Origin of the sequence: Massilia sp. CCM 8734 (assembly GCF_011682155.1) — a bacterium.
Taxonomy (GTDB): Bacteria; Pseudomonadota; Gammaproteobacteria; order Burkholderiales; family Burkholderiaceae_D; genus Telluria_A; species Telluria_A rubra.
The window spans coordinates 56,342-113,473 of the sequence record NZ_WHJI01000019.1; the positions used below are offsets into that span (position 1 = coordinate 56,342).

The following is a 57,132-nucleotide window of genomic DNA, read 5'->3' on the forward strand; positions in this document are numbered from 1 at the left end:
GCGCGCGGCGCCGCTCCGACCCTTCCCAGCCGCTGTCGATCTGGCCCAGCACATACGCCGCCGCCAGCTGCACGCGCGGCAGCCATTCGAGCGCGCGCACGTCCTGCGGCAGCGGCGGCGGGTACACCATCGCCGCCAATATGTCGCGCACATGGCGTGTGCCGAAGCGCGCCGCCACGTGGCTGGCCGCGGCCCAGTTCTCGTTCGGGTTGTAGGGCGCCAGCGCCAACGCCGCGATGGCGTCCCGCACCGCCGCGTCGGGCGCAGGCAGGGCAGGATGCGGCACGGTGCCTTCGTACGCCCACAGCGGATAATCGACCGGCGCCAGCGCCAGGCGCGGGTCGACGGCCGGAAGCGGGCCGAAAGTGATCTCCAGCTTCACGGGGGGATTGCGTCCCGCCAGTTCGAGCGCGAATGCAAGCCGGTTGCTCGGCGCTTCCATGACAGTGGCGGAGATCGCCATCGAGCCCCCGCTGTCGTCGGTGTTGCCGTTTTCCCGCCAGCGTTCGAGCAGGGTGCGCAGCAGGTTGGCGCCGGCGTCGTGCGATTGCGCCAGCCGTCCACGCTCGCGGAACACCAGCAGGTGCGCGCGGTTGTCGCCCTTGCGCATCGCTTCCCACAAGCGCTCCATCCAGGCTTCGTCGCCACCGAGCTTGTAACGGCAGTACCAGGACGAGGGCAGCGCCCACGCCTGCTCGCTTTCGGACGCCAGCACGGCCTCGTACCAGAACAGCGCCTTGTGCCAGTTGCCCGCTTCGAAGCAGGTGTCGCCCGCTTCCAGCTTGGGCGTAATGTCGGCCGGATCGAAGCTGCCGGCGTGGATGAAGGCTTGTTCCGCTTCGTCGAAGCGCCGCATGCAGCGCAGCAGCAAGCCGATGGCGTTGGCCTGTTCGGCGGAGGCGGCCTGCCCGATCGGGCCGGTGATCGCCAGCGCCGCATCGACATTGCCGGCTTTGCGTTGCAGGCCGGCGCGCACCAGCAGCAGGGTGGGCGATGGCGCATAGCCGGCGCTGGCGCGTTCGGCCAGGCTTGCCCAGCGCCCCATATCGCGCACGGTGCCGGCCGACGATTGGTGGGCTTCTTCGACGCTATTGAGCGCCGTCGCCAGCAACTGCATCATGCTCGCTTCGTCGATACGGGCGAGCGCGCCGTCCTGCTCGAGCCAGTCGAGCGCCCACGCATGCAGATAGGTCGCATGCCCGGCGGCGCGCGAGATCTGCAGCAGCAGGTCGAGCGCCTCTGGCGTCTTGCCCTGGCGCTGCCAGAACCAGGCGCGCAAGGCTTCGCTGTTGACAAAGCGCTCGTCGCCGACCGGCAGCAGGGCATCCACATCGCCGCCGGCCGCGTCCAGGTAGCGCGCGGCCAGCGCCTGCCAGTCGGCGCGGCCTGGATCGACTTCCAGCAGGATGGCCAGGTGCGAGGCGCCGTGGGCCAGGTTGGCGCCGGTTTCGAGTTCGGTGCTGGCGACGATCAGGTTGAATTCGGGCGTGCCTTCGCGCAGGGTAAGATCCGGGCCGGCGTCGGCCGGCGGGTGCGCATCGATGGGCGCGCTCACATCGCCTGGCGTCACGGACGCTACCCCGGCGTTGTTGATTTTTTCTTTTTTGCCTGTTATCTGGCCGGTGAGTCTCTTAAGCCAATTCATGTAGCTATCCCGATAGTGATTGAATATGTAAATCGCGGATGATATTGTCGCACGCGGGCAATACCGCCACTGATGCGTGCATAATCGGTCATCGACCGCATGACCAATGCGAAAAACGAATTGGAAAACGATGAAAGCGCAGCGCACTTTTTTGTATGGCATCACCCTCGCGGCAGGGCTGTGCACGTCCTTGCCAGCAATGGCCGTCATCATGGATGGGAAAGCGGTCGAGGACGCGGCCAGGTTGATTGGGGTGGGCATTCCTTTCCTTGCATGCCTGTTCGGCCTCGGTTTCTACCTGTATTTTTCGCGCCGCCCCATGCACGAAAAGATGTCCATGCTGGCGATATATAATCTGCTGGCACTGACACTCGCACTGATCATTTTGCCAGGCGAGCTCGGCTGCTCCTGGCTCGCGGTCTGGATCGCGCCGGTGGTGGCGGTGATCGCGTATACATTTGCTTTTCCGATTGTTCCGGCAAGCGATACCGCGCCGGAACCAGCGCCGCTCGATACTATGCCGCGCAGACTCTTTTCTGACTGAGAATGACTATGCACCATGCAGCTTTTCTGGGACTGTTCGCTGTCGCGCTTTGCAGCGGCGTGGCCGCTGCCGGCAATCCGGATCTGGAAGACGGTTTGATGAAAGCCATGAAATTTGACAAGGCATCGGAAAAGCGCATCGGCAGCTCCGGAAAAGCCATCCAGGCCTATATGAAAGCCGGCTATGTCAATCAACGTCCGAACGGGCGCGCCGATTACACCGATTATTACCTTCTCAATAAGCCGGCGACCTTGTTGGGACACCCGCTGGTGCTGATTGAAGAGGAATACATGACGCGTTACGCCGGCTGCTGCGTCAGCAAGGGACTTGGCGTGACAGTCAGCGTGGCGGGGAGCCTCGGGGCGCTGAAAAAATTCGCGGCGCAGAATCGCTGCACGCTGGAAGAAAATGTCGATCCCGGCAAAGAATTGCGCTCGTTCGGCATCAAGAATGCTCTTCCGAAGGGCAAATATGCGTCCTTGAGTTGCCGCGTGCGCGATGCTGAACAACATGCTCGATAGCCGTGCCGACGCGTATGCCTTGCTGCACGCGCTTGGCGCCAGCGCGCGCCTGCTGCGTCACCTGCAACTGGTGGGCGAAGCCGCCGATGCGCTGATCGATACCTACAACAGCCTGGCATTGCGCTTCGATGCGCGCCTGATCGAGCTTGGCGCGGCGATGCACGACGCCGGCAAGATCACCTTTCCCGAAGAACTCGACGGCCCCGGTTCGCGCCACGAACCGTCCGGCCAGGCCCTGATGCTGGCCAACGGCGTGCCGCCGGCGGTGGCGCGCTGCTGCGTGTCGCACGCGGCGTGGCAGGAACCGGGCAACTCGTTCGAGGAATTGTCGGTCGCGCTGGCCGACAAACTCTGGAAGGGCAAGCGCGACGAAGAACTCGAGCTGCGCGTCATCGACCTGATCGCCGCACAACGCGGCCAATCGCGCTGGGATGTGTTCACCACGCTCGATGGGGCGTTCGAAGACATCGCCGCCGGCGGCAGCGAACGTCTGCGGCGCAGCGTCGTTTGAATTAACAGCAGCTTCACGTCCTGGCATTGTCAAGCCAGGCATAAAATTCCACGACTATGAAAAAATCAAACCACATTCCTACCTACGAGCGAAGCATCGATTTGGTGCGAAAAATGGATGCGTTCATGCATGCTGGCGACATCGAGGCCGTAACAGCTTTCCTCGACGAGCATCCGGCGTTTTTGAATCTAAAATATTTTTACTGTGGAAGTTACGGACTGCTTGGTTTTGCGGCCGACACTGGCAGGACAGATTTATGCGAGCTGTTAGTGGCACGTGGTGCTGATGTTAATGAGCACTCTGCCGATGTGGATATCCCGTTGGACAATGCTGCCTGTGAAGGCCATCTTGAAACAGTCAAATGGCTGCTGGCCCACGGCGCATGGATAGAAGGACATCCTGGAAGTATCTCAAGTCCGCTGATGGGAGCCATCATCTTTGGCCGGACAGAAGTGGCGAAGTATCTGATTGCCGAAGGGGCAGACCTGAACCGGGTGCATTCAAGACTGCACCGAACATGTCTCGATTTGGCAGTCGTGTGGGGGCAAGCCGACATCGAGAAGATACTGCGTTCAAAAAATGCTCCCTCTCTGCTGGAGAAAAACGACTGGTCCGGAGAATACGGCTTTCCGATACTGAGATTCATCGATAGCCATGTCGGCCGCGTACTCCCAATCGGCTTGGCCAGCATCATTCCGGCCTTGAACGTCGGGCAACGGATCGCCCTGGTGAACAAAGACAAGAATAAAATGGTATTCACAGTCGGCTTGTTCGCGCTGCACGAGCCGATGCTGGAACTGTTTATCGTGCTTCCGGGATATTGGAACATGCATGATAAGTCTGCTGAGAACCAGTTTCCATCTGCGCTCCTTCTGATCTTGTCGGAGCAGGTCGCATCCGGCCTGCACATCGAAGAAGGCTTTTTAGTGCTGGCCGACGATGCTGCCTATAAAAATCTCGCATGGCCGGAAAATATCGCGGGCTTCTACGTCAGCGATAATGACTTGAGTTTGCCAAGAACCGCCGACGATGACATTCCTGAAGAGGACCGCGTCAGTCTGTGGACGCTGGTCCCCATGAAACGAACGAAAAGTGGTTTCTCCAAGCAATCGCTCGAGAAAAATCGATTGGCGGGCTGGACCAAACTTACCGTGCGTCCAAGCGATCCAGCGTAAGGACTGACAGCAGCCGGTCACCCTCAAGTCAGCCGCCGCACCGATTCGCGCACCACCAGGCTCAGTGCCGGCAGCGCCACCTTCACCTCGTCGTGCGCGATCATCCCCAGCATCATGGTGCCGATGCACGAACCGACGTCGTACAAGGGCTGGCGCACCGTGGTCAGGGGTGGGGTGGTGTACATCGAACTATGCAGGTCATCAAAACCGATGATCGACACGTCTTCCGGCACGCGGATGCTGCGCCGGTACAACGCCAGGCGCGCGCCGTAGGCGGAGAGATCGTTGGCCGCGAAGATGGCCGAAAAGCGCGCCCCCGAAGTAAGCAGCTGGTTGACCGCCTGCAGCCCGCCCGACTCCTGGAAGTCGCCCGCCACGATCAGGTCCGGATCGGGTTCGATGCGGTGTTTCGCCAGCGTGTCGCGGTAGCCGGCCAGGCGCGCATGCGCATCTTCCTGGTTGTCCGAACCGCGAATGAAGGCGATGCGCCGGTGTCCCTGTTCGATCAACAGTTCCATCGCCTCGCAGGCGGCGCCGTAATTGTCGAGGAAAAAACCGAAAACCCGCTCGCCTTCGAGCTTGCGCCCGAACGCCACGATCGGCACGCGCTGCGAAAAGTCGAGGATCTGGGTGTCGCTCATGTTCCCGGTCAGGATCACCACGCCGTCCACGCGCCGCCCGATCAGCAGTTCGACCCGCTCGGCTTCCTCGGCCGCGTGCCAGTGCCCGCTCATGATCAGCAGCGCGTAGCCGGCCGCCTTGACCGCATCTTCGATGCCGACCATGGCGTCGTTGAAGTAGCCCGACACCAGCGACTGCGTCAACACGCCGATGGTGCGCGTGCTGCCCATCTTCAGGCCCTGCGCCACCAGGTTCGGCTTGTAGTTCAGGCGTTCGATGGCGTCCTCGATGCTGCGCCGCTTGGCGTCCGACACGCGCGCGGTGCCGTTCATGAAGCGCGACGCGGTGGCCGGGGACACACCGGCGGCATGCGCCACCTGGTGCAATGTAACGGGGCCGCTCTGAATATTCCTCATTGTCTGGCTCTCATCCTTGTTGGCACAAGTGTTCCACCAGCGCGCGGTGCGGCGGCAGGTCGGCCAGCGCATGGCCGGCCAGTTTGGCGATCATCGCAAATTCGCCAGCCGCTTCGTCGCGCCGCGCCGGATGGCAGGCGCTCGCATGCAGCTTGGTGGCGAACTCCATCCCGTACAGCACGTACTGCCAGCTGGACGTCGGATACATCTCCACATCGGCCACGAAGTCGAGCCGGTGCGGCGGACGGCAGCGCCACATGGCCAGCTTGTCGCGCAGCGATGCGGGAATCGAGCGCGGGTCGGTGTTGTCGGTCCAGAAGGCCGAATCGGTGCGCTGCGACAGGCAGTAGTGCAGCTTGATGAAGTCGACCACGCGCTCGTAGCGCTCGCGCATCAGGCGGTTGTACTGGGCCGCCACCGGCGCGGTGTCGCCGTTGAAGGGGAACAGGTGGCCGATCAGGTAAGCCGCCGTTTCGATCAGGCCGATGCCGGACGATTCGAGCGGCTCCAGGAAGCCGCCCGAGAGGCCGACCGCCACGCAGTTTTTGATCCACTGCACGTCGCGGTAGCCGATGTTGAGTTTCAGCTGGCGCGGCGTGAGCCCATCGGCCGCCGCGCCGATGTACTGGCGCAGCACCTGTTCGGCGCGTTCGTCGGTGGTGTGGCGGCTCGAATACACGTAGCCGATGCCGCGCCGCTGCTGCAGGCCGATGTCCCAGGTCCATCCGGCTTCGTGCGCGGTGGAGATGGTGTACGACGGGATCGGGGTGTCCGGCGCGGGGTAGGGCACCTGCATCGCCAGCGCGCGGTCGACGAACAGCACGTCGTCCATCTTGCGAAACGGTGAACCCAGTGCTTCGCCGATCAGCGCGGCCCGAAAACCGGTGCAGTCCACGTACAGGTCCGCGCCCAGCGCGCCATGTTCGCGCGTGTGCACGCAGGCGATCGCGCCGTCGGCGTCCAGTTCGACCCGTTCCACCTTGGCCTGCACATGGCGCACGCCAAGCGAGCGGCCATGCTCGGCCAGCAGGGCGGCGAAGCGCCCGGCGTCGAAGTGGTAGGCGTAGTTCATCGGCCCGGTGTAGTCGGCGTCGGCCAGGCGTTTCGGTCCGTGCGCGGCGTCGGCCACGCGCTTTTGCATGGTCGCCGCCTGCGCGAACGGCACGCCGGCGCCGGCCGTGCCCTGCAGCCAGTGCGGCAGCAGTTCCGGCCCGCCCTGGCGCTGGCTGGGCTGGCTGAACGGATGGAAGTAGTGGTCGGCGCCGGGCGCGCCGGCCGGGCGCACCCAGTTGTTGAAGCGTACGCCCTGCTTGAAGGTGGCCTGGCATTCGCGCACGAAGCGCGCTTCGTCGATGCCGATCGCCGTCAGGGTCGCGCGGATCGAAGGAAAGGTGCCTTCGCCCACGCCGATGATGCCGATCTCGGGCGACTCCACCAGGGTGATGGCTACGCCGGCCGCGCCGGCGTGCGCCGCGCCCAGGGTACGCGCCAGGTAGCAGGCGGTCAGCCAGCCGGCGGTGCCGCCGCCGACGATCAATACCTTATGAAACGCTTTCATGAATTGCCCCTTTTTGTGGCGATGTGTGGCGAATATGACAAATCGGCTCGCACCATAATATTTCGTTTGACTTTGGAATGCACAGAAATGTACCATGAAATCGTTTTCAAGCAATATGAAAACGTTTTCTCGCCCAGCCAAGTTTTGAACAACAAAAATCGGACAATTCCGAATGGAGACTGCATGAAATCTACCGCCACCCAGGCGTTTCGCCGCGCTCGCGCCCCAATTCAACTCGCCATCCTGACATTGCTCGCAGGCATTAGCGCGGCCCATGCCCAGGATGTGGCGCAAGCCCAAGCAGCGCCCGCGGTCAGCAAGAGCATCGGCAGCGCCGACTCGAACGTGATTGCCGAAGTCGTCGTCACCGCGACCAAGCGTTCGACCCCGCTGCAAAAAACCCCGATCGCCATCACCGCGATCAACGCCGCCGCGCTGCAGGACAACCACGTACAAACCATCCAGGACGTCGTCAACCTGGTGCCGGGCTTCCAGGCCACCGGCCAGGGCGACCATGGCGTGATCACCATGACCCTGCGCGGCATCGGCAACGACAGCGCCAAGACCGAATACGCCGATCCCGAAGTGGCCAGCTTCATCGACGGCATCTACTCGCCGCGTCCGGAAGGCGCCACCTCGCTGCTGTTCGACCTGGAAGCGATCGAAGTGCTGCGCGGCCCGCAAGGCACGCTGTGGGGCCGCAACTCCACCGTCGGCGCGGTCAACATGCAGACCGCCAAGCCTGTGATCGGCGAGCGTTCGGGCAGCGTCGAAGCGGGCATGGGCGACTACAAGCGCCTCGGCACGCGTGGCGCCGTGAATATTCCGCTCGGCGAAACCGCCGCCCTGCGCATCGCCGCCGTGCACGAACAGCACGACGGCTACATCGATTACCAGAAGCTGCCGTCGATTTCGCTGGCCGACCAGCGCGCCGCCTTCAAGGCCGGCGGCGGCAAGGATGCCGACTTCCGTCCGATCAATCCGAACCTGTTCGTCGCCGGCGGCCCCAAATACGGCGCCCAGGACCAGACCGCGGTGCGCTTGTCGCTGCTGTGGAACATCGCGCGCGACGTGAAGTGGAACGTGTCGTACGAAAAATTCGCCGACCGCGGCACCCCGAGCATGAACCTGATGCAAACCCCGCGCGCCGGCACCGACCTGTGGTCGACCCTGGCCGACGTGGCGCCGACCCTCAAGCGCGATACCGACGCGATCCGCTCGCGCCTCGAATACACCATCAACGATTCGCTGGCGCTGCACTACATCGCCGGGGTGTCGCGCTTCTCCGGTTCGTCGACCTTCGACCAGGATGGCGGCGCCGCCGTGCCGACCAGCTTCGCCACGGGCGCGACCTACCAGGCCAACAACACGGTCTCGTCGAACTACAAGAACCACAGCCACGAACTGGAACTCCAATCGCTCGGCAAGCAGAATATCGACTGGCAGCTCGGCCTGTACTACGCGGCTGAAAAGAACGACATCCGCTTCGACATCCCAATCTTCAGCGGCACCCAGGAAGGCACCGTCAACTGGCAGGGTTCCTTCATCCAGCCGAAAGAAACGGTGGCCTCGAGCGCCGCCTTCGGCCAGGCGACCTGGAATGCGACCGAGAAGCTGCACCTGACCGGCGGCCTGCGCTACACCAAGGACAAACGCACCAACGAAGGCGGCAACGGCTACACCTGGAACGGCGACAAGAACGTGGCCCAGGTGCCGCTGTCGCCATCGATCGATCCGCGCATTCCCGGCCAGGGCTACAGCCCCGGCTCGCCATCGAACGATGGCGTCTACCACGGCAGCAAGGTCACCGGCCTGGTACGCGTGAACTATGAGCTCGACCGCAGCAACATGGTCTACGCCAGCGTCGCCACCGGCTACAAGTCGGGCGGCCTGCAGGATGGCGGCCGTCCGTACGGCGCCGAAACGCTGACCAACTATGAAATCGGCAGCAAGAGCACCCTGATGGGCGGCATGGTCAAGGTGAACAATGCGGCCTACTACTCGGACTTCAAGGACTTCCAGTTCAGCGCCCCGGTCACCAATCCGGACGGCACCCGCGGCCTGGCCACCAACAACGCCGAAGGCGCCACGGTGTGGGGCCTGGAGTCGGAAATCGCAGCCAAGCTCACCCGCGACGACAAGCTGCAACTGACCTTGGCCTATACCCGCGCCAAGCTGGGCAAACTGATTGGCGGCACCAACGACTACACCCTGCCGGTGTGCACCGTGCCGGGCATCAGCACCTGCCTGGACGTGAGCGGCAACGTCATGCCGCACGCACCGAAGTTCTCGATGCAGCTGCAGTACCAGCACACCTTCGAACTGGCCGGTGGCGCCACGGTGGTGCCGCGTATTTCGACCCACTACGAAACCGCGTCCTGGCTGAGCGTGTTCAACCTGGGCGAGGGCGACCGCCAGAAAGCCTACACCCGCACCGACCTGGGCCTGCGCTACACCAACAACAAGTGGTGGGTCGATGCCTTCGTGCGTAACGTGGCCGACAAAAACATCAAGACCAGCGCCGGCAATTCCTTCGGCCCGTACATGGCGCAGTACCTGCCGCCGCGTACCATCGGCTTTAACACCGGCGTCGACTTCTAAGTCGCGTCAATCTGTCCGCTTCCCACGGGGAGCGGACCACGGCGCGGCGTGCCCGGATGGGCGCCGCGCGTCCCGCCATCGCCCCACCGATATCGAGCTCTACCATGAACCAATCCAATCAATTTCCCGCCGACTTTACGTGGGGAGTCGCGACCAGCGCTTTCCAGATCGAGGGAGGCTCCGCAGCAGACGGCAAGGGGCCATCGATCTGGGATACTTTTTGCCTGAACCCGAACAATATCAAGGACCAGAGCGACGGCACCGTCGCCTGCGACCATTACCACCGCTATCGCGAAGACGTGAGCCTGATCTCGTCGCTGAACGTGGACGCCTACCGCTTCTCGATGGCCTGGGCGCGCGTCCAGCCGAGCGGCAAGGGCGCCTGGAACGAAGCCGGCTTCGGTTTCTACGACCGCCTGCTCGACGAACTGGCCGCGAAAGACATCAAGGCCCACCTGACCCTGTACCACTGGGACCTGCCGCAAGGCTTGCAGGACGACGGCGGCTGGATGAATCGCGATACCGCCTACCGCTTCGCCGACTACGCCCAGGAAGTGGCGCGTCGTTTCGGCAACCGGATCGAGGCCATTGCCACCCATAACGAGCCGTGGTGCAGCGCCAATCTGGGCTACGGCAATGCGCAGTTCGCGCCCGGCGTGACCGACGCCAGGCAGGCGATTCAAGTGTCGCACCACCTGCTGCTCTCGCACGGCCTGGCGATTCGCGCCATGCGCACCGCCGCCACCTCGGCGCGCCTCGGCATTGTGCTGAACCAGTGGACGGCCGATCCGGCCACCGATTCCGAGGCTGACCGTGCCATGGCCGAACTGGAATACGCGCGTTCGGTGCAGTGGTTCATGGACCCGATCTTCAAGGGGCATTACCCGGAACTGGCGCTGCGCGCGCACGGCGAGAACGCCCCCGTGGTGCACGAGGGCGACATGGCCGCCATCGCCCAGCCGATCGACTTCCTCGGCGTGAACTACTACTTCCGCTCCTTCTGCAGTGCGGAGACGCCGCCGCGCACGCCGCCCGGCAAGCTCGGTTTCACCGACATGGGCTGGGAAATCTATCCGCAGGGCCTGACCGAACTGCTGGTCAAGCTCAATGCCGAATACATGCTGCCGCCGATTTACATCACCGAAAACGGCATGGCCAATCCGGATGCGGTCAGCGACGGCAAGGTGGCCGACCCGGAGCGCATCGCCTACGTGCAGATGCACCTGGATGCGCTCAAGGCGGCCATGGAGCAGGGCGTCGACGTGCGCGGCTACTTCCTCTGGAGTTTACTCGACAACTTCGAATGGAACTCCGGTTACGCCAAGCGCTTCGGCATCGTGCATGTCGATTACGCGACCCAGGAGCGCACGCTCAAGGACAGCGCCATCTGGTACCGCGATTTCCTGACCGCTCAGCGCCAGCGCTGATCGACCGTTCTTCCATTGGAGGCAACATGGTTCCTGATTCCTATGCCGACGGTCCGCGCCTGCTGGCCGACATCGGCGGCACCAACGCGCGCTTTGCGCTCGAACAGGGCGCCGGGCGGGTGGGCGACGCGCACACCCTGGCCTGCGCCGATTACGCGCACTTCGACGACGCCGTCCGCGCCTATTTAAACCGCTTGCCGGCGCGGCGCGTGCGCCACGCGGTCATCGCGATCGCCAATCCGGTCGACGGCGACGCCGTCCGGATGACCAATCACCACTGGGCGTTTTCGATCAGCGCCTCGCGCGCCGCGCTGGGCCTGGACACCCTGCTGGTGGTGAACGACTTTGCCGCGCTGGCGATGGCGCTGCCGGCCCTGGGCCCGGCCGACTTGCAACAGATCGGCGGCGGGCAAGCCCTTGCCGCCGGCGTGATCGGCCTGGTGGGCGCCGGCACCGGCCTGGGCGTGGCCGGCCTGGTGCCGGTCGACGGACGCTGGGTGGCGGTCCAGAGCGAAGGCGGCCACGTCGCCTTTTCGCCGTTCGACGAGCGCGAAGTGGCGGTGCTCCAGCATTGCTGGCAGCGTTACGAGCACGTATCAGCCGAGCGCATTGTCTCCGGTCCGGGGATCGTATTGATCCGCGAAGCGCTGGCCGCGCACCGTGGCCTGCGGGTCGACGCCAGCCTGTCCACCGCCGACATCGTCGAGCGCGCGCTGGCCGGCAGCGACCCGCTGTGCCGCGAAACGCTGGACTGCTTTTGCGGTATGCTCGGCACTGTCGCGGCGAACCTGGCGGTTACCCTGTGCGCGCGCGGCGGCCTGTATATCGGCGGCGGCGTGGTGCCGCGCCTGGGCGCGTATTTTGCCGGCTCGCCGTTTCGGGCGCGCTTCGAGAACAAGGGCCGCTTTTCCGCCTTTACCTCGCAGATCCCGACCTTGGTCATCACCGCTCCCTATCCAGCCATGCTGGGCGCGGCGGCGATTTTATCGGAGCACCTGGCCGACCTGGCGCCGCCGCGCGCCGTAGCGCCATTGCCGCTGCCTATTCTTGAAACGGAAAACGACCATGCACGCTTCTAAACCGACCGTCTGGCCCTTGTTGTGGGTGCCGACCGGTTACTTCACGATGGCGCTCGGGTATGTCATGCTGACCTCCGTTACCGCCATCATGTTCAAGAATCTCGGCATGGACAACGGCAAGGCGGCCGAGTATTCGAGCCTGCTGATCCTGGCCTACACGATCAAGCCGCTGTTCGCGCCGTTCGTCGAAATGTACCGCACCAAGAAATTCTTCGTGCTGTGCGCGCAGACCATGCTCGGACTCGGTTTCATCGGCATCGCGCTGGTGATGGCGCTGCCGAACTACATGACGATCCTGATGGCGCTGTTCTGGGCCATGTCCTTCATCGGGGCGACCCAGGACATCGCCAGCGACGGCGTCTACGTCACCTCGCTCGACTCGCGCGCGCAGTCGCTGTACTGCGGCATCCAGAGCCTGAGCTGGAACGTCGGCCCGATCGTGGCCGCCGGCGGCATGGTGTACCTGAGCGGCTGGCTGCACGTGAACATGTTCCACCACGACGCCGCCGTGTTCGGCCCGGACTGGATCGAATCCTGGCGCATCATCTTCTTTCTGGTGGGCGGCCTGACCGTGCTGATGGCGCTCTGGCATGCGCGCTTCATGCCCGACGGCGCGCGCGCCGAAAACACGCCGGCCAGCGCCCGCGCGGTCGGCCATTTTCTGGCCGACTCCTTCGTCACCCTGTTCCAGAAGCGCGGCGTATGGCGCATGATCGCGTTTGCATTCCTGTTCCGCCTCAGTATCGGCTTCCTCGAAAAAATCGGACCATTTTTCATGGTCGATCCGGCCGCCAAGGGCGGCCTGGGGCTGAGCAACGAAAAGCTGGGCGTCATCTACGGCACCTACGGCCTGGCCGCGGTGCTGCTCGGGTCTCTGCTGGGCGGCTGGTACGTGGCCAAAAAAGGCTTGAAGCCGACCTTGTTCGTGCTGTGCTGCGCGGTGAACATCCCGAACGTGACATTCCTGATCATGGCCATCTACCTGCCAACGAACCTGTACCTGATCACGGCCGGTGTCATGATCGAGAAGTTCTTCTACGGCTTCGGTGCGGTCGGCTTCATGATCTACCTGATGCAGCAGCTCGCGCCGGGCAAGTACACCACCACGCACTACGCTTTCGGCACCGGCATCATGGGCCTGTGCGGGCTGGTGACGGGCGCGGTCAGCGGCCACCTTCAGGTTTCGATGGGCTACGTCAGCTACTTCATCTTCGTGATGGTCGCCACCATCCCCTCGTTCATCGCCACCTGGTGCGCGCCGTTCTATATCGATGAAGCGGCAAGCGACGACCCAAAGGGCGCGCAGGCGGTGCCGGCATGAGGCGCGCGCCGGCCGGCCTGCTCTGTGTCCTGCTGGCGGCCGGCGTGTGCGCCAGCGCGGCGCCCGACGCGATCCGCGTCAATCAGGTCGGCTTCGCTCCACTGGCGCACAAGGTGGCCGTGCTGCCGGCCGGCGCCAGCGGCGAGGTGGAAGTGATCGACGCCGCCAGCGGCGCGGTTGCCTGGCGCGGCCGGGCCGGCCCCGTCGGCGCCTGGCGCGAGTCCGGCGAGTCGGTCAGGCTGGCCGATTTTTCGGCCCTGGCGCGGCCCGGAGAATACCGCATCCGCGCCGCCGGCGTGGCGCCCTCGGAACGCTTTGCGGTGCGCGCCGGCGTGTATGCGCAGCTGAACCGCGCCGCGCTCAAGGCGTATTACTTCAACCGCTCCGGCACGGCGCTCGACCCGTCCCACGCCGGCGTGTATGCGCGCGCCGCCGGGCATCCCGACACGCGGGTGCTGGTGCACGCCTCGGCGGCGTCGACCGCGCGGCCGGAAGGCACTGTCATCGCCAGCGCCAAGGGCTGGTACGACGCCGGCGACTATAACAAGTACATCGTCAATTCGGGCATCTCGACCTACACCCTGCTGGCCGCGTTCGAGCACTATCCCGGCTATTTCGCGCGCCAGCGCAGCGCCATTCCCGAGAGCGGCAACGCGCTGCCCGACATCCTCGACGAGGCGCTGTGGAACCTGGAGTGGATGCTGACCATGCAGGACCCGCATGACGGCGGCGTCTACAACAAGTTGACCAACCTGCGCTTCGACGGCATCGTCATGCCGGCCCAGGCCAGCGCGGAGCCGCGCTACGTGGTGCAAAAGGGAACGGCGGCCACGCTCGATTTCGCCGCCACCATGGCCACCGCCAGCCGCGTGCTCAAACCCTACGAGAAGCAGTTGCCCGGCCTGTCGACGAAGATGCTGCGCGCGGCCGAAGCGGCTTGGGCATGGGCGCGCGCCAATCCGGCCGTGGTGTTCCGCAATCCGGCCGGCGTGCTCACCGGCGAATACGGCGACGCCAGCTTCGACGACGAATTCGCCTGGGCCGCGGCCGAACTGTATATCAGCAGCGGCAAGGACAGCTACTACGCGGCCATGCAGCCGGCCGCGTTGACGGCCAGCGTGCCGCAATGGGCCGATGTGCGCGCCCTGGCCTGGATCTCGCTCGCGCATCACCGCAACAGCTTGAGCGCGGTGGCCGACCGCACGCTGATCGCCGCGCGCATCGACACCCTGGCGGCGTCGCTGGCGGCCAGATGGCGCGCGTCCGCCTACGGGGTGTCGATGCAGGGCGACGATTTCGTCTGGGGCAGCAATGCGGTGGCCTTGAACCAGTCGATGATGCTGCTGCAAGCGTACCGCCTGAACGGCAAGCGCGATTACCTCGACGCCGCGCAGGCCGGCCTCGATTATGTTTTGGGGCGCAACGCCACCGGGTATTCGTTCGTGACCGGTTTCGGCGCGCGCCAGGTCATGCATCCGCATCATCGCCCGTCGATGGCCGACCAGGTGGCCGCGCCGGTGCCGGGTTTCCTGGCGGGCGGGCCGCATGCGGGGCAGCAGGACAAGGGCGACTGCAAGGGGCAATATCCGTCGGCGTTGCCGGCGCTGTCGTACATCGACGACGATTGCAGCTACGCCAGCAATGAAGTGGCGATCAACTGGAATGCGCCGCTGGTGTACGTGTCGGCGGCGCTCGATGTGCTGGGCGGGACGGCGCCGTGAAGCGGGACGACCCGTATGTGATGCTGGCGATGCTGGTGCGGCAGGAGCAGTTGTTGCAGTTCGATGTATTCAACAGCGATATCGCGCTGGAAATCGGCCTGCGGCTGGTGCGGGCGGCGCGCGCGCGGAACCAGGCGATCACGGTGGACATTACGCGGCACGGGCAGCGCCTGTTTTACCACGCCATGAACGGCACGCCGGCCGATCACGCGCACTGGATCTGGCGCAAGAGTAAGCTGGTCAAGCGCACCGGCCACAGTTCGTATCATGTGCACACCCAGGTCACCATGAGCGGCGGTTCGATCCACGCCATTCCCACGCTCGATCCGCGCCAGTTCGCGGCGCTGGGCGGGGCGTTTCCGCTGACGATACGGGGCAGCGGCGTGGCCGGGACGATCACCGTGGCCGGCTTGCCGGGAGCGGAGGACCATGCGCTGGTGGTACGCGTGCTGCGCGAGTACCTGAAGGTCCATGAAATGCTGTAGCGTTGATAAGACTACCCCAAACCGTTTAGCCGTCGTCCCCGCGCCAAGGCGGCCCTCGGCCGCCTTGGCGCGGGGACGACGGTTTTGAGTGTGTCGGCCAAAACGTCAGGCTAAGCCCACGCCGTTCCTATTCGAACGTCACGGTGCGCTGCTGAGCGTGACTTTGCAGCGCCAGGTGGATGATCTTGATCACCGCCAGCGCTTCGCGTGCCGTCACCGGCGGGTTTTTGCCGTTGACGATGGCGTCGAACAGGCCCTGGTAGTAGTCCTGGTAGCGGCCGGGCAGGGAGGCTGCCTTGCCGCTCACCGTCAAACCACCTTTCACAAAACCGATGCGCGCATGCTGCGCTTCGGCTTCCACGCCCCAGCCGGGCGCGCCGGGACGCTCGCCGCGGATCAGCGCCGCCTCCTGCGGGTCCATCCCGTGCTTGATAAAGCTGCCGGTTTCGCCATGCACCGTGAAGCGCGGGCCGGCCTGCAATACCAGCGACGCCGCGTGCAGGATCACGCGCCGCGCACCGTAGCGCATGGTCAGGTGGAAGTAGTCGTCGGAGGCGCTGCCGCCCGCCGCGCCGCGCTGCACGCCCATGTCGCAGTTGACGCAATCGGGATTGCCGAACAAGACCAGCGCCTGGTCGATCAGGTGCGCGCCCAGGTCGTACAGCAGGCCGGAACCGGGCAAGTCCTGTTCGCGCCAGCGCCCGCGCACGTCCGGCCGATAGCGGTCGAAATGCGCTTCATAGGTGTTGACAGGCCCCAGCAGGCCCGATTCGATGGCCTGGCGCAGGGTCAGGAAATCGCTGTCCCAGCGCCGGTTGTGGAACACGCTGAGCACCAGTTGCCGCTCGTCGGCCAGCGCGATCAGCTCGGCGCCTTCGTCCAGGGTGATGGTGAACGGCTTTTCCACCACCACGTGCTTGCCGGCCAACAGCGCCTGCCTGGCCAGCGGCGCGTGGCTGGCGTTGGCCGTGGCGACCACCACCAGATCGACCTCGCCCGACTCGATCAGCTCGGCCGGCGCGGCCACCACCGCCACGCCCGGAAAGTCGCGCAGCACGCGCTCGCCCTGGCTGGAGCACACGCGCGTCAGGCGCAGGCCCGGCGTGGTGGCGATCAGCGGCGCCTGGAAGGTGGCGCCGGAAAAGCCATAGCCGATCAGGCCGACGCGCACTTCACGTGGTGCGTCCATGCTCACGCCTGCAGCCAGGCGGCGTGGGCGTCGACCAGGCCGGCCCCGGTGGCGCCGTCGACGCCCGGTCCGGCCTTCACGCCCAGCCCTTCCGGATCGCTGGACGGGCTGGCCGAGCCGTCATGCACGTCGATCGCGGTGCGCACCAGCAGGGCCTTGATTTCGGCCGGCGTGAGCTTGGGGTTTTTCTGCAGCAGCAGGGCGCACACGGCGGCGATCTGCGGCGCCGAGGCCGAGGTGCCGCTGAACACGGCCCAGCCGTCGCCGGGACGGGTGCCGTCATGCGCAGCGTTGCCGGTATCGATCTCGGCGCCGGGCGGCACCGGCAGCATGATGTAATCGGCGTTCGGCAGCATGCCGACCAGGCCGCATACATCGGGCACGTGGCGGCCTGAATAGATGCCGCTGGTAAAGGCGGAGGCGTAATCCGACGCTGTCATCGCGCCGTTTTCGGCCACGAAGGTGCCGCCGACGCTGAGCACTTCCGGCATCGAGGCCGGGAAAGCGTAGTGGCCGTTGCCTGCGGAGAAAACCACCACGATGCCGCTGGCAATCGCCGCCTGGATTTCGGCTTCCAGCGGTTTCAGGCCGTTCGGCAAGTCCCCCAGTTCGGAGACGCCATCGTCATCGCGCAAGTCGTAGCACATGCTCACCGTGATCACGTGCGGCTTGTGCTTGAGCGCTTCCTGGAAGCCTTCGAGGATGCTGGCGCCGCCGTTCGGGTCGTCGTCGTCGCCCAGCTTGACGCCGATGAAGGTCACTTTCGGCGCCACCGCGAACACATTGGCCGATTCGCCCGTGCCGTGGCTGCCGGGATCGGTCTGGCGGTTGGTGGCCGAGGGCGCCAGCACCACCGAGGAGGTAAACCCGTTGCGGGTGAAAAATGGGTGCGAATGGTCGAAGCCGGTGTCGATCATGGCCACGCGGATGCCTTCGCCATGGTGGCGTTCCTTGTGGATATTGGTGACGTTCAGCTTGGCCGGCACATCCTTGAGTACGTCGAGATGGTAGTACCCGACCGACGGCGGGCGCGCGCTGGCGCCGGGGTCGGCCAGGTAGATGTGCGGCCACTGGATATAGGCGTCGTCGATCAGCGCCTTGATCGCCGGATCGGGATTCCAGGGGGCGCCCTTGGCCGGGTAGAACACGCGGTCGCTCGAATAGCTTTGCTTCTGGCTCAGGTTGAACGGGGTCAGGCGCGTGCCGAACACTTGTTCGAACTGGGCCACGCTGCCGCGCACCGACACCGTCATGCGGCCGCGCCCGGAGACGATAAAGCCGCGCTGGCGCAGCGCCTCGATGGCTGTTTCCATTTCGCCCGGCGCCGGTTCGAAGCTGAGGATGCTGCGCGAGGACAGGCGCGCCGCCAGCTTGGTCGGGCCGGCGTTGGCGCGGCCCTTGAAGGTGATTGCGATGCGCAACTGTGCTTCCGGCGGAGCGGGTTCGCCCACGGCGGGACGCGGCTGGCTGGGTTTGAAAGGCTGCATGGAATCCCCCTAGGTAGGTTGGCCCGGCGTCGCGTGGCGCGGAGCGATGGTAATCAGGCTGACGGCGTGTTGCAGATCCGCCGGAATCGCGAGCTCTGGTGTAGATGGTATATCGGATGCGAACCCGGAGCTTACATTTGGAATTGGTCCGAATAAATTTTCTGCCTGGGCCAGGGAGGTTTCGGCCGAGATGGTGGCCATGCCGCAGGCGGTCACATGCATGCCGTGCGCCTCGAGCAAGGCGCACAGGGCGGGGTCGTCGCTGCGATCGCGGGCGCGATCGCGCAGCAGGAGCTGGAGCTTGATCATGACGGTGCGGACAGGGGAGCCGTTGATGTCATCATAGTAAGGCTTCGGGGAAATCTTTGCCCGACAGATGCAATCGTGCGCGCAAGTCCGCTTGCCTGCGCCCTGTCCGCCGCCGGTGTCCACCGCCGGTGTCAGGTCTGACATTCGGACACAGACTGAACATTGGGTAAAGATCGTTGCCTGATACAGCCGTGCTCGTGTCCGAATGTCAGACCTGACACCGCCTGTGACACCGCCTGGGAGGATCAGGCGCCGCCGGCGTAGCCGTTCTGGCGCCAGGCTTCGAACACCACCACCGCGACCGTGTTGGATAGATTCAGGCTGCGGTTGTCCGGACGCATCGGCAGGCGGATGCGTTGTTGCGCCGGGAACGATTCGCGCAGCGCCGGCGCCAGGCCGCGCGTTTCGGCGCCGAACACGAAGACGTCACCCGGCAGGAAGCTGGCCTCGGCGAACGGCGCCGAGCCGTGCGTGGTCAGCGCGAACATGCGCGCCGGGTCGGGCTGGCATGCGCTGATATAGGCTTCCCAGTTTTTGTGGACCCGCATGCTGGCGTAATCGTGATAGTCGAGCCCGGCGCGCTTCATCTTGGCGTCGTCCAGCGGGAAACCGAGCGGCTCGATCAGGTGCAGTTGCGCGCCCGTGTTGGCGCACAGGCGGATGATGTTGCCGGTGTTCGGCGGGATTTCGGGTTCGACCAGTACGACGTGAAACAATGTATTCTCCTTGGGTAGCATGTAGTCATTAGTGCGGCGGCGTGCGTGCAAACACCATATTGCTCACGCGCGTGGCGCCGAAGCGCTTGAGGGTGGTCGCCAGCGCATCGAGGGTATGGCCGCTGGTCATCACATCGTCGACCACGCCGATGTGTCGTCCGCGCACTAGCGCCAGCATGTCGGGGGCGACCAGGAATGCATGGCGCATGTTTTGCTTGCGCTGGCCCGGCGCCACGCGCGATTGCGCCGGCGTATCGAGCTGGCGCACGGCCAGCTGCGGGTATAGCGCAATGCCCAGCAACGTCGACAGCGGCCGGGCGATTTCGAGCGCCTGGTTAAACCCGCGCTCGGCCAGGCGCGCCGGTCCCAGCGGCACCGGGCACAGTAATTCCGGCGGCGCGAAGCCGGGCGCGGCCAGCACGGCCCGGGCCAGCGCCCCGGCGCACCACGGCGCCAGCGCGAGCGCGCCGCCGAACTTGAGCCGCAGCACTAACTGGTCGAGCGGAACGGCATAGTCGCTTGCGGCCACGGTGGCGTCGTAGGCGGGCGCGTCGGCCAGGCAGGCGCCGCACAGGAGCCCACAGTCGGCGCTGCCGAGCGGATTGGCGCAGCAGCGGCAACGCGCGCCGCCGCCGCTGACGAAGCGGCGCGCGCACGGCGCGCAGACCGGCGCATCGGCATCGCTTCCGCACAAAGCGCAGGCGGAGGGTAGCCATGCGGCGGCGCATGCCCGCATCCGGGGCCGCAACCAGCGGCGCAGAAACTCGCTCATCGGATGGCCCTTTCAAAATCGCATCGCTGGAAACGGCAAGATGTCAAACGGCAAGCCGGCAAACCGCAAGCCGGCAAACCGCAAGCCGGCAAACCGCAAGCCGGCAAACGGCAAGCCGGCAAACGGGTACACTGCCGGCATTATCTCATCTCACAGTCCTATGAACACGCCCGACACCTTGAGCGCGCCGATCGACCTGGCGCGTGTGCGTACCCTGTTCTCGCGCCCGCAGCGCGTGGAACGGTCCGATTTCCTGCGGCGCGAGATCGCCGCCCGCATGCATGAGCGGCTGATGCTGGTCAAAGTGGCGCCCAGGCGCGTGCTGGACGCCGGCTGCGGCAGCGGGGCCGACCTGGCATTGTTGCAAAAAGATTATCCCGCTGCCCACATCGTCGGCCTCGACGCCGCCGTTGCCATGGTCGAGGCGGCCAAATCGCCGGCCTCGGCCATCAAGTCCCTGAACCAGCTGCTCAGCCGCCTGTTGCCCGGCAAGGCCGGGGTCGACCTGCTGTGCGGCGATTTCGGCAATCTGCCGCTGGGGCCGAACTCGGTCGACCTGGTGTGGTCCAACCTGGCCTTGCACTGGCATCCGCAGCCCGACCGTGTCTTTGCGGAATGGCGCCGGGTGCTGCGCCAGGATGGTTTGCTGATGTTTTCCAATTTCGGCCCGGATACCCTGCGTGAACTGCGCACGGCCTTTGCCGAGGCCGACGCCGGCGGCCCTGCGTCGCCGCGCGTGCTGCCGTTCGTCGACATGCACGACTTCGGCGACCAGTTGGTGGGGGCCGGGTTTTCCACCCCGGTCATGGACATGGAGGTCATTACCGTCACGTACGACACGGCCGAGGCCCTGCTGGCCGACGCGCGCGCGCTGGGCGGCAATCCGCTGGCCACGCGCGCGCGCGGCTTGCTCGGGCGCGCGGCGTGGAGCCGCATGCTGGCGGCGCTGGAGCGCCAGCGCCGTCCGGACGGCAAGCTCGGCCTGACCTTCGAAGTGATCTACGGCCACGCCTTCCGCCCGGCGCCGCGCGTGACGGCGGCGGGCGAGGCGATCATCCGCTTCGAGCCGCGCAAGGGGCGTTGATGCGCCGTCAATGGTTTTGGTGCCGCGCTCGCCACTTGTACCCCGCATGGTACACAACGGCCGTGAAAGCGGGGCAAACAGGGGGGCGCTGACCCGTTACGGGAGGATTTTCCCTTGATGACGTTGGGCATACTTGAGTATAATCAAGGACTAATTTTATCGGCTGTGTTGATTCTGGTGCCAAGCGCATGAGTTTTTCAACGGTGCAGCAGCCGAAAGCGATAGCAAGTCAGCGTTCATCAGTGTGCTTTGTGCGCCAATGGCCGATGTCAGGGTTCCAGTCGGGTCCGCCGTGCCGTGAGCGCGCCGGGACGGTATGGGCCCTTTTTGTGCGATGGTTTCGGAGCGCCGGGATCCGATCAGGATCACTGGCGTAGAAAAAATATTCTTATTTTTGGGTGGTTGGGGAAAACATGACATATGCAAAGCGACTTCAGGCCTTGATGTTCGGTCTGGCAATTTCGGCCAGCATCCCAGCGCTGGCCGCACCGGTGGAGGGACGTCCGGTGGATTACCAGCTGAACCTGCAAATGCCAGTAACGAAGATTGCGTCGGAAATCAACGACCTGCACACCTGGATGATGGTCGTCTGCATGGTGATCTTCGTCGCGGTGTTCGGCGTGATGTTCTATTCGGTCTTCAAGCACCGCCGTTCGCTGGGCCACAAGCCAGCCACCTTCCACGAATCGACTGCCGTCGAGATCGCCTGGACGGTCGTACCGTTCCTGATCGTCATCGTGATGGCGCTGCCAGCGACCAAAACCGTGGTCGCAATGAAAGATACCTCGAACGCCGACATCACCATCAAAGCCACCGGCATGCAGTGGAAATGGGGCTACGATTACCTGAAGGGCGAGGGCGAAGGCATTTCCTTCCTGTCGAGCCTGTCCACCCCGCGTTCGCAGGTCGGCGAGCCAGGCATTGCGCCAACCGCACCGCGCGGCGTGAACTACCTGATGGAAGTCGATAACGAAATCTATGTGCCGGTCAACAAGAAGATCCGCATCGTCCTGACCGCCAACGACGTCATCCACGCCTGGATGATCCCGGCCTTCGGCGTCAAGCAGGATGCGATTCCCGGTTTCGTGCGCGACACGTGGTTCAAGGCCGAGCAGATCGGTGTCTACCGCGGTCAATGCGCCGAGCTGTGCGGTAAAGAACACGCCTTCATGCCGATCGTGGTCAATGTCGTCTCCGACGCCGACTACAGCAAGTGGGTCGCCGGCGAGAAAAAGAAAATGGCTGCCCTGGCTGACGATCCATCGAAAGTGTGGACCATCGACGAACTGAAGATCAAAGGCGAAAAAGTCTACGCCACCAACTGCGTGGTCTGCCACCAGGCCAACGGCAAGGGCGTGCCGAACGCGTTCGCCGCGCTGGACGGCTCCGCCATCGTGACCGGTCCGAAAGCGGACCAGGTCAATATCCTGCTGCATGGCCAGAAATCGGGCAAGTTCCCGACCGAGATGCCAGCCTGGAAACAATTGTCGGATTCCGATATTGCTGCGGTGATTACCTACACCCGCAACAACTGGTCGAACAAGGCAGCGGAAAATATCGTTCAACCAGCCGAAGTCCTGGCTGCACGTAACAAGTAATCGGGAGTAACTCATGAGCACAAGCACACTAGATCACGCACACGGCCATGACCACGATCATAGCCACGATCACCCGACGGGCCTGACCCGCTGGCTGTTCGCCACCAACCACAAGGATATCGGTACCCTGTACCTGTGGTTCTCGCTCATCATGCTGCTCTCCGGCGGCGTGCTGGCGCTGATGATCCGTACCGAACTGTTCAAACCGGGCCTGCAATTCTTCCAGCCCGAGTTCTTCAACCAGCTGACCACGATGCACGGCCTGGTGATGGTGTTCGGCGCGATCATGCCGGCCTTCGTCGGCTACGCCAACTGGATGATCCCGCTGCAAGTGGGCGCCTCCGACATGGCGTTCGCACGGATGAACAACTTCTCGTTCTGGCTGCTGCCGCCCGCAGCGATCCTGCTGGCGACCTCGTTCCTGGTGCCTGGCGGCGCAACCGCCGCCGGCTGGACCCTGTACGCACCGCTGTCGACCCAGATGGGACCCGGCATGGACATGGCGATTTTCGCGATGCACCTGATGGGCGCGTCGTCGATCATGGGTTCGATCAACATCATCGTCACCATCCTGAACATGCGCGCTCCCGGCATGACCCTGATGAAAATGCCGATGTTCTGCTGGACCTGGCTCATTACCGCCTACCTGCTGATCGCCGTGATGCCTGTGTTGGCTGGCGCGATCACCATGACCCTGACCGACCGTCACTTCGGCACCTCGTTCTTTAACGCCGCCGGCGGCGGCGACCCGGTCATGTACCAGCACATCTTCTGGTTCTTCGGCCACCCCGAGGTGTACATCATGATTCTGCCGGCCTTCGGTATCGTCTCGCAGATCCTGCCGGCCTTCGCCCGCAAGCCACTGTTCGGCTATGCCTCGATGGTCTACGCCACCGCCTCGATCGCGATCCTGTCGTTCATCGTCTGGGCCCACCACATGTTCACCACCGGCATGCCAGTGACCAGCCAGCTGTTCTTCATGTACGCCACCATGCTGATCGCGGTGCCGACCGGCGTGAAAGTGTTTAACTGGATCGCCACGATGTGGAAGGGTTCGATGACCTTCGAAACCCCGATGCTGTTCTCGGTCGGCTTCATTTTCGTGTTCACGATGGGTGGTTTCACCGGCCTGATCCTGGCTGTGACCCCGATCGACATCCAGCTGCAAGATACCTACTACGTCGTGGCCCACTTCCACTACGTGCTGGTCGCAGGTTCCCTGTTCGCCCTGTTCGCCGGTTTCTATTACTGGTCGCCGAAGTGGACTGGCCACATGTACAACGAATTCCGCGGCAAGATGCACTTCTGGCTGTCGCTGATCACGTTCAACATCACCTTCTTCCCGATGCACTTCCTGGGACTGGCGGGGATGCCGCGTCGTTATGCCGATTACCCGGCGCAGTTCACCGACTTCAACACGATCGCCACCATCGGCGCCTTCGGTTTCGGCCTGTCGCAGGTGTACTTCCTGTTCTGCGTGATCCTGCCGACCATCCGTGGCGGCGCCAAAGCGGCCGACAAGCCATGGGATGGCGCTGAAGGCCTGGAGTGGACCGTGCCGAGCCCGGCGCCGTTCCACACCTTCGAAGTACCGCCGACGGTGAAGTAATCCGTTTTACAGCAGCGTGGGCGGCCCGGTCGGTGCCCACGCCACTGAACTTGTAAGTGAGCACCATGTCCGATCCAAAAAAGCCGAACAACCTCCGCACGGGCCTGATCATCGGCGCGCTGGCGGTATTTTTCTTCTCGATGGTTTTCATCAAACGCATTTGGCTGTGAGCTGACGTGGCAAACGAACAATCCGGCATGTTGAAACTCAATCGCGCGATGCTCGGCAAGCTGGTCGTCGTCGCGGTGTTGATGTTTGGTTTTGGTTACGCCCTGATCCCCGTGTACAAGCACATGTGCGAACTGCTCGGTATCAATGTCTTGACCCAGACCGATGGCACGGTGACGTACGACAAGAATACCCAGATCGACCAGTCGCGCAAGATCACCATCGAGTTCGACGGCAATTCGCAGGGGCCGTGGCGTTTCCGCCCGACCAAGCGCTCGGTCGAAGTCCATCCGGGCGAACTGACCACCGTGATGTACGAAGTGGTCAATACGCAAAACCGCACCGTGCAGGCGCAGGCGATTCCCAGCTTCGCGCCGCAACTGGTGATGCAGCATTTTAAGAAGGTCGAGTGCTTTTGCTTCAAGCAGCAGACCTTGCAGGCGAACGAGGCCAAGCAGATGCCGGTGGTGTTCTACATCGATCCGGCCCTGCCGCAAAACGTGAAGACGATGACGCTCTCGTACACCTTCTTTGAAATTGCCGGTACCCAGGCCGTGGCGGCGAAGTAAGGGCCGCCATGAGCGACGAGCACAAGGCCCCCGAACGCAACGCTTCGTTCGGCGCCACCATGAAAGCGGTGTTCTGGTCCTTCCTGGGCATCCGCAAGCGCAGCGATTACGAAAAAGATTCGGCCAGCCTGAATCCGGTGCATGTGGTAATTGCCGGATTGATTGGGGTGATGTTGTTCATCGGCGTGCTGGTGGCATTGGTGAAATTTGCCGTGTCGTAAACCGGCCGCCGGATTGATGTTTTACAAAATTAGCAATAAATTCACCGCATACAGTTTGATTTAGGAGATGAAGATGAGTTCACCACACGCCGCCGCACCGTATTATTTCGTGCCAGGCCCATCCAAATGGCCAATGGCCGCCGGCTTGTCGCTGCTCGTGACGATGATCGGCGCCTCGGCCTGGGTCAATGACGTGTCCTGGGGTCCGGCGCTCAATATCGCCGGCATCCTGGCGACCCTGCTGGTCTTCTACTTCTGGTTCGGCGACGCCATCGGCGAATCCGAAGCCGGCCAGTACGGCAAGCGCATCGACCTGTCGTTCCGCTGGTCGATGAGCTGGTTCATCTTCTCCGAAATCATGTTCTTCGGCGCCTTCTTCGGCGCGCTGTTCTACGCCCGCACCATCACCACGCCGTGGCTGGGCGACCTCGATCACAAGATCATCTGGCCTGATTTCGCAGCCCAGTGGGGCGGCGCCAGCCCGGCCGGCACGATCGACAGCTTCACGACCATGGGCCCGTTCCCGATCCCGACCATCAACACCTGCCTGTTGCTGCTGTCGGGCGTGACCCTGACCATTTCGCACCACGCGCTGCGCGCCGGCCACCGTGCCAAGACCGCCTTCTGGCTGGCCGCCACCATCTTGCTGGGCGCCGTCTTCATGGGCTTCCAGGCTTACGAATACATGCACGCTTACAGCGACCTGAACCTGAAACTGACCTCGGGCATCTACGGTTCGATCTTTTACCTGCTGACCGGCTTCCACGGTTTCCACGTGACGCTCGGCGCGATCATGCTGTCGGTGATCCTGTACCGCGTCATGAAGGGTCACTTCACCGCCGACAACCACTTCGGCTTCGAAGGCGCGGCCTGGTACTGGCACTTTGTCGACGTCGTCTGGCTCGGCCTGTACGTCGTCGTCTACTGGCTGTAATGGCGGCAAGCGGGAGGGTGCGCCCTCCGGCAGGTTTGAAATGAGAAAAACCGGGGACAGTCCACCAAGCGGTGGCCTGTCCCCGGTTTTTTGCGGCTGGGGTATAAGCTTGCCGAGCGCAGGGGCGATCAATGCATCAGCGGATGCCGGTCGGCGCGATCCAGCCCATCTTGTAGCTGCCAAGCAGCATCAGGAACAGGGTGATCGACAAGCCTACGCGCAGCGCCAGCGCGTGTACCGTGCGGTTGCTCTTGCCCTTGTCGCGCATCAGGAAGAACAGGGCCGAGCCCAGGCTCCCGAGGATCAGGATGAAGGCAAAGGCGACGAGGATTTTCATAATGAGCTCGAATTTTTTGAGTAAGGCACCATTGTAATGCGTATCGGCTTTCGCTTTCGGGCCATTCCCTTCGTGGCGACCGTGCTGCTGGTGGCGCTCGGCATCGTGCTGGGGCGCTGGCAGGATGGCCGCGCCGCCGGGAAAATCGCCCTGCAGCAGGCCATCACGGAACGCGCCGGCGCCGCCCCGCTGGTGCTCGGCGCAACCCTGCTCGCGCCGGCGCAGGTCGACCTGCGCCCGGTGACGGTGAGCGGGACCTTCGTGCGCGCGTGGCCGCTGTTCTTGAATAACCGTCCGCTGGAAGGCAAGGCCGGCTTCTACCTGGTCATGCCGCTGCGCATCGACGGCACCGATACCCATGTGCTGGTGGCGCGCGGCTGGCTGCCGCGCTACACCGGCCAGTTCGACCGCTTGCCGGAATTCGATACGCCGTCCGGCACGGTGACCATCAGCGGCCTGGCGCGATCGGGCATGGGCAAGGTCATGCAGCTGGGCACGGCGACGCCGGTGGCGCCCAAGGCCATCCTGCAAAACCTGACCCCGGACGAGTTTGCGCAAGCGAGCCGCCTGACGGTGCAACCGTTCTTTATCGAGCAAAGCGGCCCGGCGCCCGTCGGCGACAAGCTGGTGCGCAACTGGCCGGCTCCCTCCCTGAATGTGGAAAAACACCAGGGTTATGCATTTCAATGGTATGCGCTGGCGGTCATGGCGCTGCTCTTTTTCGTGATTACAGGATTTCGACGTGGAACAAAACAAACTGACTGAAGCAAAGGCAAGTCAATGGAGCGGCCGCTGGAAACTGCTGGCCGTGGTCTTCGTGTGCGCGGCGCCGATGCTGTTTTCCTATCTCACCTATTACGTGATCAAGCCGACCGGGCGCACCAACTACGGCACCCTGATCGAGCCGCAGAAGCACCCGATCCCGCCCACCCTGGGCGCCACCACGCTCGACGGCAAGCCGGCCGCGCTCGACGCCTACAAGGGCAAATGGATCATGCTGCAGGTGGGTCCGGGCGAGTGTCCGCAAGCCTGCCGCGACCAGCTGGTCGCGATGCGCCAGCTGCGCTTGATGCAGGGCAAGGAAATGGAACGCATCGAACGGGTCTGGCTGGTGACGGACGCGAGCCCGATCGACACCATGCTGATCCGCGTGGTCGATGGCACCCACATGCTGCGCGTGCCGGCCGCCAACGTGGTGGCCTGGCTGCCGGTCGAGCCGGGCGGCAAGATCGCCGACCATACTTACCTGATCGACCCGCGCGGCCACCTGATGATGCGCTTCCCCAAGAATCCGGAGCCGTCCAAGGTGAAGAAGGATATGTACAAAGTGCTCAAAGCGTCCGCGATCGGCTAAGCGATGCAGCTCTCGTCCATGGTGCAACTGGGCCTGACCGGCCTGCTGGCGGCCTGCCTGCCGCTGTCGATGGTGTGGATGTCGTCCGACCCGAACAAATACCGCAAGCTGGTCTGGATCACGGTCTTCCTCACGTTCGACCTGATCGTGTTCGGCGCCTTTACGCGCCTGACCGATTCGGGGCTGGGCTGTCCGGACTGGCCGGGTTGCTACGGCGCCGCCAATCCCTTCCTGGCGCACGCCGAGATCATCAAAGCCGAAACGCTGATGCCGAGCGGACCGGTGACGCTCGTCAAAGCCTGGATCGAAATGATCCACCGCTACCTGGCGATGGGCATCGGCGTGCTGATCGTGGCCCTGATGGGCACCGCCTGGAACCAGTGGTGCAAGACGCGCCGCGCCGAATACGCGCCGGCGCTGCCGACCATGCTGTTCGTGTTCGTGCTGGTGCAGGGCGCTTTCGGCGCCTGGACCGTCACGCTCAAGCTGCAACCGGTGATCGTCACCATCCACCTGCTGCTGGGGATGGGATTGCTGTCGATGCTGGTGTGGCTGGGCGCGCGCCAGAACCGCGCCAGCGCGCTGGCGCACGGGCGCTTCACCGCGCCCGACGCCATCGCGGGCGCCGCGCCTGGCATGCCGGGCCGCCTGGCGCTGGCCGCTGCCGTGGTGCTGGCCATCCAGATCGCCCTGGGCGGGTGGGTGAGCACCAACTACGCCACCCTGGCTTGTACCGACTTCCCGCTGTGTAACGGCAAGCTGGTGCCCGAGATGGACTTCGGGCACGGCTTCCACCTGTGGCGCGAGCTGGGCAAGACCGCCGCCGGACACTACCTGCCGTTCCCGGCCCTGACCGCGATCCACTGGGTGCACCGCAACTTCGCCTTCGTGGTGCTGGCGGTGCTGGGCCTGGCCGCCTGGCGCGCGCGGGCCCACCCCGGCGCGGCGCGGCATGCGCGCGGGATCGGCATCGTGCTCGCTGTGCAAGCGGTGAGCGGGATCGCCACCGTCTATCTGAACTTTCCACTGACCATCGCCGTCCTGCATAACGCAGGCGCTGCGCTGCTGGTGCTGATGGTGACCATGTTAAACTACAAGATCAAGTACCCCTCCGGACCGGTACTGCAAGCAAGCCACCACCCATGACAACCCAGACCGCAACACATAAATCCGCCAACCGCGTCGCCCAGTATTGGGCGCTGACCAAACCAAGAGTAACCCAGCTGGCCGTGTTCTGCGCCGTCATCGGGATGCTGCTGGCCACCGAGGGCGTGCCGAACTGGCGCATCCTGGTGCCGGCCACGATCGGCATCTGGCTGCTGGCCGGGGCCGCGTTCGCGGTCAACTGCCTGGTCGAGGCCGAGATCGACGCGCGCATGGCGCGCACCGCGCGCCGCGCCACCGCCATGGGCGAATTGACCAAGACCCAGACCCTGATCTTTTCGGCCATCATCGGCGGCGCCGGCATGGCCGTGCTCTATACGATGGTCAACGCGCTGACCATGTGGCTGACCTTCGTCACCTTTGTCGGCTACGCCGTCATCTACACCATGATCCTGAAACCGGCCACGCCGCAGAACATCGTCATCGGCGGCCTGTCGGGCGCGATGCCGCCGGCGCTGGGCTGGGCGGCGGTCGCCAACGACGTGCCGATGCAAGCCTGGCTGCTGGTGCTGATCATTTTCGTGTGGACCCCGCCGCATTTCTGGGCGCTGGCCATGTACCGGCGCGACGATTACGCGCGCTCGGGCTTGCCGATGTTGCCGGTCACGCATGGCATGAACTTCACCGGTTTCCATGTCTGGCTGTATTCCATCGTGCTGGCGGCAACGACCTTGCTGCCGTACGCGGTGCGCATGAGCGGACACATTTATCTGGTGTCGGCGGTGCTGCTCAATGCCGTGTTCCTGTGGCATGGCTGGCAGGTGTACCGCCACTATTCCGACCAGGTGGCGCGTAAAGCGTTCACCTGGTCCATCATCTACCTGTCGCTGCTGTTTGCCGCGCTGTTGCTCGACCACTACGTCAAAATATGATCAAGAAACTGCTTGCCCTGTGTATTCTTCCTGCGATGCTGACCCTGGCCGCCTGCGACAAGGCGGCCACGCCGCCTGCGCCGCCGAGTTTCCAGAACACCGACCTGACGGGCCTGGACTACGCGCGCGACTTTGCCCTGCTTGATCACAACGGCAAGCCGCGCACCCTGGCCGACTTCAAGGGCAAGGTGGTGGTGATGTTTTTCGGCTTCACCCAGTGTCCCGACGTGTGCCCGACCACCATGGCCGAAATGGCGGCGGTGATGAAGGAACTCGGTCCCGACGCCGACAAGGTGCAGGTGCTGTTCGTCACCATCGACCCGGCGCGCGACACCCAGGCGCTGCTGGCGCAATATGTGCCGGCCTTCGATCCGCGCTTCCTCGGCCTGTACGGCGACGCCGAAGCGACCGCGAAAGTGGCCAAGGAATTCAAGGTGTTCTACGCCAAGGTCAACGGCAAGACGGAAGGCAGCTATTCGATGGACCACACCGCCGCCAGCTATGTGTTCGACCGCAACGGCAAGATCCGCCTGTTCGTGCGTCACGGTAAAGGCCCGGCGCCGATCGTGCACGACATCAAGCAACTGTTGAACTGATCCGCAACACTGACCTGACTGGGTGACCATGGACCAAGAGCGCAGCGGCAAGAATTACGCATACATGGGCGCGATCGCGCTGCTCACCATCGGTTGCCTGTATGTCCTGCGCCCCTTCCTGGCGGCAATCCTGTTCGCCGCCGCCATCGTGATTTCCTCCTGGCCGATCTACCTGTACGTGCTGGAGCGCATGCGTGGCCGGCGCACCCTGGCCGCGCTGACGCTCACCTTGACCCTGACCTGCCTGGTGATCCTGCCGATCGCGCTGGTGGCCTACAACCTGGCCGACGACGTCGGGCGCTTCTACGATCAATTGAAGGCCGCTGTCGCCACCGGGCATGTGGAGCCGCCGGGCTGGCTGCGCCAAGTTCCGCTGGTCGGCGAGACGCTCTACAGCTACGTGGGTAACCTGGTTTCGAGCCGCGAGCAGATGATGGAACTGGCCCAGCGCTTGCTGGAACCGGCGCGCCACTACCTGCTCGGTGGCGGCATTGTGCTGGGCGCGGGTGTTGCGCAGATGAGCCTGGCGGCCTTTGTCAGCTTCTTCTTGTACCGCGACGGGCCGACCTTGCTGCTGGCCATCGGGGTTGCCATGAAACGCATCATCGGCGAGCGCTCCGAACGCATCGCCACCACCGTCAGCCAGACCGTGCGCGGGGTCATGTACGGCTTGCTGGGAACGGCGCTGGCGCAGGCCGTGGTGGCCGCGATCGGGTTTGTGATCGCCGGCGTGCCGGGGGTGCCGCTGCTGGCGGTGGCCACGTTCGTGATGTCGCTGGTGCCGGTCGGCCCGCCGATCATCTGGGGCGGGGCGGCGATCTGGCTGTTCAACCAGGGCCAGACCGGCTGGGGCATCTTCATGGTGGTGTGGGGGCTGGTGCTCATCAGCGGGGTCGACAACGTGGTCAAGCCGATGCTGATCAGCCGCGGCAGCAGCCTGCCGTTCTTGCTGGTGTTGCTGGGGGTGTTGGGCGGGGTGCTGGCGTTCGGCTTCGTGGGCCTGTTCATCGGCCCGACCCTGCTGGCGGTGGGGTATTCGCTGATGCGCGAGTGGACCGGCATCGAGCCGGCCGCAGTCAACGATATTTAGATGGTGGAGATCAGAGTCGCCACCCTGGCCGACCGTGAGGCGCTGGTCGCGCTCGATACGGTGGCGGCCTGCGAACCCGGGCGGCGTGTCCAGATAAGGCAGTGGATCGATGCAGGATGCTGCTATGTGGCCCGGACGGGCGAGTCGGTCGGCGCCTACGGCGTCCTGGGATACCATTTTTTCGGTAACGGGTTCATCGAGATGGTCATGGTGGGCGAAGGTTTTCGCCGCCAGGGATTGGGAATGGCGCTGGTGCGTGATTTTCAGGCGCGCTGCACGACGCCGAAACTCTTTGCGTCGACAAACCTGTCCAACCAGCGCATGCAGGAACTGCTGAAGTCGGCCGGATTTCGACTCAGCGGATTCATCGATAATCTGGACGATGACGATCCGGAAATCGTGTTCTTTTCCCCCTCCATGCATACGTGATTGGGCGGGATCGCCAGTGAACATAGTTGAAGGAAAGCGCTTTGGATAACGAGCCGTTTGCAAAAGTTCATGTATTGATGCGCAACGAATACGGTGTCCGAATACGGTGTCAGGTCTGACCGAATACGGTGTCGAATACGGTGTCAGGTCTCATTCGGACACCGAATACGGTGTCAGGTCTGACATTCGGACACGAACGCAGCTGTAAGACCGTGAATACGGTGTCAGGTCTCTTAAGCAAACACCATAAGGACAGCGGTTTTCATATCTGCCAGTTATATAGGGTGCTTGCTTCGGCGCGATTTTCGGCGCACCCCGCCGATTACTGCGCTGACATTCGGACACGAACGCAGCTGTAAGACCGGGCACAGCACCGCGAATTATCCTGATAGAAGAGCCCGTGTCCGAATGTCAGACCTGGCACCGGCTGCGCTTACGCGCCGTCCGGCAGCACGTGGCTACATCCAGTAAAATCACGGCTGCGGCGGAGGTTCGACAGCTCAATGCCTGAACCGGGTGATGGCGCTAATACACATTCATTTCGCAGGGCCGCACCATGAAGTGTTTTCTGAAAGGGGTGCTCGGAGCCCTCTGTGTTCTTGTGCTAGCGGCCGTCATCATTCCGCAGTACTCGGGTTATCGTGCGCGCGCAGAAACCGGCAAGATGCTTGTTGAGCTTGGGGCTGTGCAGTACGCGATTGAAGCCGACGCCGTCAAGCGCGGTACCTTTGCCGGCACGGCAACACAGCTCACACAAGCGCTGCCGGTACCAAGCAACGTCACGCTGTTTGAGGTGAACGACACAGGCGTGATCGTCGCAAAAGGCGGCAGGAACGGACAGATGATTATCCTGTCGCCCTTATTCGTTGATGGAAAAATCCAGTGGCGTTGCATCGGCGCCCCCGACAAGGATATGCCCGACCGGTGCACGGCCGTCGCGCGCTAAGCAGGACGCGACAGCCGATTCCCCCGCGACGATCAGTCCTGCTCGTCCGTATCAGGCGTGCGGTGCACTTGCGGAATCACCTTGATCAGCACGATGCGCGGACCGTTCATCTTCTTGACCACGATGTCGAAGTGAGGAAACTCAATCCGCTGGCCCTGCTTGGGAATGTCGCCCAGCTTCACCATCAACAAGCCACCGACCGATTCGACTTCATCCAGGCCGAGCGTCTCGTTATCGATATCGATTCCCAGGATCCGTTCCAGCGAGAAGATCGGCAGGCTGGCCTTGCCGATCAGGGTGCCGTCCGGCTGGCGCAGCCAATCGTTCTCGTTCAAGCGGAATTCGTCGCGGATTTCGCCGACCATGGCGCCGAGCAGGTTGTCGAGCGTGATAAACCCGACCGGGCGCTTGCCCTTTTCGCCAATCAGCGCGAAGTGCGGCGCGCCGTCGCGAAAGCGGCGGAACATCTGCTGGGCCGGCGTGCGCGCCGACATGGTTTCGACCGGGCGTAAAAACTGCGTCAGATCCTTGATCGGCCGCCCGGCCTGCTGCGCAAAGAACAAATCCTTCAAATGGATCACGCCCAGCACGTCTTCGCCATTGCTATCGAAGTAGGGATAGCGGCTGAAACGGTTCCTCACCACGGTCTGCAAATTTTCTTCCATCGACTTGCTGGAGTGCAGGGCGATGACTTCATTGATCGGACGCATCAGGTCGGCCACCGACAGCTGGCTGAAGTCGAGCGACTGGGCCAGGATATGGCGCTCGTCGCGGGTAAACTTTTCGCCCGGCTGGCTGGTGCGCAGAATCAGCTTGAGTTCTTCGGTCGAGTAATGGGCGTCATGCCCGCCCGAACCGGACAGGCCCGCCAGGCGCAGCACCAGGTTGGCGCTGCCGTTAAGCAGGTAAATCGCGGGATACATTGACCAGTAGAAAATATACAGCGCCGGCGCGGTCCACAAACCCACCACTTCCGGATTGCGGATCGCCAGCGACTTCGGCGCCAGTTCGCCCACCACGATGTGCAGGAAAGAAATCACGCTGAAGGCAATGACGAACGACACCGTGTGGATGATCTTCGCCGATTCGACGCCCAGCAGGCCGAACACCGGTTCGAGCAGGCTGGCAAAAGCCGGCTCGCCGACCCAGCCCAGGCCCAGCGACGCCAAGGTAATACCGAGCTGGCAGGCCGACAGGTAGGCATCCAACTGGCCGTGGACCTTGCCCAGCAGGCGTCCACGCACCCCCTGGCTCTTGGCAATCGCGCGCACGCGGGTTTTTCGGAGGGTGACGATGCCGAATTCGGCCGCCACGAAAAAGCCGTTGAGCGCCACCAGGAACAGGGCGAGCAAGACCAGTAAGGCATTTTGCATAAAGAGTAGGGTTAGTTTTTCGCTTGGCCACAAGGGACCGGGATGGACATTGTACCGTTCATGGCGTGCTGAACACACCTTGATGTACAGCCGAAAGGATTGCTTCGACGGCGGGATGCTTGATTTTACGCTCGTTCGAGATGGCGTAGACGTGCTCGCGCACCTGCGGCACGTGGCCGGCCAGCACTGCGCCGAACTGGTCGGCCAGGTCGCCGGCCAGCGCCGCCGGCGCGAAAAACAGGCCGGCGCCGCGTCGCCCGAAGGTGTTGAGCAGGGCGTTGTCTTCGAATTCGCCCACCACGTCCGGCCGCACATTGTGCAGCTCGAACCATTCGTCGATCCGTCCGCGCAGGGCGTTGTTGCGGGTGGGCAGCAGGAAGGGCGCGCCGTTCAGGCTGCCCGGAAAACCCTCGGCGTAGGCCCCGGCCAGGACCGGCGTGCCCACTACAATGGTGTCGCTTTCGAACAGCATGTGGCTGAACACGCGCAAGGTGGTGCCCGAGCGCACCGCGCGGTCGGTCAGCACCACGTCCAGCTTGTGCAGGGCCAGGTCGGCCAGCAGGGCTTCGAACTGGTCTTCGTAGCACACCAGGCGCACCGGGGTGGCCAGATGCAGGGTCGCCTCCAACAGGCGAAAGGCGGTCAACTTCGGCAAGGAGTCGGAAATGCCGACCGTGAGCCGGGTGCGCCCGCTGTCGGCTTCGCCCAGCGCTTCCTGCAATTGCTCGCCCAGCAGGAAGATCTGGTCGGCGTAGGCCAGCGCCAGGCGCCCGGCCTCGGTCAGTTGCAGGCCGCGGCCCTGCTGCATGAAGAGCGCCTTGCCGACCGACTGCTCGAGCTGGCTGAGCTGGGTGCTGATGGTCTGGATCGCCAGTCCCAGCCGTTCGGCGGCGCGCGTCACGCCGCCCTCCTTGGCCACCACCCAGAAGTAGTACAGATGGCGGAAATTCATTCCAGTATTTTTCATTCTTCGGTTTTTCAGAAGTAATCCTCAGATTATCTCCTATTTTTAAAAGCATTGCTTGCGGCTACACTGCATCCATCAACAATAACAAATGAGGGAAATCAACACATGAAGCATTTCAGAATTTCATTTTTAGTCACCTTCGTCTGCCTTGCGGTGGCCGGGTGGTGGGGCTACCAGCACCACGGGATCGGCGGCATGTTCTCGGCGCTGGGCGTGGCGGCCATCCTGGGCATCATGGAAGTGTCGCTGTCCTTCGATAACGCGGTCGTGAACGCCTCGGTGCTCAAGACTTGGGACGATTACTGGCAAAAGCTGTTCCTCGGCGTCGGTATCATCATCGCCGTGTTCGGTATGCGTTTGCTGTTCCCGCTGGTGATCGTGGCGCAAGCTGCCGACCTGGGCATTATTGAAGTGTGGAACCTGGCCCTGTCCGATCCTAAAGCGTACTCGGCGCACCTGACGGCGCACCATGCGGAAGTGGCGGCGTTTGGCGGTATGTTCCTGTTGCTGGTGTTCCTGAACTTCCTGCTGGACGATGAAAAAGAAACCCACTGGCTCGGCCGCATCGAAGAAAAGCTCGGCGCGCTTGGTAAAGTCGGCTCGATTTCGGTGATGATTGCACTCGGTACCTTGATGGCCAGCATGACGATGGTCGCCGAAGCGCAAAAGATGGTCGTGCTGATGGCTGGCCTGTGGGGTATCCTGATTTACGTCGGTGTCGACACGATCAGCAGCCTGCTCGAAGGCGATGAAGCCGAAGGCAGCAATGTCGGCGACATGGTCAAGCGCGGTGGTATCGGTGGTTTCCTGTACCTGGAAGTGCTCGATGCTTCGTTCTCCTTCGACGGCGTGATTGGTGCGTTTGCGATCACCACCGACGTCGTGATCATCATGCTCGGCCTGGCGATCGGTGCGATGTTCGTGCGTTCGATGACGGTGTTTTTGGTCAAGAAGGGCACGCTCGACGAATTCGTGTACCTGGAGCACGGCGCACACTATGCGATCGGTATCCTGGCGCTGATTATGTTGGCAAGCATGAAGTTCCATGTACCTGAAATCTTCACCGGCCTGATTGGCGTGGCCTTTATCGTCGCCTCGCTGTGGTCGTCGGTGCAGCACAAGAAACTGCAGCTGGCGGCGTAATTGACGTCGTTAAGCGCTGAGTAATACAAAGGCGGCAAACTGAAGAACACCAGTTTGCCGCGTCATTCCCCGGTGTTCATTGTCTTAACAACTTTTGGAGAACAAAGTATGCCTATCAGCTTGCAAAAAGGCGGTAACGTCAACCTGAGTAAAGAAGCACCCGGCCTGACCAAGATGATCGTCGGCCTCGGCTGGGACACGCGCGCCACCGACGGCAGCGCGTTCGACCTGGACGGCGCTGTATTCCTCCTGGGCGCCAGCGGCAAGGTCCGTTCCGACGCCGACTTCATTTTCTACAACAACCTGAAATCGGCTGACGGCTCGATCACCCACTCGGGCGACAACAAAACCGGCGCCGGCGACGGCGACGACGAAAACGTGACCATCGACCTGGCCAATGTGCCGGCCGATATCGACAAGATCGTGCTGGCCGTGACGATTCACGATGCCGAGACACGCCGCCAGAACTTCGGTATGGTATCGAAAGCGTTCGTCCGTTGCGTCAACGCCGCCGGCAACGCCGAAATCGCCCGCTACGACCTGTCGGAAGACGGCTCGACGGAAGCGGCCATGATCTTCGGTGAAGTCTACCGCGCAGGCAGCGACTGGAAATTCCGCGCCATCGGCCAGGGCTTCCAGGGTGGCCTGGGTCCTCTGGCAACGAGTTTCGGCGTCAACGTTTAACTTGTTGTGCGGCCCGCGCAGGTGTATTTAATCAGCGGCGCGGGCCGCAATACGGAGTGAACATGCCAGTTTTTACCATCACAGGCGATATCGATCCTTTCCTGCACGTGTCCATGACGCGCGGCGAGACGATTTACTGCGAATCGGGCGCGATGGTGATGATGGAGTCCGCGCTTGACCTCAAGGGCAAGATGCAGGGCGGCATCGCCAGCGCGCTGATGCGGCGCTTCGCCAACGGTGAATCGTTCTTCCAGCAGCACATCGAAGCGTTGCGCGGCGATGGCGATTGCCTGCTTTCCCCGACCCTGCCGGGCGCGATGCAGATCATCGACGTCGGCCAGCGCCACTACCTGCTCAGCGATGGCGCCTTTGTCGCGGCCAGCGCCAGGGTCGAACTCAAGGTGCGCACGCAAAGCCTCGGCAATGCGCTGTTCGCCGACAGCGGCGGCTTTTTCGTCACCGAGACCAGCGGCGCCGGCCAGGTGGTCGTGTCCGGCTTCGGCTCGATGCATGAGCTGATGGTGGAGAAGGGCAAGGACATCACGATCGATAATTCGCACGTGGTCGCCTGGGACAGCAGCCTGCAGTACACGCCGTCGCTTACCACCGGCACCAGCGGCGGCTTTTTAGGTAATCTGATCAACAGCCAGACCAGCGGGGAGGGCATCGTGCTACGCTTCTCCGGCAATGGCAAAGTCTATATTTGTTCGCGCAACCGTGCCTCGTTCCAAGCCTGGGCGGCAGGCCGCGCGCGCTAAAACCAAGGAGTCATACCATGTCAGTCAATCTGCAAAAAGGCCAGAAAATTTCTCTGGATAAAGAAGCCGGCAGCACCCTGACCCGCATCACCATGGGCCTGGGATGGGATGCTATCAAGACCAAGGGCCTGTTCGGCTTTGGCGGCAAGACCCAAACGGTCGATCTGGACGCTTCCTGCCTCTTGTTCGACGAGAGCGGCAGCCCGGTCGATGTGGTCTGGTTCCGCCAGCTCAAGAGCAAAGATGGCAGCATCGTGCACACGGGCGATAACCGCACCGGCGCCGGCGACGGCGACGACGAGCAGATCCTGGTCGACCTGACCCAGGTGCCGGCCACCGTCAAGTCGCTGGTGTTTACCGTGAACAGCTTCACCGGCCAGAACTTCGCGCAGGTCGAAAACGCTTACTGCCGCATCATCAACGGCGCCGACCAGAAGGAAGTGGCGCGCTTTAACCTGTCGGTGCAGGGCGAGCACACGGCCCAGATCATGGCCAAGCTGTACCGTCATGGCGGCGAGTGGAAGATGCACGCGATCGGCGAAAACGGCAGCGGCCGTACCTTCGACGAGCTGATGCCGAAGATCACGCCGCACCTGTAATTGTTTGCGCCGGCCGGGTTCCATCCCGGCAAGGCGCCTTGCGCGACCGGCGCTCCGCACCAAACCCATCCGTATGCGATGCGGGTTTTTGGCGCGGGGCGCTTTTTTTTTTGCGCATCGATCAACACCGCGCTGCTAGAATCGCGCTCGGAACAGCAAGCGAGGAACACACCCGCGATGCGACCATTTTCATTGCAAAGCGTTGTATGACCCTTGAAACGACCGGCGCGCCCGCGCGCCAGGAATCGCCATCGACCGGCGCCGCCACCGCCATCGCCCCGCGCTGTCTCTCGATCGACCTGGAAGTGGGCTTGAAGGACGGCCTGATCCACCAGTTCGCCGCCGTGCGCGGCGATACCGGCGAGGCCTTCGTCTTCACCAACGGTGATGTGGCGCAGGCGCTGGCGCGGCTCGACGACTTTGCCGACCCGGTCGCCTTCCTGCTCGGCCACAACCTGCTCGCATTCGACGCGCCGCACCTGGCCGCCGTGGCGCCGCAACTACGCCTGCTCAAGCTGCCGATGGTCGACACCTTGCGCCTCAATCCGCTCGCCTTTCCGCGCCATCCTTACCATCACCTGGTCAAGCATTACAAGCAAGGCCAACTGCAGCGCGGCAAGCTCAACGACCCGGAGCGCGACGCCCGCCTGACCCTGCAGGTGTTCACCGACCAGCTGGCCGCCTTGCGCGAGATGCAGGACAGCGCGCCCGCCCTGCTGTTGGCCTGGCACTGGCTCACCACCGATGCCGGGACGCTATCGGGTCTCAATTCCCTGTTCATGATGGTGCGCCGCAACACGCGCCCGAACGATGCCGACGCCATTGCCGCCATCCTGAGCCGCCTCGACGGCCAGGCCTGCATGACCGAGGCGGCGGCGGTCGCCGCCGACGCGCCCACCCTCGGTTGGGCGCTGGCCTACGCACTGGCCTGGCTCTCGGTGGCTGGCGCCAGCTCCGTCATGCCGCCCTGGGTGCGCCACCAGTTCCCGCAAGCGGCGCAACTGGTGCGACGCCTGCGCGACAAGGCCTGCAGCGACCCGGCCTGCGCCTGGTGCGGCGCGCGCCACAACCCGCTGGCGGAACTGAAGCGCTGGTTCCCGACGATGACCGCCTTTCGCCCCGAACCCTGCGACGCCCACGGCCGCCCCTTGCAGGAAGCGATCGTCGACGCCACCATGCGCGGACGCCACGTGCTCGGCATCCTCCCCACCGGCACCGGCAAGTCGCTGTGCTACCAGATTGCTGCCCTGTCGCGCTACGACAAGACCGGCGCGCTGACGGTCGTCATTTCGCCGCTGGTGGCGCTGATGGCCGACCAGGTGGCGGGCCTGGAAGCGCGCGGCATCGGCTGCGCGGTGGCGATCAACGGCCTGCTGTCGATTCCCGAACGGGCCGCCGCGCTGGAGCGGGTGCGCCTGGGCGACGCCGGCATCGTCATCGTCTCGCCCGAACAACTGCGCAGCCCCGGCGTGCGGCGCGTGCTGGAACAGCGCGAGATCGGCGCCTGGGTGCTCGACGAAGCGCACTGCATCTCGAAATGGGGCCACGATTTCCGCCCCGACTACCGCTACGTCGGCCGCTTCATCCGCGAGCGCGCCGGGCAGGGCGACATTGCCCCGGTGCTGTGCCTGACCGCCACCGCCAAACCGGACGTGGTGGCCGACATGCTGGCCCACTTTCGCGACAAAGTCGGGATCGACCTGATCGTGCTCGATGGCGGTGCGCGTCGCGTCAACCTGTCGTTCTCGGTGGTGCCCACCACCCCGGCCGAAAAATTCGCGCACATCCATCAACTGCTCGACGCCGAACTGCCAGCGCACGCGCCCGGCGGCGCGATCGTCTACTGCGCCACCAAAAAACAGACCGAGGAAGTCGCCGCCTTCCTGCGCCAGAAAGAGGTAGGCGCGGCGCACTTCCATGCCGGCCTGCGCGGGCGCGACAAGAAAGACCGCCAGCAAGCCTTCATCGCCGGCGAGCTCAAAGTCATGGTCGCCACCAACGCCTTCGGCATGGGCATCGACAAGCCGGACGTGCGCCTGGTGATCCATGCCGACATTCCCGGCTCCCTCGAAAACTACCTGCAGGAAGCCGGGCGCGCAGGGCGCGATTGCGGCGCGGCCCAGTGCGTGCTGCTCTACACGGTGGAAGATGTGGAGCGCCAGTTCGCCATGTCGGCCCGCTCGCGCCTGTCGCAGCAGGATATCCAGGTGGTGCTCAAGGCGATCAAGCGCCTGGAGCGCAAAAAACATGGCGACGCCGACATCATCGCCACCGCCGGCGAGATATTGACCGAAGACGCCGACGGCGACTTTGCGCGCGACTCGGCCACCGACGACACCCGCGTGCGCACCGCCATCGCCTGGCTGGAAGAAGCCAGGCTGCTCACGCGCGAAGAAAACCAGGTGCAGATCTTCCCATCCTCGCTGCGTGTGGCCACGCTCGAGCAGGCGCGCGAGAAGCTGGCCGCCTATCCGCTGTTCCAGGAGCATCGCACGGCCTTGCTGGCGCTGGTGGAGGCCCTGATCGGCGCCGACGCCGACGAAGGCATCTCCACCGACGAATTGATGAACGCTTCGGGCCTGTCGGCCGAGAAGGTGCGCGCCGCCTTGTATGAGCTGGAGCAGTACAAGATCGCCAGCAACGACACCGCGCTGACCGCTTTCGTGCACGTGGCGGTGGAGATGTCGTCCAGGCGCCTGTTCGAACAAAGCTGCGCGCTCGAAGAAGCGTTGTTGGACGCCATGCGCGAAGGCGCGCCCGACCTGGCCAAGGGCGGCTCCTCGGTGCTGCACCTGCGCCACGCCAGCTCGCGCCTGAAAGACGCGGGCCTGAACTGGGCCTTGCCCGACAAGCTGCTGCGCATCGTGCGCAGCATCGCCAACGACGGCCATGGCGACGATGGCGTCGGCAGTGTGGGCGTGCGCCAGCTCGACGCCGAAAGCGTGCAGGTCACCCTGCAACGCAGCTGGAATCAGGTCGCCAGCACCGCCGCCCTGCGCCGCGACGGCGCTGGCGCGCTACTGCGGCACCTGCTCGCCAGCCTGCCGCCCAGCGCCCGCGGCAACGACCAACTGGCCAGCACCACGCTCGGCCAGCTGCTCGCGGCCATCGAGGGCGACCTGGAACTGGCGGGCCGGGCCAAGTCGTGCCCCAGGCTGGTCGACCGCGGCCTACTGTGGCTGCACGAGCAGGGCGTGATCCGCCTGAACAAGGGCATGGCGGTGTTCCGCCCGGCGATGACGATTCGCCTGGCGCCCGAACGGCGCGGCTTCTACAAGGCCGACTTCGCGCCGCTGCAGCTGCACTACAGTGAACAGGTGGTGCAGATCCACGTCATGGCCGAATACGTGCAGCGCGGCCTGCAAAAGATGGCCGACGCGCTGCAACTGGCGATGGATTACTTCGGCATGGAGCGCGATCAGTTCATCGCGCAATGGCTGCCGGCGCGCGAAAAGGAACTGGAGCGCCAGACCACGCCGGCCTCGTGGCGCGCGATTGTCGAGAGCCTCAATAACAGCGCCCAGCAGCGCATCGTGGCCGACGACCGCGAACGCACCAACGTGCTGGCGCTGGCCGGCCCCGGCTCGGGCAAGACGCGCGTGCTGGTGCACCGCATCGCTTACCTGGTGCGGGTGCGGCGCGAAAATCCGCGCGCGATCCTGGTGCTGACCTATAACCGCCACGCCGCCGTCGAAATCCGGCGCCGTCTGGCCGCCCTGATCGGGCGCGAAGCCGCCGGCGTGATCGTACTAACCTGCCACGCGCTGGCGATGCGCCTGGCCGGCATCAGCTTCGACAAGCACCCCGGCGCCGCCGACGACCTGCTCAGGCAAGTCATTCCGCAGGCGGTGGCCCTGTTGAACGGAACCGGCCTGGCGCCGCAGGAAGCGGACGAGCAGCGCGACCGCCTGCTCGGCGCCTTCCGTTGGATTCTGGTGGACGAATACCAGGACATCGGACCGGACCAGTACGCGCTCATCTCGGCGCTGGCGGGGCGCAACAGCGCCGACGAGGATGCGCGCCTGTCCCTGTTTGCGGTCGGCGACGACGACCAGAACATCTACGCATTCAACGGCGCCTCGGTCGACTTCATCCGCCGCTTCGAACAGGACTACAGCGCCAGGCCGGCCTACCTGACCGAGAACTACCGCTCGACGCGGCACATCATCGACGCGTCCAACCTGCTGATCGCGCCGGCTTGCGCGCGCATGAAAAACCAGAACCCGATCAGCATCGACCGCGCGCGCAGCAAGCTTGACGCGGGCGGTGCGTGGCATGCGCGCGACGCGGTCGGGCGCGGCCGGGTGCAGATCATCGACGCCGGCGTGGATAACGCCAGCCAGGCGCTGGCCATCATGGCCGAATTGCAGCGCCTGGCCGCGCTCGATCCCGGCTGGGACTGGGCCGGTGTGGCGGTCATCGCGCGCGAATGGAAAACCCTGGAACCGGTGCGCAGCTTTTGCATGATGAACGCCATTCCGGTGCAGCTGGCCAACGAAGAAGCCGCACAATTCTGGCGCCTGCGCGAAACCCAGGCGCTGGTGCGGTCGCTGCGCCAGGACGCCGCTGCGCTGGTCGACACCGCAGCCATCGAGGCTTGGCTGGACACCCAGCCGCACGGCACCTGGCTTGCCCTGTTGCGCCAGGCGGTGCAGGAATACGCGCTCGAGACGGGCGGCGCCGAACTGCCGGTGGCGCACTTCATCGAATGGCTGGCCGAATGGGGCCGCGAAGCGCGCCGGCGCCAGACCGGCTTACTGCTGCTGACGGCGCACCGCGCCAAGGGGCTCGAGTTCGAGCACGTCGCCGTGGCCGATGGCGATTGGACCGCGCTTAGTAGCAACGACGACGCCGATGCGCCGCGCCGCCTTTACTACGTGGCGATGACGCGCGCACGCCAGACGCTGACGCTGGCGCGCTTTGCGCCATCGCGCAGCCGTCCGGCCAGCCTGCTCGACGCACTGGACGACGCCCCATGCCTGCTGCGCCGCGCGCCAGTGGCGCTGGCTGCGCCGCCGGGTGCGCTGCGGCGCCGCTATCTGCAGCTAAGCTTGGAAGATGTCGACATCGGCTTCGTCGGCCGGATGGCGCCGGGCGACCCGGTCCATCGCGCCATCGGGGCGCTGCGGATCGACGATCCGCTGCTGCTACGCGAGGGCAAAGCCAAGTGGGAGCTGGTCACGCTCGACGGGGTGGTGGTGGGCCAGCTGGCCCGCTCATTCAAGCCGCCGCACAATCTGCGCTGGAGCGCGGGACGGGTCGCGGCCATCCTGGTTCGCCAGGCTGCCGACGACGACACCGATTACCGCCGTCTGGCCCGCTGCGACCAATGGGAAGTGGTGCTGCCGGAACTCGTCTTCGACATCTGAACCGGCTGACGCCAAACGCCGGTGCCAGGTCTGACAAACGGACACGGCCTCTGCAGTGAAGCCCCGGGCCCGCATCGCCACCGTCCAGGCAATGGCGAAGTGTCAATACCTGACAACAACCATGACACAAAAAATGCACTGGCTCCATAACCTCGCCTCTATAATAGATATTTTTATAACATTATAGGACTAAACATGTTTCGTTATCTCGCATGCGCAGCAACGGCCTTCCTGTTTCTTTCGCCGGCCCAGGCGGCCCTGCAATCGTATAACTGGAGTTTCACCGGCGGCTTCGCCTATCCCGACACTGGCGGCTCACTTCCCCGCGACACCACGCTCAAGGGCTGGTTCACAGTGGACGACTTGAACGCCGACGGCAAGTTCGACAAATCCGAATTGCAGTCGCTTTCCTATTTCGGCGACGAATATATGAACTGTGCCGAGTGCGCAATCAACAGCTTCTTGTGGGTACCGGGCAGTGCACCGCAGTTCGACATTTCCCGTTCAAACTATACTGGGCCGTACTATTATTCCTACTCCTTACGCACGGGGGTCAGCTTCAGGGACTTCGGAGGCGTCTATGGTCAAGGCGAGCCGTACAGTAGCGGTGGTGACTGGACCCCGAACGTCACCTGGAAAGTGAGCGCCGTGCCCGAGCCGCAAACCTGGTTGATGCTGGGCGCGGGCCTGCTGGCCATCGGTGCTGCCGCGCGCCGCCGCAAGGTTGGTTGAGCCTTCCGGGCGCACTTGAAGAAGTTGCCGGCGCAATCCGGCAACCGGGTAACGCCCCGACCGTGCGCTGCTGGCCGAAAGCGTTAGCGGTGTAGCGTCGCCCTCCCTGGTAAATCCGAACCCGCCGCCAGATCTGGCTTTCCGTGGGTTCGCCCCGTCAGGCCTGACACCAAACAAGAAGATTGCCGGAAAAACTTGACCAGGCCGTTTGCTCCGTATACTGCATTAGTTAATTAATACACTAGACTGATATGACCAGCCCTTTAGCCCATCTGTTCTCGATCGCCACCGGGTCATCCGAGCCGATCTACCGTCAACTGGTGGACCAGGCGCGGCGCCTGATCGCCGGCGGCCAGCTCGCTCCGGGCGACGCCATGCCGTCCGTGCGCGAAGTCGCGCTGGCCCTGGCCGTCAATCCCATGACGGTCTCGAAAGCCTGGGGCCTGCTCGAAACCGAAGGCGTGCTCACGCGCCGGCGCGGCCTCGGCATGACGGTGGCCGAAGCGCCGCCGTCCGGCCACAGCCTGGCGCAGCGCGCCCAGTTGCTGCGCCCGACCCTGGAACGCGCCGCGCTCGAAGCGCGCCAGCTCGAACTCGATCCCGCTACCGTCCTTGCCCTGTTCACCCAAATAATGAAAGACACCCCATGACCGCCCCCATCCTGCACGCCTCGGCGCTGAGCAAGCACTTCGGCGACCAGCCCGTCCTCAACGCGCTCGACTGGCAAGTGCGGCCGGGCCAGGTAGTCGGCCTGCTGGGCCGCAACGGCGCCGGCAAGTCGACCCTGCTCGAATGCCTGCTCGGCCTGCGCGAGAGCGATGGCGGCACCGTCACCGCCTTCGGCGAAGCGGTCGCCGACCTGTCGTCCGCCGCGCGCGCCCGCATCGGCTACGTGCCGCAGGCGAGCGACTTGTTCGAATGGATGACGGCGCGCCAGATGCTGGCGTACTTCGAAGCGCTGTACCCGCGCTGGAATGCGGCGCGCGTGACGCAGTTGCTGGCGCCCTGGCGCACGACCCGGACCTGCTGGTGCTGGACGAACCTGTGTCGGCGCTCGACCCGGTCGGCCGGCGCGACTTTTTGCGCGAGCTGGTCGACGATGTGATCGAGCGCGGCACCACGGTGGTGTTCTCGACGCACATTTTGTCGGACCTGGAACGGGTGGCGCCGGACGTGGCATTTCTCAAGGATGGCAACATCGTGCTGCAGGGCACGCTCGACGCGTTGCTGGAGAATGCGCGCCGGGTCAGCGGCCCGAGCGCACTGCTGGCGACCCTGGTGATTGACGGCGAACTGCGCCGCACCAGCACGCACGATGGCTTCACCCAAGTCATCACAAGCGCGGCCGGCGCAGGCTTGCAGGCCCGGGCCGCGCGCGAGCCGGCGCTGCGGCTGGAAGCGCTCAGCCTGGAAGACCTGTTCGTGGCGGTGACCCAATGAGCGCGTTGCGTATCGACGATGCCGGCGCCGAGTGGCGCGCCAGCGGCGCCATCGCGATGGCCGCCATCCGCGGCCGCACCAGCCTCGGCGGCAATGGGCTGAGCTGGCTGTTCCTGGCGGCGATGCTGGTGACGCCGCTCGTGGCCGGCACGCTGAGCGGACAGTGGCGGCGCTCCATCGGACTGGGCGCTGGCATTCCGCTGGCGCTCCTGTCGCTGTTGTGGTGGGGCCTGCTGTTGGCGTCGATGGTCCAGCAAAACCATGTCGCGAGCAAGCTGGTGCCTGATCTGGCGCGGCGTTCGCTGCGCCTGCTGGCGCTGGTCTATCTGTCGGTCGCCAGCGTGCTGACAGGGCTGTTTGTGCTGGCCGGCGCCCCGGTGATCCCGACCCTGGTGATCGTCTGTACGGTCATGAGCTATTTCGCGCTCATGGTGGTGTTCCCGCTGCTGGGCTACCTCGTTTGCGCCACGCTGTTCCTGCCCGGCGTGGTGTCATGGCTGGTTCCCGGCTTGCCGGAGCAGGTGTTGAGCGTGGACTTGCTGAGCGCCGTCGGGGCCCTGTTTTGTGTTGTTGTGGGGTACGCCTTGACGCGTCGCCTGTTGCGCAGCCCTTGGCCGCTGCGCGCGCCGGCGCTGGCCGGCCGCACGCCAGGCGGGCGGGCCGGGGGCGCCTATGCGCGCGCACTGCGGCGCGATTGCGCACGCGGCGCGGCTGGCCCTTTGCTGTTGCACGCGCTCGGCCCGGCGCTGCGCCTGGAGCGCGGCTGGTTGATCGGGGCCGTCTGCGTCAGCGCCATCGGCGTGGCGGCCGGGGCGCTCGGCTGGTCAAAGGGGACATCGTTCGTGCTGGCGCTGCCGGCGCTGATGGCGGCCGCACTGTTGTTGCAGGCGGCGCTGCCGCACGCCCTGGTGTGGGCGTTCCGGCGAACCCGCGCCCAACAGTCCTTGCTGCGCCTGGCGCCGCGCGCTCCCGGCGCCAGTACCATGAACGCGGTGCTGGCGCGCGCCTTGCTCGGCCGCCTGGCCGGCTGCTGGGCCATCATCAGCGTGCTCACCCTGGCATTGACGTTCGGTATCGGCGCCAGCCTGGCGGAAGTGGCGCGGCTGCTGCCGGCATGTTGCCTCGGTATTGGCGCCAGCGCGCTGGCCTTGCGTCACTACGCGGGGGGCGCCGCTGCGCGGAACGGTGTGTTGGGTGCTTGCACGCTCTGGCTGCTTCCCGCCTCGGCACTGCAATACGCCGCCCTGAGCGGTCGCTTCGACAACGCCACCTGGTGCATGATCGGGGCCGTGACGCTGCTGGCCGGCGCCGCCTGGGCGCGCCATTGCTGGCTGCGCATGGCGACGGCGCCGCCCGCCTTCCCGAGCTTTTGAACTCCTTGATATCGTATTTATGGTTGTGTGTGCAACGTAAGTTCGCTGCTACAATGTAAACTTTTACAACATCACAGGAACAAAAATGTTACGTTACATCGCATGCGCAGCAACCGCTTTCATGTTCCTTGCCCCGGCCCAGGCAGCCATCCAATCGTATGACTGGACTTTTACCGGCGGCTTCCTCGGTATCGAAAGTGGCAGTCCCTTCGACGCCACGCTCCAGGGCACTTTTACGGTGAACGACGTGAACGCCGACGGCAAGTTCGACAAATCCGAATTGCAGTCGTTTTCCTATCGCGGCTACGACTATCCGACCTGCGCCGGCTGCTCCATCTACAGTTTCTCGTGGGTGCCGGGCAGTGCTCCGGAGTTCGACATTAACCGCCGAACAGATACGGAGTGGTCTTATTCTTCGGAGTCCGTACGCACGGGGCACAGTTACGGATTCTTCTCAGGCGCATATGGCGGCGGCGAGCCGTACATTGGCGGCGGCCGCTGGACTTCGGACGTGACCTTTAAAGTGAGCGCCGTGCCCGAGCCGCAAACCTGGCTGATGCTGGGCGCGGGCCTGCTGGCCCTCGGTGCTGTCGCGCGTCGCCGCAAGTCCGTTTAAGAGCTGAGGTCGGCGGCGGCCTGTGCGGCCGGCCGCCTGCCTGCGCTAGTGCGCGCTCTTCTGCACCAGGGCGCTGCCCACGCCGTGGCGCTTGCCTTCGCTGACGGCCGTTACCGTGCCGTCGGCATGGAACACGATGGCGTTGGCCGCGCCGATTTCTTCGATCTTGGGATTCCACTTGTAGCCGAGCTTTTCCAGCGCCAGCGCCTGCGCGCTGCCGGCAAAACCCGGTTCCGTTTCGGTTAGCGCATCGTTGCGCTGGCTCAGGCGCGCAGCGTTGATGGCCTTGTCCATCGGCATGCCGAAGTCGATGTAATTGACGATGGTTTGCAGCACGGTGGTGATGATGGTCGCGCCGCCCGGACTGCCCACCGTAAAGGCCGGCTTGCCATTCTTGAATGCCATCGTCGGCGCCATGCTGCTGCGCGGGCGCTTGCCCGCTTCCGGCACGTTGGGGTGCGGTCCGCCGAAGTCGAAATCGGTCATTTCGTTGTTGAGCAAAAAGCCGTAACCGGGCACCACGATGCCGCTGCCGCCCCACGATTCGATGGTGAAGGTGTAGGCGACGATATTGCCCTCCTTGTCGGACACGGCCAGGTGGGTGGTGTGGGCATTCTCGGCCATCAGGCGCGCCGCCTGCGGACGCTGCGGCACGCTGGGGTCGTTCTGGAAGGGATACGGGTCGCCCGCCAGCACCTTGGGCCCGGCGCGCTCGGCGTTCATGGCGGTGCGCCGGCGCGCCGCGTATTCCTTGCTGAGCAGGCCGGCCACCGGCGCGTCCACATACTCGGGATCGGCCAGGTAGGCGTTGCGGTCGGCAAAGGCCAGGCGGCTCGCTTCCATGGTCAGATGCTCGGCGCTGGCGCGCGGCAGGGCCTTGAGCTTGTAGCCTTCGAGCAGGTTGAGCGCTTCGCCGATGGCGATGCCGCCACTGCTCGGCAAGGGCATGCCGACGATCTCGTAGCCGCGGTAAGTCGTCTTGAGCGGCTGGCGGATGCGCGCTTCGTAGTTGGCCAGGTCGGCCATGCTCAGCGTGCCGGCGCGCACGCGCACCCCGGGCGCCACCGGCGGCCGGGCCACGGCCTCGACGATGGCGCGCGCCATCGGGCCCTGGTAAAAGGCTTTCTGGCCTTGCGCGCCGATGTCGCGGTAGGCCCTGGCCAGGCCCGGGTTTTTCAGCACGGCGCCGAGCGCCGGCGGCTTGCCATCCTTGAAGTACAAGGCGCTGCTGCTGGTAAACATCTGGAGCTTTTTCTGGTTTTCGGCGCTCAGGCGCCTGAAGTTCTCGCTCACCGGAAAACCCTTGCTGGCCACGCCGATGGCGGGCGCCAGCACCTGCTTGAACGACATGGTGCCGTAGCGGCTCAGTGCTTCGTGCCAGCCGCGCACGGTGCCGGGCACGCCGACCGAGGCACCGCTGGCGATGGTGGTGTCGAGGTCGCTGTCCTTGCCGTTTTCCTGGAATACGCTGGGACTCACACTGCCTGGCGCCGATTCGCGGTGGTCGACCGTGATCACGCGCTTGTCTTTGGCCAGGTAAATCATCATGAAGCCGCCGCCGCCGATGCCGCAGCTGTAGGGATCGGTCACGCCCAGGGTGGCGGCCGCCGCAACGGCCGCGTCGACCGCGTTGCCGCCCTTGTTCAGGATCGCCATGGCCGACTGCGACGCTTGTTCGCTGATGGTGGCGACCGCGCCGCCGGTGCCGCTGGCCACCGGGGTCCTGGCATGGCCCAGGGGAATGATCAGGACGATGGTGCAGGCGAGGGCGAAGCGGCGGGCGGGGTGGCTCATGTGGATTTATCGGCTTTCGGTGGGAGGTTGGCTGATGGTCAGGCGCACCGCTGACGGCGGGGCCGGCGGCGCACTGGTGGGCCGTGGTGGTGGCGGGGTCGTGGCCAGGGCAATGACCAGGTCGGGCCGCTGCACCGAGATGTAGGTCGGCTCGGCCGGTTCCAGGTCGAACGGTTCTTGGCCGGTGGGAAAGATCAGGGTGAAGTGGTAGACGATCTTGCCGGCCGTGATGCAAAACACGTCGGGCGGGCAGCGGCTGTCGTCGACGCGCTCGAAGCGCAGGACGGTGTCCGGCGCCAGCGTGGTGCTGGTCTGCGGCAACAAGGCAACAGTCTGGTTGTTCTTGTGGTGCATCGGCGCTTCCTTCGGCGGATCCTTCATTGGCGCGGCGGTGCACCCGGTAAATATACAGGCGGCGGCGAACGCGAAAAGCAGCTTGTTCATGATGGGCTCCTCAATAGTGGGAAAGCCGATCATAGATCATATCAATTTCGCCACTGTGTGGCCGCGCAATTGACGAGCCGGCGCGCGCCCGGGCTGCCGCACGCTTGCGTTGCGATGGATAAACGCCGGGCCAGCCGGAGCTGGCCCGTGGGAAATTACGCCTGCGCGATGCTTTCTTGCAGGCGGCGGCGGGTGCGGCGGGTCAGGCCGATCACGGCCAGGCCCAGCGCCAGCATGGCGTAGGTTTCCGGTTCCGGCACGGCGCTGGTGTAGACGGTCAGGGTCGGGTTCAGCAGGGTCAGGCCGGCCAGGGAATCCTGGCTGTGGACGACGCCGTCCGGCGTGGTCCAGCTGGCCGGCGTGGCGAACACGGTCATGCTGCCGTTCAGGGACATGCTCATCTGCGTGAGCATGATGTTGCCCGCGTTGAAGACGAAGGCGTCGTTCCCATTGAGCAGTTTGACCTGGCGGTTGCCGTTGCGGCTCCAGTTGTCGGCGCCGCTGGCGAACAGGCTGACCGAGCCGCGGTTGCTCGCTGTGCCGGCCCCGGCCAGTCCGCCCGGCGGTACGGCGGCGTCGAGCGTGCCGGCGAAGGTGGCGGAAAAGGAATAGCCGGTGATCAGGTAGCCCGACCGCGCGGCAAAGCTCATCTCGCCCGAGTAGTCAGTGCCGTCGGCCTCGCTGCTTTTGACGGCCATGCTGCTGGCAAAATCGCTGAAACGGATGGTCGTCGCGCTGCCGGTGTCGGATACCAGCACGTCGGCCAGGTGCGAATCAGGATTGCTGAAAGTGAAGGTTTTAGCTTCGATGACGGTCGGCGCCGCCGTTGCGGTAGCGGACGCGAAAGCCAGCGCGACTGCACCCATCTGCAATGTAATCAAGTTCATTGGTCCCATTCCTTTTCATGTCATCACATCGATGAACGCCCCACGGCGTTTTCAAGTTGCCATCATAATCGAGGGCTACCCGCACGTCATAGGACAACATTGTAAGAAAGGTATTGGGGCCAACAGGCGCCGCCGGCAGGATCGCGGCGGCCCGGCCTTACGCGTCGAGACTGTCCTGCAGGCGCTTGCGGGTGCCGCGCGTGAGGACGATGACGGCCACGCCGACAGCGAGCATGACGTAGGTTTCCGGTTCCGGCACCGATTGCGAGGCCACGCTGGCGCGCGTGCCGGCCGTGTCGAAGGCACTGCGCGCTTGCTTGTCGAAGCTGGTGCGCACGTCCGGGTAAGCCTGGCGCAGGGTGGGCGTGCTCCAGGCGCTCAGATTGCTGCTGGCAACCACGCTCAGGGCGCTGGCGACATCGTGCTTGTTTTCGCCCAGCACGTCGCCCGGGCGCAGGTGCATGGCGCGGGTGACGTCGGCCAGGCCGCGGCTGGAACGCACGTCGGCCAGTTCGATGCCGGCATGGCTGGCATAGTGTTTGCTCACATTATTCAGGGCAGGGGACTCGATCAGGGCCGGAGCGGCGCCGGCCAGGCCGGGCGCCAGCAGCAGGGCGGCCAGAGGTCGTGTCCATGTTAAGTATTTCATTTGCAGACTACCTATTCATGTTTAGCTGTGAAAAAGGCTGTGACGGCGCGCAGGGCAGCGCTCGGGGCCCAGTATTGCCGCGCTCGCACATCGGCACGGTATGCATGATACGTCAAAGTCGAATTATAAATATGTAATCAAGTGTATTGACTTGTACAAGCTTGATGAATTGTACCGACAAAAAAAATGCCGCCTAGTCTACACCAGGCGGCATCGGCGCGGGGCGCCGGACGTGCACTCTACTCAGATAAATGCGGAAAGTGCCGTTTTCATCTTCTTGAGCGCCGCGCTTTCGATCTGGCGGATGCGCTCGGCCGAGACGCCGAACTCGTCGGCCAGGGCGTGCAGGGTCGCACCCGAGCCGTCGTCGTTGGCCAGCCAGCGCGCTTCGACGATGCGGCGCGAACGGGCGTCGAGCTTGCCCAGCGCGGTTTCCAGGCCTTCGGACTGCAATCGCGTGACCTGTTCGGCTTCGAGCACCTTGGTCGGCTCGGACAGGTCCGACGACAGGTAGGCGATCGGCGAAAACTTGTCGTCTTCGTCGTCGGTCGGCGCTTCGAGCGCGATGTCGCGGCCGGACAGGCGCGTTTCCATCTCGATCACTTCTTCGCGCTTGACGTCGAGCAGCTTGGCCAGCGCATCGATCTGGCTCGGGCTCATGGCGTCGAGCCCCTGCTTGTTGCTGCGCAGGTTGAAGAACAGCTTGCGCTGGGCCTTGGTCGTGGCGACCTTGACCAGGCGCCAGTTCTTCAGGATGTACTCATGCATCTCGGCCTTGATCCAGTGCATCGCGTACGACACCAGGCGCACGCCCTGGTCCGGGTCGAAACGCTTGACCGCTTTCATCAGGCCGATATTGCCTTCCTGGATCAGGTCGGCGTGCGGCAGGCCATAGCCGAGGTAACCGCGCGCGATCGACACCACCAGGCGCAGGTGCGACAGCACCAGCTCTTGCGCGGCGGCCAGGTCGTTGTTCGTTTGCAGGCGCTGGGCCAGGGAAATCTCTTCTTCGTGGGTCAGCATCGGCAGGCGGTTCACCGCCGAGATATAGGCGTCGATATTGCCCAGGTTGCCGGTGAAACCGAGTCCTAAAGCACGATTGCCGGTCGGAACCAATGCGGATTGTGCGGACAACGTCATCATGTATTTCCTCGTAGAGTTCTGTGCTGCATCATCGAATGCCCGGGCCGGAGACGGCTCCGGGGCGACTGTTGCGATCTGATGCCAGCGGTGGCTTCGGGTCTTCCCCGCCATGCAAGTCCCTATATTAGCACTCTCTGCGGAGGAGTGCCAATGTGCAGAATGTATGGCGGTGATAGCGAAATGTTATTACTTAGAGGCAACCATAAATTGGCAAGTTTCACTCTAGTGGAGGACTGGATTTACGCCTTGATACGGATCAAGCAAAGCCTGGGGCGGATCGCCATGTGTTTGCGCCGGCGCAGCCCTTCCATGCCAGGCGCCAGTATCGCGCAACGCGACGCGGGCCTCTGTACGGTCACACACGCTGGCGGCGCGGCGGCGTCGTTGCGTACCCGCGACGGATAAATGCAAATCTAAGAACTTGTATTGACAGGGTGAAAGAATTTCTTTAAAACAATGACATCTCAACATTTTTGAAAGACACCATGACTCCGATCATCATCATTGACGGCGACGACAATAACAACCAACTGAATGGCGGATCGGGGCCGGAGGTGATCAACGGAAAAGGCGGTGACGACTTCCTGTTCGGCGGCGACGGCAACGACACCCTCGACGGCGGCGCCGGCAAGGATATCCTGGACGGCTCCTTCGGCGCCAATACCTACCGCTGGGGGCGTGGCGCCGGCGAGGACATCATCGTCCATGGCGGCCCGCGCGATGCCGGCATGAATGTGCTGCAACTGGGCGAGGGCGTGTCCGCGTCCGACCTGCGCCTGACCCGCTACAACGACGATCTGGTGCTCGCCATCGCCGGTACCGAGGACCGCTTGACCATGCATCGTTTTTTCGGTGAAGACATGTCGTACAACGGCGGCGTGACCTGGGGCTATCCGATCAGCACCATCCGCTTCGCCGACGGCGCCGGCTGGGATATCCAGGCGATCCAGACCAGGCTGCTGATGCAGGACCGCCCCATGCTGGTGCTCGACGACCAGGATAACCAGGTGAATGGTCCGTTTCTCGACGGCGCCGGCGGCAACGACATGCTGTTCGCCCTCGGTCCGTCCGTGCTGCTCGGCGGCAGCGGCAATGATACCCTGTTTGGTTCCCCGTTGAACGATGTGCTGCTTGGCGGCAGCGGCGACGACAGCCTGGTCGGCGGCTTCGGCAACGATTTTCTCGACGGCGGCGCCGGCAACGACCTGCTCCACGGCGAAGGCGGCTACGACACCTACCGCTTCGGTTATGGCAGCGGCCAGGATGCCATCGTCGCGCCCAAGTACGGCCAGGGGGATGTGCTGACCATCGATATGAAGGCCGGGGTCCAGGCCGCTACCCTGACGGTGCTGCGTACCAGCCCGGACAGCCCGGACCTGGTGCTGGAACTGCCGTTGAGCGGCGAGCGCCTGACGGTCAAGGATTATTTCATTGCGCCGCGCACGGTGAGCATTCACTTCGCCGACGGCAGCGTGATGAACAAGTCGATGATCGACATGCGGGCCTACGGCGGCATGCCGGTCAACACGGTCACCGGTACCGACGGCGCCGATTTTCTGAATGGCACCTATGGCAGTGACGTCCTGCGCGGCGGCGCGGGCGACGATACCCTGGCCGGCCAGAACGGCGACGACCTGCTGATCGGCGGCGACGGCAATGACATGCTCGATGTCTTCCAGGGCAACGATGTCGCCGACGGCGGCGCCGGCAACGACCGCATCATGATCGGCGAGGGCAGCGCGACGCTGCTGTTCGGACGCGCCTCCGGTCATGACGAGATGCTCCCGATGTACGGGGGCGGCGGCGTCACCACGGTGCTGCTGGAAGAGGGCATCGGCGCGGCCGATATCGTACTGACCCGCAGCAATGGCGGCCAGGGCCCCGAGTTGCTGATCAACGTGGGCGGCGCGGGAGCCAGCCTGCGGGTGGCCGCCTATTTTCCGCCGATGGACGCGCAAGGGCCTGCCATCGCGCTGCAGTTCGCCGACGGCACCCGCTGGGACAAAGCGTTCATCGACAGTGTGCTGCTGACCGGTAATGAAGAGAATAATGAGATTCGCGGCACCGCCGGCCACGACCGTATCGACGGTCGTGGCGGCAACGACATACTCCATGGCATGCAGGGCAACGACCTGCTGCTGGGCGGCGCCGGCGTCGATGCGCTGCTCGGCGGCGAGGGCGACGATACCCTCAACGGCGGCCAGGGCGACGACTACCTGGACGATAATTTCGGCAACAACACCTATGTGTTCGCGCGCGGCGACGGCCGTGACATGATCTTCAACAATCTCAGGACGCCGGAGCTGCGCTACCACACCATCGCGTTTGCCGATGGCATCCGCCCCGAGGAAGTGCATCTGCAGCGCATCAACCGCGGCGGGGTCGACGACCTGGTGCTGACGGTCGACGGCGCGCCGGGCCAGCAAATCACGCTGCAGGCCTACGTCTGGAACGACCCGATGTACGACACCAATATGCGGTTGAAAGAAATCCGCTTCGCCGACGGCAGCAAGTGGGATGCGGCGGCCATTGCCGAGCGCGTGAACCAGGGCAGCGAGATGAGCGAGACCCTGGTCGGCACCGATGGCAAGGAGACCATTGACGCCAGGGGCGGCGACGATATCGTCGATGCCAAGGGCGGCGACGACACCCTGATCGGCGGACGCGGCAACGACCAGTTGTCCGGCGGCAGCGGCTCCGATACCTATGTGTTCAACCTGGGCGACGGGCGCGACCTGCTGGTCGACACGCGCGAGACCAGCGGCGTGGGCAACACACTGCGCTTCGGCGCCGGCATCACGTCCGCCGACCTGCGCCTGACGCCGATGGGCAACAGTCTCGAGCTCGCCTATGGCAAGCAGGGCGACGTCATCCTGCTCAGCACTGGTGGCGCGCCGGGCACGGAGAGCGCCATCAAGCGCATCGACTTTGCCGACGGCAGTGTCGGCTACCCAAGCGATTACCTCAACCAGGCGCCCCAGCTCAAGCTGGCGCTGGCCGACCAGGCTATGACGCCGGGCAAGTATTTCAAGCTGAGCCTGCCACTGGGCATGTTCAGCGACCCCGACGCGGGCGACGTGCTGAGCCTGATGATGGCGCAAAGCAATGGCCTGGCGCTGCCCGACTGGCTCCATTTCGATGCGGCCAGCGGCATCCTGGAGGGCATGGTCCCGCAGGGCGTGCAGTCCAGCTACCCGCTGCGCGTGACCGCGAAAGACCCGGCCGGGCTGCATGCCACGGATGACTTCATCCTGGCCGTGGGCGCAGGCAACAGGGCGCCGACCGTCGCGCTGGCGCTCAAGCCCATCACGACCTACGAAAACAGCGGCTTCAGCGTGCGCACGCCGACCTTTGCCGACGCCGACATCGGCGACACCCTGAGCATCAAGGTGCGCATGGCGGACGGCAGCGCGCTGCCCTCGTGGCTCTGGTTCGACGGCAAGGAAACGCTGAGGGCCGTGACCGATTACGACCGTGCAGGCAACTACCAGCTGGTGGCGACGGCCACCGACCAGGGTGGCCTGACGGTCTCGAGCAACATCGATATCGTCGTCAAAAATGCCAACCGGGCGCCGGCGGCGACCGAGGCGCCCGGCACCCTCAACGCCGCGCTCGATACGCCGTTTTCCAGCGTGCTGCCGGCCCGCACCCTGGTCGACCCGGACGGCGATGCCGTCACTTACAGGCTGAGCCAGTCGGGCGGCGCCGCCTTGCCGTCGTGGCTCAGCTTCGATCCGCTCACCCGCACCCTGTCCGGCACGCCCCTGGCCGGGGCCGCGGCAAGCCTGTCGCTGGTGCTGGGCGCGACCGATAGCTTTGGCGCGAACGGCGCCATCGGTTTCAAGCTCACCATCGCGGCCGATGCGGTGCGCAACCTGGCCGGCACGATCGATGCCGATGTGCTTAACGGCTTGTCGGCCGGCGACACCTTGTCGGGCCAGGCCGGCAATGACCAGCTCAACGGACTGGGCGGCAACGACGTGCTCGACGGCGGCCTGGGCGCCGACCGCATGGCCGGCGGCACCGGCGACGACCGCTACCTGGTCGATGCGGCGGGCGACCAGGTGGTCGAACTGGCGAACGAAGGGCGCG

The 57,132-nt window shown here is 64.3% G+C and carries 52 protein-coding genes (2 of these 52 only partly in view); 36 read left to right on the forward strand and 16 right to left on the reverse strand.

From position 1 onward, the window contains the following. A protein-coding gene (locus tag F2P46_RS18465; protein WP_166892728.1) for a hypothetical protein crosses the window boundary here: on the reverse strand, positions 1-1,645 show its 5' portion. The gene continues 260 nt to the left of window position 1, outside the view; 1,645 of the gene's 1,905 nt are visible here — the first part of the coding sequence; the start codon lies at positions 1,643-1,645; its stop codon lies off the left edge, out of view. Positions 1,646-1,775: 130 nt separating this feature from the next. Here F2P46_RS18465 and F2P46_RS18470 point away from each other — a divergent pair, with 130 nt between their 5' ends. The 4 genes from F2P46_RS18470 to F2P46_RS18485 are packed head-to-tail and all read left to right on the forward strand — an operon-like array spanning position 1,776 to position 4,396. Further along, positions 1,776-2,189, forward strand: a complete 414-nt coding sequence (locus F2P46_RS18470) for a hypothetical protein (RefSeq protein ID WP_166892731.1) — start codon at positions 1,776-1,778, stop codon at positions 2,187-2,189. A gap of 8 nt (positions 2,190-2,197) precedes the next feature. Continuing rightward, positions 2,198-2,710 (forward strand): hypothetical protein, encoded by a 513-nt coding sequence (locus F2P46_RS18475; RefSeq protein WP_166892734.1) that lies wholly within the window; start codon positions 2,198-2,200, stop codon positions 2,708-2,710. After that, positions 2,700-3,221 carry a hypothetical protein gene (locus tag F2P46_RS18480; RefSeq protein WP_208296680.1) on the forward strand — a complete coding sequence of 174 codons (522 nt, stop codon included), beginning with the start codon at positions 2,700-2,702 and terminating at the stop codon, positions 3,219-3,221. Before F2P46_RS18475 ends, F2P46_RS18480 begins: the two co-directional genes overlap by 11 nt. A 56-nt stretch (positions 3,222-3,277) precedes the next feature. Continuing rightward, positions 3,278-4,396 (forward strand): ankyrin repeat domain-containing protein, encoded by a 1,119-nt coding sequence (locus F2P46_RS18485; RefSeq protein ID WP_166892742.1) that lies wholly within the window; start codon positions 3,278-3,280, stop codon positions 4,394-4,396. A gap of 23 nt (positions 4,397-4,419) precedes the next feature. Here the strand turns inward: F2P46_RS18485 and F2P46_RS18490 are convergent, their stop codons facing one another. Beyond that, positions 4,420-5,433 (reverse strand): LacI family DNA-binding transcriptional regulator, encoded by a 1,014-nt coding sequence (locus F2P46_RS18490; protein ID WP_166892745.1) that lies wholly within the window; start codon positions 5,431-5,433, stop codon positions 4,420-4,422. A gap of 10 nt (positions 5,434-5,443) precedes the next feature. Further along, a complete protein-coding gene (locus tag F2P46_RS18495) occupies positions 5,444-6,991 on the reverse strand; it encodes a tryptophan halogenase family protein (protein WP_166892748.1) in 1,548 nt (515 codons plus the stop codon). Between the two features lie 183 nt (positions 6,992-7,174). Between F2P46_RS18495 and F2P46_RS18500 the strand changes: the two genes are divergently transcribed. The 6 genes from F2P46_RS18500 (at position 7,175) to F2P46_RS18525 (ending at position 15,625) form a co-directional block, all read left to right on the forward strand. Beyond that, complete coding sequence (locus F2P46_RS18500; RefSeq protein WP_166892751.1) at positions 7,175-9,592, forward strand: TonB-dependent receptor; 2,418 nt, start codon at positions 7,175-7,177, stop codon at positions 9,590-9,592. A gap of 104 nt (positions 9,593-9,696) precedes the next feature. Next, positions 9,697-11,019, forward strand: coding sequence for a GH1 family beta-glucosidase (locus tag F2P46_RS18505; protein ID WP_166892754.1), 1,323 nt, complete (start codon positions 9,697-9,699; stop codon positions 11,017-11,019). Between the two features lie 26 nt (positions 11,020-11,045). Continuing rightward, the gene (locus F2P46_RS18510) at positions 11,046-12,098 is read left to right on the forward strand and encodes a glucokinase (protein ID WP_166892757.1); all 1,053 of its coding nucleotides are present in this window, start codon (positions 11,046-11,048) and stop codon (positions 12,096-12,098) included. Further along, a complete protein-coding gene (locus tag F2P46_RS18515) occupies positions 12,085-13,419 on the forward strand; it encodes an MFS transporter (RefSeq protein ID WP_166892760.1) in 1,335 nt (444 codons plus the stop codon). The genes F2P46_RS18510 and F2P46_RS18515 overlap by 14 nt, the downstream gene beginning before the upstream one ends. Next, a complete protein-coding gene (locus tag F2P46_RS18520; RefSeq protein ID WP_166892763.1) occupies positions 13,416-15,140 on the forward strand; it encodes a glycoside hydrolase family 9 protein in 1,725 nt (574 codons plus the stop codon). Before F2P46_RS18515 ends, F2P46_RS18520 begins: the two co-directional genes overlap by 4 nt. Continuing rightward, positions 15,137-15,625: a heme-degrading domain-containing protein gene (locus tag F2P46_RS18525; RefSeq protein WP_368737929.1), complete on the forward strand. Its 489-nt coding sequence runs from the start codon at positions 15,137-15,139 to the stop codon at positions 15,623-15,625. The genes F2P46_RS18520 and F2P46_RS18525 overlap by 4 nt, the downstream gene beginning before the upstream one ends. 127 nt (positions 15,626-15,752) lie before the next feature. On the opposite strand, the gene F2P46_RS18530 is transcribed toward F2P46_RS18525, so the two are convergent. The 5 genes from F2P46_RS18530 to F2P46_RS18550 all read right to left on the reverse strand — a co-directional run bounded on the left by F2P46_RS18530 (position 15,753) and on the right by F2P46_RS18550 (position 20,098). Beyond that, a complete protein-coding gene (locus F2P46_RS18530) occupies positions 15,753-16,814 on the reverse strand; it encodes an oxidoreductase (protein ID WP_166892767.1) in 1,062 nt (353 codons plus the stop codon). A 2-nt stretch (positions 16,815-16,816) separates the two neighbouring features. Next, the gene (locus F2P46_RS18535; RefSeq protein WP_166892770.1) at positions 16,817-18,301 is read right to left on the reverse strand and encodes a S8 family serine peptidase; all 1,485 of its coding nucleotides are present in this window, start codon (positions 18,299-18,301) and stop codon (positions 16,817-16,819) included. Positions 18,302-18,310: 9 nt separating this feature from the next. Then, complete coding sequence (locus tag F2P46_RS18540) at positions 18,311-18,754, reverse strand: hypothetical protein (RefSeq protein WP_166892773.1); 444 nt, start codon at positions 18,752-18,754, stop codon at positions 18,311-18,313. 101 nt (positions 18,755-18,855) lie between these two features. After that, positions 18,856-19,326, reverse strand: coding sequence for a tRNA (uridine(34)/cytosine(34)/5-carboxymethylaminomethyluridine(34)-2'-O)-methyltransferase TrmL (gene trmL / locus F2P46_RS18545; protein WP_166892776.1), 471 nt, complete (start codon positions 19,324-19,326; stop codon positions 18,856-18,858). Between the two features lie 28 nt (positions 19,327-19,354). Next, positions 19,355-20,098 carry a ComF family protein gene (locus F2P46_RS18550; RefSeq protein ID WP_166892779.1) on the reverse strand — a complete coding sequence of 248 codons (744 nt, stop codon included), beginning with the start codon at positions 20,096-20,098 and terminating at the stop codon, positions 19,355-19,357. Positions 20,099-20,258: 160 nt separating this feature from the next. Here F2P46_RS18550 and F2P46_RS18555 point away from each other — a divergent pair, with 160 nt between their 5' ends. From F2P46_RS18555 to F2P46_RS18580, 6 genes are all read left to right on the forward strand, one after another. Beyond that, on the forward strand, positions 20,259-21,182 hold the full coding sequence (locus F2P46_RS18555) for a methyltransferase domain-containing protein (protein ID WP_166892782.1): 924 nt from the start codon (positions 20,259-20,261) through the stop codon (positions 21,180-21,182). A 413-nt stretch (positions 21,183-21,595) separates the two neighbouring features. Continuing rightward, complete coding sequence (gene coxB / locus F2P46_RS18560) at positions 21,596-22,780, forward strand: cytochrome c oxidase subunit II (protein WP_166892785.1); 1,185 nt, start codon at positions 21,596-21,598, stop codon at positions 22,778-22,780. 13 nt (positions 22,781-22,793) lie between these two features. Then, positions 22,794-24,389: a cytochrome c oxidase subunit I gene (gene ctaD, locus F2P46_RS18565; RefSeq protein ID WP_166892788.1), complete on the forward strand. Its 1,596-nt coding sequence runs from the start codon at positions 22,794-22,796 to the stop codon at positions 24,387-24,389. 197 nt (positions 24,390-24,586) lie between these two features. After that, the gene (locus F2P46_RS18570) at positions 24,587-25,126 is read left to right on the forward strand and encodes a cytochrome c oxidase assembly protein (protein ID WP_166892791.1); all 540 of its coding nucleotides are present in this window, start codon (positions 24,587-24,589) and stop codon (positions 25,124-25,126) included. 8 nt (positions 25,127-25,134) lie between these two features. Next, positions 25,135-25,347, forward strand: a complete 213-nt coding sequence (locus F2P46_RS18575) for a DUF2970 domain-containing protein (RefSeq protein WP_166892793.1) — start codon at positions 25,135-25,137, stop codon at positions 25,345-25,347. A gap of 73 nt (positions 25,348-25,420) precedes the next feature. Next, a complete protein-coding gene (locus F2P46_RS18580) occupies positions 25,421-26,281 on the forward strand; it encodes a cytochrome c oxidase subunit 3 (RefSeq protein WP_166892794.1) in 861 nt (286 codons plus the stop codon). A gap of 136 nt (positions 26,282-26,417) precedes the next feature. Here the strand turns inward: F2P46_RS18580 and F2P46_RS18585 are convergent, their stop codons facing one another. Then, positions 26,418-26,618 carry a twin transmembrane helix small protein gene (locus tag F2P46_RS18585; protein WP_166870512.1) on the reverse strand — a complete coding sequence of 67 codons (201 nt, stop codon included), beginning with the start codon at positions 26,616-26,618 and terminating at the stop codon, positions 26,418-26,420. A 36-nt stretch (positions 26,619-26,654) separates the two neighbouring features. On the opposite strand from F2P46_RS18585, the gene F2P46_RS18590 reads away from it, so the two are divergent. From F2P46_RS18590 to F2P46_RS18625, 8 genes are all read left to right on the forward strand, one after another. Beyond that, positions 26,655-27,383 (forward strand): SURF1 family protein, encoded by a 729-nt coding sequence (locus F2P46_RS18590; protein WP_166892796.1) that lies wholly within the window; start codon positions 26,655-26,657, stop codon positions 27,381-27,383. Positions 27,384-27,450: 67 nt separating this feature from the next. Next, positions 27,451-27,972 (forward strand): cytochrome C oxidase subunit I, encoded by a 522-nt coding sequence (locus tag F2P46_RS18595; RefSeq protein WP_229509351.1) that lies wholly within the window; start codon positions 27,451-27,453, stop codon positions 27,970-27,972. A gap of 3 nt (positions 27,973-27,975) precedes the next feature. Beyond that, positions 27,976-29,118 (forward strand): COX15/CtaA family protein, encoded by a 1,143-nt coding sequence (locus F2P46_RS18600; RefSeq protein ID WP_166892798.1) that lies wholly within the window; start codon positions 27,976-27,978, stop codon positions 29,116-29,118. Next, on the forward strand, positions 29,115-30,008 hold the full coding sequence (cyoE, locus tag F2P46_RS18605; RefSeq protein ID WP_166892800.1) for a heme o synthase: 894 nt from the start codon (positions 29,115-29,117) through the stop codon (positions 30,006-30,008). Before F2P46_RS18600 ends, cyoE begins: the two co-directional genes overlap by 4 nt. Positions 30,009-30,043: 35 nt before the next feature. Continuing rightward, positions 30,044-30,604: an SCO family protein gene (locus F2P46_RS18610; protein WP_166892906.1), complete on the forward strand. Its 561-nt coding sequence runs from the start codon at positions 30,044-30,046 to the stop codon at positions 30,602-30,604. Between the two features lie 28 nt (positions 30,605-30,632). Then, positions 30,633-31,694, forward strand: a complete 1,062-nt coding sequence (locus F2P46_RS18615) for an AI-2E family transporter (protein WP_166892802.1) — start codon at positions 30,633-30,635, stop codon at positions 31,692-31,694. After that, positions 31,695-32,123 carry a GNAT family N-acetyltransferase gene (locus F2P46_RS18620; RefSeq protein WP_208296681.1) on the forward strand — a complete coding sequence of 143 codons (429 nt, stop codon included), beginning with the start codon at positions 31,695-31,697 and terminating at the stop codon, positions 32,121-32,123. Between the two features lie 556 nt (positions 32,124-32,679). After that, positions 32,680-33,069, forward strand: coding sequence for a pilin (locus F2P46_RS18625; RefSeq protein ID WP_166892804.1), 390 nt, complete (start codon positions 32,680-32,682; stop codon positions 33,067-33,069). Positions 33,070-33,101: 32 nt separating this feature from the next. On the opposite strand, the gene F2P46_RS18630 is transcribed toward F2P46_RS18625, so the two are convergent. Then, positions 33,102-34,442, reverse strand: a complete 1,341-nt coding sequence (locus tag F2P46_RS18630; RefSeq protein ID WP_166892807.1) for a hemolysin family protein — start codon at positions 34,440-34,442, stop codon at positions 33,102-33,104. A 58-nt stretch (positions 34,443-34,500) separates the two neighbouring features. After that, positions 34,501-35,409 (reverse strand): LysR family transcriptional regulator, encoded by a 909-nt coding sequence (locus tag F2P46_RS18635; protein WP_166892810.1) that lies wholly within the window; start codon positions 35,407-35,409, stop codon positions 34,501-34,503. 105 nt (positions 35,410-35,514) lie between these two features. Between F2P46_RS18635 and F2P46_RS18640 the strand changes: the two genes are divergently transcribed. The 11 genes from F2P46_RS18640 to F2P46_RS18685 all read left to right on the forward strand — a co-directional run bounded on the left by F2P46_RS18640 (position 35,515) and on the right by F2P46_RS18685 (position 48,123). After that, positions 35,515-36,552, forward strand: coding sequence for a DUF475 domain-containing protein (locus F2P46_RS18640; RefSeq protein ID WP_166892813.1), 1,038 nt, complete (start codon positions 35,515-35,517; stop codon positions 36,550-36,552). A 108-nt stretch (positions 36,553-36,660) separates the two neighbouring features. Next, positions 36,661-37,236, forward strand: coding sequence for a TerD family protein (locus F2P46_RS18645; RefSeq protein WP_166892816.1), 576 nt, complete (start codon positions 36,661-36,663; stop codon positions 37,234-37,236). A gap of 62 nt (positions 37,237-37,298) precedes the next feature. Further along, the gene (locus tag F2P46_RS18650) at positions 37,299-37,994 is read left to right on the forward strand and encodes a TIGR00266 family protein (protein WP_166892819.1); all 696 of its coding nucleotides are present in this window, start codon (positions 37,299-37,301) and stop codon (positions 37,992-37,994) included. Between the two features lie 17 nt (positions 37,995-38,011). Continuing rightward, positions 38,012-38,593, forward strand: coding sequence for a TerD family protein (locus F2P46_RS18655; protein ID WP_166892820.1), 582 nt, complete (start codon positions 38,012-38,014; stop codon positions 38,591-38,593). 206 nt (positions 38,594-38,799) lie between these two features. Next, positions 38,800-43,962 carry a RecQ family ATP-dependent DNA helicase gene (locus F2P46_RS18660; protein ID WP_166892823.1) on the forward strand — a complete coding sequence of 1,721 codons (5,163 nt, stop codon included), beginning with the start codon at positions 38,800-38,802 and terminating at the stop codon, positions 43,960-43,962. 195 nt (positions 43,963-44,157) lie between these two features. Beyond that, positions 44,158-44,694, forward strand: coding sequence for a PEP-CTERM sorting domain-containing protein (locus F2P46_RS18665; protein ID WP_166892826.1), 537 nt, complete (start codon positions 44,158-44,160; stop codon positions 44,692-44,694). Between the two features lie 251 nt (positions 44,695-44,945). Beyond that, on the forward strand, positions 44,946-45,344 hold the full coding sequence (locus tag F2P46_RS18670) for a GntR family transcriptional regulator (protein ID WP_166892829.1): 399 nt from the start codon (positions 44,946-44,948) through the stop codon (positions 45,342-45,344). Next, positions 45,341-45,799 (forward strand): ATP-binding cassette domain-containing protein, encoded by a 459-nt coding sequence (locus F2P46_RS37750; RefSeq protein WP_229509344.1) that lies wholly within the window; start codon positions 45,341-45,343, stop codon positions 45,797-45,799. Before F2P46_RS18670 ends, F2P46_RS37750 begins: the two co-directional genes overlap by 4 nt. Next, a complete protein-coding gene (locus F2P46_RS37755; RefSeq protein ID WP_229509345.1) occupies positions 45,724-46,134 on the forward strand; it encodes a hypothetical protein in 411 nt (136 codons plus the stop codon). The genes F2P46_RS37750 and F2P46_RS37755 overlap by 76 nt, the downstream gene beginning before the upstream one ends. Continuing rightward, entirely contained in the window at positions 46,131-47,507 is a 1,377-nt protein-coding gene (locus F2P46_RS18680) for a hypothetical protein (protein WP_166892832.1), read from the forward strand. Before F2P46_RS37755 ends, F2P46_RS18680 begins: the two co-directional genes overlap by 4 nt. Before the next feature lie 85 nt (positions 47,508-47,592). Beyond that, positions 47,593-48,123 (forward strand): PEP-CTERM sorting domain-containing protein, encoded by a 531-nt coding sequence (locus F2P46_RS18685; RefSeq protein ID WP_166892834.1) that lies wholly within the window; start codon positions 47,593-47,595, stop codon positions 48,121-48,123. A 45-nt stretch (positions 48,124-48,168) separates the two neighbouring features. Here F2P46_RS18685 and ggt read toward each other — a convergent pair whose 3' ends face one another. From ggt to rpoH, 5 genes are all read right to left on the reverse strand, one after another. After that, positions 48,169-49,917, reverse strand: coding sequence for a gamma-glutamyltransferase (gene ggt / locus F2P46_RS18690; protein WP_166892837.1), 1,749 nt, complete (start codon positions 49,915-49,917; stop codon positions 48,169-48,171). Between the two features lie 6 nt (positions 49,918-49,923). Beyond that, complete coding sequence (locus tag F2P46_RS18695; protein WP_166892840.1) at positions 49,924-50,361, reverse strand: hypothetical protein; 438 nt, start codon at positions 50,359-50,361, stop codon at positions 49,924-49,926. Positions 50,362-50,516: 155 nt separating this feature from the next. After that, positions 50,517-51,248: a PEP-CTERM sorting domain-containing protein gene (locus tag F2P46_RS18700; protein ID WP_166892843.1), complete on the reverse strand. Its 732-nt coding sequence runs from the start codon at positions 51,246-51,248 to the stop codon at positions 50,517-50,519. Positions 51,249-51,405: 157 nt separating this feature from the next. Continuing rightward, positions 51,406-51,897: a PEP-CTERM sorting domain-containing protein gene (locus F2P46_RS18705; RefSeq protein ID WP_166892846.1), complete on the reverse strand. Its 492-nt coding sequence runs from the start codon at positions 51,895-51,897 to the stop codon at positions 51,406-51,408. Positions 51,898-52,140: 243 nt separating this feature from the next. Then, complete coding sequence (gene rpoH, locus F2P46_RS18710) at positions 52,141-53,040, reverse strand: RNA polymerase sigma factor RpoH (protein ID WP_166892849.1); 900 nt, start codon at positions 53,038-53,040, stop codon at positions 52,141-52,143. Between the two features lie 485 nt (positions 53,041-53,525). Between rpoH and F2P46_RS18715 the strand changes: the two genes are divergently transcribed. Next, a protein-coding gene (locus F2P46_RS18715) for a putative Ig domain-containing protein (protein WP_166892852.1) crosses the window boundary here: on the forward strand, positions 53,526-57,132 show its 5' portion. The gene runs 887 nt beyond the window's last position; the window shows 3,607 of its 4,494 coding nt (coding positions 1-3,607); the start codon lies at positions 53,526-53,528; its stop codon lies off the right edge, out of view.

Coding starts and splice junctions, on each gene's coding strand:
- F2P46_RS18530 (WP_166892767.1), bottom strand. CDS start 16,814: ATGGACGCACCACGTGAAGTGCGCGTCGGCCTGATCGGCTATGGCTTT.
- F2P46_RS18590 (WP_166892796.1), top strand. CDS start 26,655: ATGCGTATCGGCTTTCGCTTTCGGGCCATTCCCTTCGTGGCGACCGTG.
- F2P46_RS18505 (WP_166892754.1), top strand. CDS start 9,697: ATGAACCAATCCAATCAATTTCCCGCCGACTTTACGTGGGGAGTCGCG.
- F2P46_RS18570 (WP_166892791.1), top strand. CDS start 24,587: ATGTTGAAACTCAATCGCGCGATGCTCGGCAAGCTGGTCGTCGTCGCG.
- cyoE (WP_166892800.1), top strand. CDS start 29,115: ATGACAACCCAGACCGCAACACATAAATCCGCCAACCGCGTCGCCCAG.
- F2P46_RS18630 (WP_166892807.1), bottom strand. CDS start 34,442: ATGCAAAATGCCTTACTGGTCTTGCTCGCCCTGTTCCTGGTGGCGCTC.
- F2P46_RS18575 (WP_166892793.1), top strand. CDS start 25,135: ATGAGCGACGAGCACAAGGCCCCCGAACGCAACGCTTCGTTCGGCGCC.
- rpoH (WP_166892849.1), bottom strand. CDS start 53,040: ATGATGACGTTGTCCGCACAATCCGCATTGGTTCCGACCGGCAATCGT.
- F2P46_RS18475 (WP_166892734.1), top strand. CDS start 2,198: ATGCACCATGCAGCTTTTCTGGGACTGTTCGCTGTCGCGCTTTGCAGC.
- F2P46_RS18550 (WP_166892779.1), bottom strand. CDS start 20,098: ATGAGCGAGTTTCTGCGCCGCTGGTTGCGGCCCCGGATGCGGGCATGC.
- ggt (WP_166892837.1), bottom strand. CDS start 49,917: ATGAGCCACCCCGCCCGCCGCTTCGCCCTCGCCTGCACCATCGTCCTG.
- F2P46_RS18485 (WP_166892742.1), top strand. CDS start 3,278: ATGAAAAAATCAAACCACATTCCTACCTACGAGCGAAGCATCGATTTG.
- F2P46_RS18580 (WP_166892794.1), top strand. CDS start 25,421: ATGAGTTCACCACACGCCGCCGCACCGTATTATTTCGTGCCAGGCCCA.
- F2P46_RS18625 (WP_166892804.1), top strand. CDS start 32,680: ATGAAGTGTTTTCTGAAAGGGGTGCTCGGAGCCCTCTGTGTTCTTGTG.
- F2P46_RS18655 (WP_166892820.1), top strand. CDS start 38,012: ATGTCAGTCAATCTGCAAAAAGGCCAGAAAATTTCTCTGGATAAAGAA.
- F2P46_RS18555 (WP_166892782.1), top strand. CDS start 20,259: ATGAACACGCCCGACACCTTGAGCGCGCCGATCGACCTGGCGCGTGTG.
- F2P46_RS18510 (WP_166892757.1), top strand. CDS start 11,046: ATGGTTCCTGATTCCTATGCCGACGGTCCGCGCCTGCTGGCCGACATC.
- F2P46_RS18595 (WP_229509351.1), top strand. CDS start 27,451: ATGCTGTTTTCCTATCTCACCTATTACGTGATCAAGCCGACCGGGCGC.
- coxB (WP_166892785.1), top strand. CDS start 21,596: ATGACATATGCAAAGCGACTTCAGGCCTTGATGTTCGGTCTGGCAATT.
- F2P46_RS37750 (WP_229509344.1), top strand. CDS start 45,341: ATGACCGCCCCCATCCTGCACGCCTCGGCGCTGAGCAAGCACTTCGGC.
- F2P46_RS18635 (WP_166892810.1), bottom strand. CDS start 35,409: ATGAAAAATACTGGAATGAATTTCCGCCATCTGTACTACTTCTGGGTG.
- F2P46_RS18650 (WP_166892819.1), top strand. CDS start 37,299: ATGCCAGTTTTTACCATCACAGGCGATATCGATCCTTTCCTGCACGTG.
- F2P46_RS18520 (WP_166892763.1), top strand. CDS start 13,416: ATGAGGCGCGCGCCGGCCGGCCTGCTCTGTGTCCTGCTGGCGGCCGGC.
- F2P46_RS18685 (WP_166892834.1), top strand. CDS start 47,593: ATGTTACGTTACATCGCATGCGCAGCAACCGCTTTCATGTTCCTTGCC.
- F2P46_RS18515 (WP_166892760.1), top strand. CDS start 12,085: ATGCACGCTTCTAAACCGACCGTCTGGCCCTTGTTGTGGGTGCCGACC.
- F2P46_RS18610 (WP_166892906.1), top strand. CDS start 30,044: ATGCTGACCCTGGCCGCCTGCGACAAGGCGGCCACGCCGCCTGCGCCG.
- ctaD (WP_166892788.1), top strand. CDS start 22,794: ATGAGCACAAGCACACTAGATCACGCACACGGCCATGACCACGATCAT.
- F2P46_RS18620 (WP_208296681.1), top strand. CDS start 31,695: ATGGTGGAGATCAGAGTCGCCACCCTGGCCGACCGTGAGGCGCTGGTC.
- F2P46_RS18470 (WP_166892731.1), top strand. CDS start 1,776: ATGAAAGCGCAGCGCACTTTTTTGTATGGCATCACCCTCGCGGCAGGG.
- F2P46_RS18695 (WP_166892840.1), bottom strand. CDS start 50,361: ATGAACAAGCTGCTTTTCGCGTTCGCCGCCGCCTGTATATTTACCGGG.
- F2P46_RS18660 (WP_166892823.1), top strand. CDS start 38,800: ATGACCCTTGAAACGACCGGCGCGCCCGCGCGCCAGGAATCGCCATCG.
- F2P46_RS18540 (WP_166892773.1), bottom strand. CDS start 18,754: ATGTCAGACCTGACACCGGCGGTGGACACCGGCGGCGGACAGGGCGCA.
- F2P46_RS18645 (WP_166892816.1), top strand. CDS start 36,661: ATGCCTATCAGCTTGCAAAAAGGCGGTAACGTCAACCTGAGTAAAGAA.
- F2P46_RS18500 (WP_166892751.1), top strand. CDS start 7,175: ATGAAATCTACCGCCACCCAGGCGTTTCGCCGCGCTCGCGCCCCAATT.
- F2P46_RS18600 (WP_166892798.1), top strand. CDS start 27,976: ATGCAGCTCTCGTCCATGGTGCAACTGGGCCTGACCGGCCTGCTGGCG.
- F2P46_RS18480 (WP_208296680.1), top strand. CDS start 2,700: ATGCTCGATAGCCGTGCCGACGCGTATGCCTTGCTGCACGCGCTTGGC.
- F2P46_RS18665 (WP_166892826.1), top strand. CDS start 44,158: ATGTTTCGTTATCTCGCATGCGCAGCAACGGCCTTCCTGTTTCTTTCG.
- F2P46_RS18700 (WP_166892843.1), bottom strand. CDS start 51,248: ATGAACTTGATTACATTGCAGATGGGTGCAGTCGCGCTGGCTTTCGCG.
- F2P46_RS18705 (WP_166892846.1), bottom strand. CDS start 51,897: ATGAAATACTTAACATGGACACGACCTCTGGCCGCCCTGCTGCTGGCG.
- F2P46_RS18640 (WP_166892813.1), top strand. CDS start 35,515: ATGAAGCATTTCAGAATTTCATTTTTAGTCACCTTCGTCTGCCTTGCG.
- F2P46_RS18585 (WP_166870512.1), bottom strand. CDS start 26,618: ATGAAAATCCTCGTCGCCTTTGCCTTCATCCTGATCCTCGGGAGCCTG.
- F2P46_RS18490 (WP_166892745.1), bottom strand. CDS start 5,433: ATGAGGAATATTCAGAGCGGCCCCGTTACATTGCACCAGGTGGCGCAT.
- F2P46_RS18680 (WP_166892832.1), top strand. CDS start 46,131: ATGAGCGCGTTGCGTATCGACGATGCCGGCGCCGAGTGGCGCGCCAGC.
- F2P46_RS18615 (WP_166892802.1), top strand. CDS start 30,633: ATGGACCAAGAGCGCAGCGGCAAGAATTACGCATACATGGGCGCGATC.
- F2P46_RS18495 (WP_166892748.1), bottom strand. CDS start 6,991: ATGAAAGCGTTTCATAAGGTATTGATCGTCGGCGGCGGCACCGCCGGC.
- F2P46_RS18535 (WP_166892770.1), bottom strand. CDS start 18,301: ATGCAGCCTTTCAAACCCAGCCAGCCGCGTCCCGCCGTGGGCGAACCC.
- F2P46_RS18670 (WP_166892829.1), top strand. CDS start 44,946: ATGACCAGCCCTTTAGCCCATCTGTTCTCGATCGCCACCGGGTCATCC.